The organism is Paenibacillus sp. PAMC21692, from assembly GCF_014303795.1.
GTDB classification, from domain to species: domain Bacteria; phylum Bacillota; class Bacilli; order Paenibacillales; family Paenibacillaceae; genus Pristimantibacillus; species Pristimantibacillus agaridevorans.
In genome coordinates, this window is the sequence record NZ_CP060293.1 from 8,375,662 (window position 1) to 8,433,332 (window position 57,671).

41 protein-coding genes and 1 pseudogene (2 of these 42 only partly in view) are annotated in these 57,671 nt (G+C 52.1%); 8 read left to right on the forward strand and 34 right to left on the reverse strand.

Features of this window, described 5'->3' with window-relative positions; translation table 11 throughout:
- The 19 genes from H7F31_RS33170 to H7F31_RS33260 all read right to left on the reverse strand — a co-directional run.
- On the reverse strand, window positions 1-392 hold the 5' end (the start) of the coding sequence (locus H7F31_RS33170) for a response regulator (RefSeq protein WP_187102340.1). Its footprint begins 1,186 nt before the window's first position; only the first 392 of its 1,578 coding nucleotides appear in the window; its start codon is at window positions 390-392; the stop codon falls past the left edge of the window.
- Window positions 389-2,149, reverse strand: coding sequence for a sensor histidine kinase (locus tag H7F31_RS33175; RefSeq protein ID WP_187102341.1), 1,761 nt, complete (start codon window positions 2,147-2,149; stop codon window positions 389-391). Before H7F31_RS33175 ends, H7F31_RS33170 begins: the two co-directional genes overlap by 4 nt.
- Before the next feature lie 115 nt (window positions 2,150-2,264).
- Window positions 2,265-3,626: an ABC transporter substrate-binding protein gene (locus tag H7F31_RS33180; protein ID WP_187102342.1), complete on the reverse strand. Its 1,362-nt coding sequence runs from the start codon at window positions 3,624-3,626 to the stop codon at window positions 2,265-2,267.
- A 108-nt stretch (window positions 3,627-3,734) separates the two neighbouring features.
- The gene (locus H7F31_RS33185) at window positions 3,735-4,565 is read right to left on the reverse strand and encodes a carbohydrate ABC transporter permease (RefSeq protein ID WP_187102343.1); all 831 of its coding nucleotides are present in this window, start codon (window positions 4,563-4,565) and stop codon (window positions 3,735-3,737) included.
- Window positions 4,566-4,580: 15 nt separating this feature from the next.
- The gene (locus H7F31_RS33190) at window positions 4,581-5,522 is read right to left on the reverse strand and encodes a carbohydrate ABC transporter permease (protein WP_187102344.1); all 942 of its coding nucleotides are present in this window, start codon (window positions 5,520-5,522) and stop codon (window positions 4,581-4,583) included.
- 234 nt (window positions 5,523-5,756) lie between these two features.
- Window positions 5,757-10,235: an S-layer homology domain-containing protein gene (locus tag H7F31_RS33195; RefSeq protein WP_187102345.1), complete on the reverse strand. Its 4,479-nt coding sequence runs from the start codon at window positions 10,233-10,235 to the stop codon at window positions 5,757-5,759.
- A 95-nt stretch (window positions 10,236-10,330) separates the two neighbouring features.
- Window positions 10,331-11,380 (reverse strand): hypothetical protein, encoded by a 1,050-nt coding sequence (locus H7F31_RS33200; protein WP_187102346.1) that lies wholly within the window; start codon window positions 11,378-11,380, stop codon window positions 10,331-10,333.
- 822 nt (window positions 11,381-12,202) lie between these two features.
- Window positions 12,203-13,105 carry a DMT family transporter gene (locus H7F31_RS33205; RefSeq protein WP_187102347.1) on the reverse strand — a complete coding sequence of 301 codons (903 nt, stop codon included), beginning with the start codon at window positions 13,103-13,105 and terminating at the stop codon, window positions 12,203-12,205.
- Window positions 13,106-13,181: 76 nt separating this feature from the next.
- Window positions 13,182-15,074: a cache domain-containing sensor histidine kinase gene (locus tag H7F31_RS33210; RefSeq protein ID WP_261800231.1), complete on the reverse strand. Its 1,893-nt coding sequence runs from the start codon at window positions 15,072-15,074 to the stop codon at window positions 13,182-13,184.
- Complete coding sequence (locus H7F31_RS33215) at window positions 15,061-16,701, reverse strand: response regulator (protein ID WP_187102348.1); 1,641 nt, start codon at window positions 16,699-16,701, stop codon at window positions 15,061-15,063. The genes H7F31_RS33210 and H7F31_RS33215 overlap by 14 nt, the downstream gene beginning before the upstream one ends.
- Before the next feature lie 170 nt (window positions 16,702-16,871).
- The gene (locus H7F31_RS33220; protein ID WP_187102349.1) at window positions 16,872-18,425 is read right to left on the reverse strand and encodes an extracellular solute-binding protein; all 1,554 of its coding nucleotides are present in this window, start codon (window positions 18,423-18,425) and stop codon (window positions 16,872-16,874) included.
- Between the two features lie 147 nt (window positions 18,426-18,572).
- Window positions 18,573-19,448, reverse strand: coding sequence for a carbohydrate ABC transporter permease (locus tag H7F31_RS33225; protein WP_187102350.1), 876 nt, complete (start codon window positions 19,446-19,448; stop codon window positions 18,573-18,575).
- A gap of 12 nt (window positions 19,449-19,460) precedes the next feature.
- Window positions 19,461-20,408, reverse strand: coding sequence for an ABC transporter permease (locus tag H7F31_RS33230; protein ID WP_187102351.1), 948 nt, complete (start codon window positions 20,406-20,408; stop codon window positions 19,461-19,463).
- A gap of 892 nt (window positions 20,409-21,300) precedes the next feature.
- Complete coding sequence (locus tag H7F31_RS33235; RefSeq protein WP_187102352.1) at window positions 21,301-22,587, reverse strand: Gfo/Idh/MocA family protein; 1,287 nt, start codon at window positions 22,585-22,587, stop codon at window positions 21,301-21,303.
- A gap of 98 nt (window positions 22,588-22,685) precedes the next feature.
- A complete protein-coding gene (locus H7F31_RS33240) occupies window positions 22,686-24,386 on the reverse strand; it encodes a response regulator transcription factor (RefSeq protein ID WP_187102353.1) in 1,701 nt (566 codons plus the stop codon).
- A gap of 189 nt (window positions 24,387-24,575) precedes the next feature.
- Entirely contained in the window at window positions 24,576-26,315 is a 1,740-nt protein-coding gene (locus H7F31_RS33245; RefSeq protein WP_187102354.1) for a sensor histidine kinase, read from the reverse strand.
- A gap of 31 nt (window positions 26,316-26,346) precedes the next feature.
- Window positions 26,347-27,231, reverse strand: a complete 885-nt coding sequence (locus H7F31_RS33250; protein WP_187102355.1) for a carbohydrate ABC transporter permease — start codon at window positions 27,229-27,231, stop codon at window positions 26,347-26,349.
- A 33-nt stretch (window positions 27,232-27,264) separates the two neighbouring features.
- A complete protein-coding gene (locus tag H7F31_RS33255) occupies window positions 27,265-28,125 on the reverse strand; it encodes an ABC transporter permease (protein ID WP_187105675.1) in 861 nt (286 codons plus the stop codon).
- A gap of 142 nt (window positions 28,126-28,267) precedes the next feature.
- The gene (locus tag H7F31_RS33260) at window positions 28,268-29,929 is read right to left on the reverse strand and encodes an extracellular solute-binding protein (RefSeq protein WP_187102356.1); all 1,662 of its coding nucleotides are present in this window, start codon (window positions 29,927-29,929) and stop codon (window positions 28,268-28,270) included.
- Window positions 29,930-30,118: 189 nt separating this feature from the next.
- On the opposite strand from H7F31_RS33260, the pseudogene H7F31_RS34655 reads away from it, so the two are divergent.
- A pseudogene (locus H7F31_RS34655) lies at window positions 30,119-30,295 on the forward strand (hypothetical protein); the annotation flags it as partial.
- A 126-nt stretch (window positions 30,296-30,421) separates the two neighbouring features.
- Here the strand turns inward: H7F31_RS34655 and H7F31_RS33270 are convergent.
- The 12 genes from H7F31_RS33270 to H7F31_RS33320 form a co-directional block, all read right to left on the reverse strand.
- The gene (locus tag H7F31_RS33270) at window positions 30,422-31,177 is read right to left on the reverse strand and encodes an arylamine N-acetyltransferase family protein (protein ID WP_187102357.1); all 756 of its coding nucleotides are present in this window, start codon (window positions 31,175-31,177) and stop codon (window positions 30,422-30,424) included.
- Between the two features lie 100 nt (window positions 31,178-31,277).
- The gene (locus tag H7F31_RS33275; RefSeq protein WP_187102358.1) at window positions 31,278-32,510 is read right to left on the reverse strand and encodes an aminopeptidase; all 1,233 of its coding nucleotides are present in this window, start codon (window positions 32,508-32,510) and stop codon (window positions 31,278-31,280) included.
- Between the two features lie 29 nt (window positions 32,511-32,539).
- A complete protein-coding gene (locus H7F31_RS33280) occupies window positions 32,540-33,937 on the reverse strand; it encodes a hypothetical protein (RefSeq protein ID WP_187102359.1) in 1,398 nt (465 codons plus the stop codon).
- A 177-nt stretch (window positions 33,938-34,114) separates the two neighbouring features.
- On the reverse strand, window positions 34,115-34,237 hold the full coding sequence (locus tag H7F31_RS34440) for a hypothetical protein (RefSeq protein WP_261800233.1): 123 nt from the start codon (window positions 34,235-34,237) through the stop codon (window positions 34,115-34,117).
- Window positions 34,238-34,981: 744 nt separating this feature from the next.
- Window positions 34,982-36,208, reverse strand: coding sequence for an RtcB family protein (locus H7F31_RS33285; protein ID WP_187102360.1), 1,227 nt, complete (start codon window positions 36,206-36,208; stop codon window positions 34,982-34,984).
- A 222-nt stretch (window positions 36,209-36,430) separates the two neighbouring features.
- Window positions 36,431-41,914, reverse strand: coding sequence for a DUF4838 domain-containing protein (locus H7F31_RS33290; protein ID WP_187102361.1), 5,484 nt, complete (start codon window positions 41,912-41,914; stop codon window positions 36,431-36,433).
- 39 nt (window positions 41,915-41,953) lie between these two features.
- Complete coding sequence (locus H7F31_RS33295; protein ID WP_258234883.1) at window positions 41,954-42,769, reverse strand: carbohydrate ABC transporter permease; 816 nt, start codon at window positions 42,767-42,769, stop codon at window positions 41,954-41,956.
- Between the two features lie 54 nt (window positions 42,770-42,823).
- Window positions 42,824-43,765, reverse strand: a complete 942-nt coding sequence (locus H7F31_RS33300; RefSeq protein ID WP_108992072.1) for a carbohydrate ABC transporter permease — start codon at window positions 43,763-43,765, stop codon at window positions 42,824-42,826.
- A gap of 20 nt (window positions 43,766-43,785) precedes the next feature.
- On the reverse strand, window positions 43,786-45,261 hold the full coding sequence (locus H7F31_RS33305) for an ABC transporter substrate-binding protein (RefSeq protein ID WP_187102362.1): 1,476 nt from the start codon (window positions 45,259-45,261) through the stop codon (window positions 43,786-43,788).
- 131 nt (window positions 45,262-45,392) lie between these two features.
- Window positions 45,393-46,202 (reverse strand): amidohydrolase family protein, encoded by an 810-nt coding sequence (locus H7F31_RS33310; protein WP_187102363.1) that lies wholly within the window; start codon window positions 46,200-46,202, stop codon window positions 45,393-45,395.
- 1 nt (window position 46,203) lies between these two features.
- The gene (locus H7F31_RS33315) at window positions 46,204-46,950 is read right to left on the reverse strand and encodes an amidohydrolase family protein (protein WP_187102364.1); all 747 of its coding nucleotides are present in this window, start codon (window positions 46,948-46,950) and stop codon (window positions 46,204-46,206) included.
- Window positions 46,951-46,966: 16 nt separating this feature from the next.
- Window positions 46,967-48,718, reverse strand: coding sequence for a glycoside hydrolase family 2 protein (locus H7F31_RS33320; RefSeq protein ID WP_187102365.1), 1,752 nt, complete (start codon window positions 48,716-48,718; stop codon window positions 46,967-46,969).
- 273 nt (window positions 48,719-48,991) lie between these two features.
- On the opposite strand from H7F31_RS33320, the gene H7F31_RS33325 reads away from it, so the two are divergent.
- Window positions 48,992-50,131, forward strand: a complete 1,140-nt coding sequence (locus H7F31_RS33325) for an ROK family transcriptional regulator (protein ID WP_187102366.1) — start codon at window positions 48,992-48,994, stop codon at window positions 50,129-50,131.
- Between the two features lie 80 nt (window positions 50,132-50,211).
- On the opposite strand, the gene H7F31_RS33330 is transcribed toward H7F31_RS33325, so the two are convergent.
- From H7F31_RS33330 to H7F31_RS33340, 3 genes are all read right to left on the reverse strand, one after another.
- Complete coding sequence (locus H7F31_RS33330) at window positions 50,212-50,403, reverse strand: hypothetical protein (protein WP_187102367.1); 192 nt, start codon at window positions 50,401-50,403, stop codon at window positions 50,212-50,214.
- A 120-nt stretch (window positions 50,404-50,523) separates the two neighbouring features.
- On the reverse strand, window positions 50,524-51,150 hold the full coding sequence (locus H7F31_RS33335; RefSeq protein WP_261800234.1) for a ribonuclease H-like YkuK family protein: 627 nt from the start codon (window positions 51,148-51,150) through the stop codon (window positions 50,524-50,526).
- 167 nt (window positions 51,151-51,317) lie between these two features.
- Window positions 51,318-52,064 carry a tryptophan-rich sensory protein gene (locus H7F31_RS33340; protein WP_187102368.1) on the reverse strand — a complete coding sequence of 249 codons (747 nt, stop codon included), beginning with the start codon at window positions 52,062-52,064 and terminating at the stop codon, window positions 51,318-51,320.
- A 273-nt stretch (window positions 52,065-52,337) separates the two neighbouring features.
- Here H7F31_RS33340 and H7F31_RS33345 point away from each other — a divergent pair, with 273 nt between their 5' ends.
- The 6 genes in view from H7F31_RS33345 to H7F31_RS33370 are tightly spaced (at most 51 nt apart) and all read left to right on the forward strand, a layout consistent with a single transcriptional unit that may run on beyond the window.
- Complete coding sequence (locus H7F31_RS33345) at window positions 52,338-53,882, forward strand: spore germination protein (RefSeq protein ID WP_187102369.1); 1,545 nt, start codon at window positions 52,338-52,340, stop codon at window positions 53,880-53,882.
- Window positions 53,883-53,889: 7 nt separating this feature from the next.
- Window positions 53,890-55,101 (forward strand): Ger(x)C family spore germination protein, encoded by a 1,212-nt coding sequence (locus H7F31_RS33350; protein WP_187102370.1) that lies wholly within the window; start codon window positions 53,890-53,892, stop codon window positions 55,099-55,101.
- Window positions 55,102-55,110: 9 nt separating this feature from the next.
- Window positions 55,111-55,344: a hypothetical protein gene (locus H7F31_RS33355; RefSeq protein ID WP_187102371.1), complete on the forward strand. Its 234-nt coding sequence runs from the start codon at window positions 55,111-55,113 to the stop codon at window positions 55,342-55,344.
- Window positions 55,345-55,395: 51 nt separating this feature from the next.
- Window positions 55,396-56,604, forward strand: coding sequence for a GerAB/ArcD/ProY family transporter (locus tag H7F31_RS33360; protein WP_187102372.1), 1,209 nt, complete (start codon window positions 55,396-55,398; stop codon window positions 56,602-56,604).
- 23 nt (window positions 56,605-56,627) lie between these two features.
- Window positions 56,628-56,867 (forward strand): hypothetical protein, encoded by a 240-nt coding sequence (locus tag H7F31_RS33365; protein ID WP_187102373.1) that lies wholly within the window; start codon window positions 56,628-56,630, stop codon window positions 56,865-56,867.
- A 10-nt stretch (window positions 56,868-56,877) separates the two neighbouring features.
- Window positions 56,878-57,671, forward strand: the 5' portion of a protein-coding gene (locus H7F31_RS33370) for a GerAB/ArcD/ProY family transporter (RefSeq protein ID WP_187102374.1). The gene runs 319 nt beyond the window's last position; only the first 794 of its 1,113 coding nucleotides appear in the window; it begins with the start codon at window positions 56,878-56,880; the stop codon falls past the right edge of the window.

Below are 57,671 nucleotides of genomic sequence, written 5' to 3' on the forward strand. Positions count from 1 at the left end.
ATACGCTCCCGCGATTCGTCGGCCGATTTGGACGCTTTCCGCAAGCTGCCCATCAATTTCTCCGTCGTTAATTCATATTTGATCAAATAATCATCCGCTTGCAGGTGCATGGCGCTTCTGGCATAACCAAAATCCTCATGGCAGGTGACAAAGATAAGCCGTACTGCGGGGTTGATCTCCCGGACGCGAGCGGCCAGCTCGATTCCGTCTATTTGCGGCATCCCGATATCCGTAATGACTATATCGGGTTCCTTCTCGCGAAATAGTTCAAGCGCCTTGACGCTGGAGAACGCGGTTGCCACAACCTGCAAATGCAAGGACTCCCATTCGATCATCCGTTCCAAATAACGAAGCATCGGCACATCGTCGTCTATAATCATCACTTTTCTCATTCGAATCCCCCCTCTTTGCCATCTTGCAGCGGAATACGCATGGAAACCGTCAAACCTTTATCCGCATTTTCATAGACCCGAATGGAAGAAGATTCGCCGAATGTCAGTTGCAGCCTGCGCAACACATTAGGCAATCCGATACGTTGGTTGGAGGCGGTCGGCTCCGTGACTTTTTCCAGCATGGATTGCAAGCTTGCCAGCGCGGACGCAGGCATCCCTTTGCCATTATCCGCAACATCGATTACAAGGGCATCTCCCGAAACATGTACCTCCACCCGGATCGTCGGATCGGCCGGGAAATCGGGAAGCTTCGAGAGTCCGTGAATAATAGCGTTTTCCACCATGGGCTGCAGCATCAGCCTTGGCACCATGAACCCTTTCCATTCTTCGGGAATGTTAATGTGAAATTGAAAGTCCATTTCGGTACGCATCTTCATGATCTGGGTGTAATCGGCCAGCAACCTGCATTCGTCTTCCAGCGCGTTCATTTCATTGACTCGCATATAAGCGCCCAGCAAGTTCATTAATGAGCCAATCTGCCCGCTATGAATCCGATCCCCGCCCAACATAAGGTTGCACTTGACCGAATTCAAGGTATTAAGCAGGAAATGCGGATGAATTTGCGCGAACAAGGCTTGCAGTTCGATGACCCTTTTTTCTTCCTGCTCCTGCTCGATGTTCAAGAGCAGGCGATTGATTCTGTCCAGCATATTATTGAAAGCGATCCCGAGAACGGACAGCTCGTCCCTGCCTTTTACCGGGAAACGGACGATGCGATCGCCCTCGCCGAAATTCTCGGCCACCCGGCGAAGCTTGTCCAGCGGGCGATAGAGCTGCCTCCCGATAAAGATGGAGATGAATATAAATAGAATCAAGCAAATGATGATTAATAGAATATGGATACGAAATACGTAAGTCAGTTCCTTGGTAATTTCTTTGAAAGAAAACCGATAAACCAGCTCCCACCCCGTTATAGGCACTGTAGACCGAAGCTCTACCTGATTGTTTTGCGCAATCGCGGCCGTTCCCTCCATAACATGGGAGAAAACCTTTACCCCGTTCTCATTGACCAGTTCGATTTGCCCAAAATTGACGGTCGACATCACTTCTTGGAAATAATGATTCGGAATGCCGATAAACAGGGTTCCCAGCCGCTCGCCCGTATATAAATGATTGACGGGACGCATGGCCATATAAAAGGTATCCGATTTCCGCCAGTTGCTTACCTTAAGATCGTCGGCCATCATCCATTGCAAACGGTTGGGATTCGCGTTGGTAATCCAGTCGGAAACCTCTTTCTCGGCCACCCATGTTTTGAGCGAGCGAAAATCAAGCTCATTATTGTTTCCATAAACAATATAACCCTGCTGATTCAGATAAAAAATAGAGGCGTTCATCCCCGTCGTTTTGGAAAATACCAGATCGATATATTCCGAAATCGCCATCAAACTTTCGTAATCCTTTAAGGATTGCAGAACCGATACATCTTTGAAGTTTTTCAGAGATTCCAGAAAGGCCGAGCTTTTGTTAAAGCTGACCAGATTGTTGGAGTAAATAACATCCTCTACCGATTTGGACAAATCGTGGGCTATCATATTGATCACATTATGCTGGGAGGCCTTTACCTTATCCAACGTAATATCTTTGATAACGATGTAGGCAAGCAAGCTCGCGCTGAAAAGGGGGAGCAGGATGAATAAAACGAAGGATAACTGGATGCGCAAATAAAACGAATATTTATGAAACCACTTCATCATGCCCTGCTCCTCCAAATCACGCTCATTATAATGTGACGACATGATACCCTTAAAATACATAATAAGGCAACCTTCAAAGGTTACCTTATTATACATTTTCTATAAGCACTCTTTATTACTTGGATTGTTTGATAATTTTGTTAGCTTCCTCTACCATCCATGCTTGCGCGTCCGCAGCCGATGTTTTATCTAGCAAGAACATGCTCAGGCCGTCCTCCAGCACTTTCTTTAATTGGCTGGAATACGCCGTGGAGAAAGTCGGATCGTAAGGGATATGGACGCGGCTGTCGTATACCGTATTTTTGAGGGATTCCACATCGATCAGGTCCTCAAAGCCGCCTGCCATGCTGGAGATGACGAGTTCCGCATCTACGCTTTTGGAACCTGGGAAGTCGGTAATAACGTCCGTCTGTTGAGCCAGGAATTTGATGAAGTCATACGATTCCTTCTTGTGCTTGGAGTTGGCTCCGATCGCATTGTAATGGCCGCCTACATAGGAAGAACCGATTTCTACGCTTTCCGAAGAACGCGGCAGCGGCGCAAACACCGTTTGGAAATCATGCGGATATTTTTCCTTGTCCTTGATCATGCCAACCAGGAAGGAGCCCGCCGGAACCATGGCAGCCTCGCCGTTCAGGTACTCGGATGCATAATGCAGCTTGGATGCAACGACATCGGAGAATGGCTTAACCGATTTGCTGTCTTCCAGCGCACGGCGCATATCGAAGAAGTCCGCAAACACTTTTTCGCCAAATACCGGCGTTTCGTCTTCTTTCAGGTAAGGATGCGGCAATTCGTTATAAGCCGGGAAGTTTGCATATTCGCCCCATGTGTGGAAATAGGTGCCGTATTGCGCGTCCTTGGTCATCTTTTGCGCATACTCGCTGAAGTCATCCCATGTCCAGCCCCAAGTCGGAGCTTCGAGCCCGGCCGCATCCAGAGCTTGTTTGTTAATCGCTACAAGCCACGGCTGCGCCAAATCCTGAATGCCGTATACCTTGCCGTCATAGATCGGATTGATAAAGAACTCGTTCTCCGGTTTAATGCCGTCGGCGCCCAAATATTCGTCGATCGGAGCCAATATGCCGCGAGCCGCGCGTTCAATCAAGAAATCGACATGCGAGAAAGCGACAACGTCGATGGCATCTCCCGTACCAGCCATAATGTCAAGCTTTTGGTAAAAATCCGTGCTGCTTGCATTCGTAACCAGCTTTACGTATTCTACTTTGACGTTAGGATTCGCTTTTTCGAAGTTGGCGATTTTTTTCATCGTGTTTTCTTCGGCCGTTCCATCTTCCCAGCTATAATACTTAATCGTAACGTCTTCCTTCTTTTCGGTTTCCTTGCCGCCCTGCTCGTTCGAAGCCGTTTGCTTAGGCGTCTCCGTAGCTGGGTTTCCGTTATTGTTTGGCGAGCTGCATCCTGCTACCAGCGCCAGGCTGAGCATTGCGGTTGCCAACACTTTTACCGTTTTCATTTTTATTTCCTCCCTTTTTGTATACCAGTCATTCTTCATTAGTATCTTACAATGCCGTTTACCCGGACACCGTGTACAATCTTTGCATTTACGTGCACTTATTTGACCTTATCCCTTTACTCCGCCTACCGCAATTCCTTTAATGACTTGTTTCTGCAAAATGATAAAGACCAGCAGCAATGGCAGAATAGCCGAGACGGCGGCCATCATGATCGCCGCGTAGCTGGTGCTGTACATTCCCTGGAACGATTGAATGCCTAACGGGACCGTGTACAGCTTGCTGTCTACCAGGAAGATCAGCGGGTTCTGATAGTCGTTCCAGGACCACATGAACTTCAGAATGCCGGCGGTAGCCAAAATCGGCTTTGCCATAGGCAGGACAATCTGCCAGTAAATCCGGAACAGGCCCGCTCCGTCTATTTTGCCTGCTTCGATAAATTCCTGGTTGATGCCTAACATGAACTGCCTCATCAGGAAGGTCAACGGGATCGAGAATGCGGTCATGACAATAAGAGCCGCATGCGTATTGTATAATCCCAGCCATTTAATCAGCACGTAACGAGGCACCAATGTCGATTCCGCAGGAATCATAAAAAAGGTCAGCAGCATAAAAAACACGACGTTTTTGTAACGGAACTTCATTTTGGCGAACGAGAAACCGGCCATCGACGAGAAGACCAGCGTAAGAGCGGTTGTAATCAAAGCGATCTTAATGGAATTCATGTAATAATGTCCAAACGGAACTTTTCCGAACCATACGGTTTGAAAGTTATTGATCAGGTTCCAGTCGGTAGGTATCCATTGGACGGGAAACTTCATAACATCCTTTTCGATCTTGGAGGCTGCCGACAGCATCCAGAGCAGCGGCGAAAGGAACACCAAGGAGAGGAGCCCCATCAACAATGTAACGACAACTTTTGATATTTTTAACTGTGCCATGGACAACACCTTTCCTTAATATTGATTGCGCTGCATTCTGACGGTCAGCAAGGTTATAATTCCAATCACGATAAACAGCACCCAGGATAACGTAGCCGCGTATCCCATTCGAAACTTCTGAAACCCTTCTTCATAAAGATAATAGACCAATACATTCGTCGCATTGCGCGGTCCGCCGCCAGTCAGGAAGGCAACCAGGTCAAACACTTTAAATGAATTGATGACCGAGGTGATCGTCAAGAAAAACGTTGTCGTTCCCAGCATCGGGACGGTAATGCGAGTAAACTGCTTCCATTTGTTGGCCCCGTCGATTTCCGCAGCCTCGTACAGATCATCCGGAATAGCGGTCAGGCCCGCCAAGTAAATAACGACATTGTAGCCAATGACCTGCCATACCGCAATAATGATAATGCTCCACAACGCAAAATCCGTGCTTCCCAGCCACTTGGGCGGGTCCATAATCCCGAAAGACATCAGCAGGTTGTTGATAACGCCTTGGGACGGGTGGAACAGGACGGAGAATACAGCGGCTACCGCAACCGTCGTCGCGATATAAGGGATAAAAAATACCACTTTAAAGTATCCTTTGAAGTAAAGAACCGAATGAATGACGACCGCAATAACCATGGCGATTATAATACTGAGAGGCACGGTCGCTGCCGTATACAATAAATTGTTTTTCAGCGTGATATAAAATTTCGATTCCTGAAACAATTGAATATAGTTGTCAAAGCCGACATAGGTAATGCCTTTAAGCCCTGAAACCAGATCCCAGTCGGTAAAGCTTAAATAAAGCGAAAAAAGCAAAGGAAAAGCTCCCAGTACAACAATACCGATCGTCTCGGGAGCAATAAATAGCCATCCTAGCAACGTTTCTTTCCGAGAACCTGTCCAATATTTTTTTTTCAATGAATCCGATTTGGGCAGCGAGATTCGGGATTGAGAATTCCCTTGCATATTGTTCTCCCCTCATTCTGTTGTTATATGATTATGACCCCATTATAGTACGCCTACAGCAGCTGAAATGCTGACGATTTATACTACAATGTGTACTTTTTTGACCTTAACGTACCTGCCAAACGTCGCCCCCGTCTTCCAGACTCTCGTGCCGGCGTATCGCCGACAAGCCAAAAACAAAGGCACAATAGGGAGCTGATGCCCTCCTACTGTGCCTTTATACCAAAAACTAAATTATTGTTTTTCCATTATACGCAAGAGCACCACTACCGCTTCCGCCCTTGTTGCTTGGGCGTTGGGAGCAAACGTGTTGTTGCCCCGGCCTGTAAGCAGACCCGATTTGCGCAACTCTTCGATAGCAGACTTAGCCCATTGCGGGATGCTGTCATCGTCTGCAAAGCTGCTGCTATCGACATTTGTCGTATTCAGACCAAGCGCTCTAGCCAGCATGACAGCCATCTCGGCCCGCGTAATTTGCTGATTCGGACGGAAGGTGCCGTCCGTGTACCCTTGGATAATCCCTCTCTCAATGCCTTGCGCAACCGCTCCTGCGGCCCACGAGCCGATCTGGCCGCTGTCCGCGAATGCAGGCGACGAATCCGCAGCCCCCCACTTGAACAGGTTGGCCAACATCGTGATAAATTCCGCACGGGTAGTTGCGGCATCGGGCTTAAATACTTGGTCCGGATGCCCCTTCACAATGGCCAGTTCCGCTGCGCGTTTGATAACAGCTTCCGCCCAGTGGCCCGCCACATCCTTGAATTCTACCTTAGGCGTCTCTTCGCCCGCTTCTTCCTGTTCTTCTTCCTCGACAGGTTGCTCCGGCTCTTCAACAGGTTTCTCCGGTTCTTCGACAGGTGTAGTCGGCTTCTCCGGAATGATGATCGGATCGCTGCCGTTCGTGGTTGCCCTAACGCTCGGGCCATTGGCGCTCCGGTTGCCAGCCTCGTCCACTGCCTCCACCTTAAACGTATAGCTTGTGCCTGCCGACAATCCGGTTACTTGGACGCTTCTGGCATCGCCAGCGGCTTCCTTGCTTCCGCCTGCCCACGATACGACATATTTCGTAACGCCTACGTTGTCTTCTGCCGCTGTCCAGGACACAGTCAGGCTAGTTTGCGTAATACCCGACACGGTTGCCGCGCTGTTGTTTGGCCAAGTTGGAGCCAACTCATCGACTGCAGGTGCAGGAATTTCGGAATCCTCGAATGCTGCAATAGCTGCCGTTAGGTCATCCCATGCTTCATCCACCGCTGTTTGCGTCGCGGATTCATTGCCCGCAGTCTCATTTGCGGCAAGGAGCGCAGCGTCCAATGCTTCAATTGCAGCTTGCAAGTATTTGCCTGGCGTTGCAGCCGCATCGGCAAGCAGTTCTTCAGCCATTTCAATTGCTTGATTCAGATCCGTTTTGTCCACCGGACCGAGTTCATGGGCGCCGATGTCAGGCGCGTCTCCGTAATAAAGCGGCGTACCGTATAGATCATGCTCGCCCGGATTTGCAATAGGCGTTCCTGCATCAATGGCCGGAGAGCCTGGCTGCAGCTTGAATTTGGCAATGTTGCGATCCCAAATTTTCTGATCCCATGTATCCATAACCTCATCCGCCGCCGCTGGGTTCGTCAGCATCGGATTGTCCGTAATGAGGCTTGCGTAGGCTTTCGGACTGCCCGGCAAGCTGGCAATCGAAGCGGGATAGAACAGATTGTGGGACACGTTAGGCGCATCGTACCCCGCAGCGAGCGGCGAATATTTTTCCAGCGTGCCGTCCACCTGCACGATATTATTTTTAAAGATCATGTTGCTGACGCGTCCCTGATTGCCTTCATTAACCAAATATTTGACCGTATATCCTTCGCCAATATAGATCGTATTGTTATAAATGGCGGTATTCGGCTGCATACAGAAAAAGATTTCCGTGCCTTGACCATCATTTTTACTAATATTGTAGCGGAAAATATTGCCTGCTCCCGCGCTTGTCATCGTCAGCAAAAATCCGCCGCGATTGTGATGGCTGTAGTTGTACTGATAAATATTGTTGGTTACGTTAATGTCGAAATCAAATGCTTCGCCGTCATTGTAGCCGTGAACGCCATCATACACTTCGTTGTATTGGATGACAACCGCGTTCGTCTCATACAACCACAGGCCCGCATAGTTGGTCGAAGACGGATTTTTGCTATGTTTTCTGACGATATTTTTTTCGATCAGACCGCCGGACGATACCTCGGCCATCACGATTCCGTCACCGTACACCTCTTCGATCAGGTTGTTTCTAAACACGATGTCCGTACCTTTTATATTTGTGGTATCCTGGCCGTTGCGATGGATTTTGGTCCGCAGACCTTCGATTGCTACGTCCTTTACATGCGAATTTTCTACCAGAATACGATTAAAGCCGGACGGGATATTCGTCACCTTGCCCTTTTCGTCCACCGTGTCGCCCTTAAACAAAATGCCCCCCGAGAACTTCGCTGCGCCTGTGCCGGAATTGACGTCATGGACGTACACATTGCTGATCGTAATATTGTTGACATCGCCCGCTCCGCCTGCGACAACCATAATGCCGGCGCGCAAGGCGTTATTGATTGCTGGCCCCATATTCGTCACTTCCAGATTGCGCAGCTCCCAGCCGGACAGGTTGTACAAATGCACGGCGCCTTCCGCAATCAAGTTGCCGGTATCCAGGTGGGAGATGCCGTTGCCGTTAATGATCGGTTTGCCGGCCGAAGCTTCGCCGTAAGCATCTACTACGATCGGCGCTTCCGCCGTACCCGAGCCATGCGGTCTGAACTGGCCGTTCCAGATCGAGCCGCGTTTGAACAGGATCGTGCTGCCCGCCTTAAATTCAGCCGCGTTTAATTTCTCCAGCGACTTCCACGGCGTGGCTTCGCTTGTGCCGTCGTTATTGTCATTACCGGCTGCGCTGTCTACATAATAAGTGCCGACCGGCGTATCAACAAGCCTCGTGAGCGTATATTCCTCTTTTGTTTCATTTCTTTCGGAATCCGTGGCTACGATCGTAATTTTATTTGTGCCTGTGCGCAGCGGAATGTCGTACAGATCGTTGCCCGTCGAGGTTACGTTCTGACCATTGACCGATACCGCCAACGTTACATCGACGCTTTCGCTCACCGACTCCGCCTTAATTTCTACATTGGACAAAATATCGGTAAAATATATTTTTTGGTTCTCTATTCCGGTTACAGTCAAAACAGGCGCCGGCACGCCCTCGGTAATCAATAGTTTGGCCGCATTTGCAGGGTCATTTTCTTTGCTGGCCATAAAAATGCCCTTTTGGTCATGCCCGTTGTCCATCTGCAATACAAGGTTTAAAGTTCCCAGTTGCTGACCGGGAGCCAGTGCAGCCAGCTTGCGATTGATATATTGCGAAACATCCAAATAGATCGGCTGGTTGTGACCCTTTCTTTCGTACGTCGCATCGGCGGCCTTATCGCCATTTGCCGGAGCGTTGCCGGAAGTCAAGGTCTGTTCGTTAAACGCCGGAACTTCGTAAATGCCAATGACGTCGCTTGTCCGGTCCGTACCCATCAATTCCTTTGCAAAAAGCTGAATGACCGCTTTTTTGGCATAAGGCTTGGTATTGGCGGACAAGTCGAAGGATAGATACACCTTGCGGGTGGTAGGAGTCCCAGATGCCGCCGTTTTTAAGTGCAATCCGCCTTTTTCGGTGGAGCTATTATAGTTCGTATTCTGATACCTCACATCCGTATACACGTCGGCAAAGACCGGATAGGCGGTCACTCTCTCATATTCCACCACAAACACTTGCGAAGCGGATCGATTGCCGGCGGCGTCTACTGCGCTGACCTCGATCACATTGCGTCCTGCAAGCAACGAAACCGTATTGGCGCCCGGAAGAGCAGGAATCGGATCTCCTCCGTTAACGATCAACGAAATTGCCGGACTCGCGTCCACATTGTCTATCGCGTTAACATTAAATGTAAGCTGCTCGCTTGTCACCTGCTGACCGTTCGTTAAGCCGGTCACGGTTACGTTCGGCGGAAGCTTGTCCTCATATTGTTCGTAGATCATAAGATGGGGCGTATATTTTGCATTCTCACGGTACTGAGACGCAAAGACCATCCCGGCCTGATCGTCCACAGCCCCGGAATAAAGAGCAAGAAACAGCTCCGAAGCGGCGTTTCCGTCGATAAACCGATCTTTTACATTCGTAATATCGATTTCAACCCAAGTGCCGTTAAGCGAGCCGCCAAAGCTCTGCCCGCCCAACAAAACCTTGCTGTCGCCCATTAAAGGATCCGTGTTATTCCATGTCCAGTTTTCTTCGCTAATGCCCGGATTATCGGTGCTGAATACGTTAATCGTGTCCTGGTTGCGGGTTCCGAAACGATCCGCCACATACAGAACGAGCATAACCTTCTCCACATCGGCCCAATTTACAGCGTCCGGGCCCGGCATATTAAATTGCAGATGGCTTCTGCGGCTGGCGCTGGCGTTGGCGGACCATTTCACTTCCAGCCTTTCTTTGCTGCTCGCTCCTCCGCTAACCGTTAAGTCTGCATAGTCGCCGCCGCGCACCGCTGCGCCGTACGCGGAATCAACGCGAATTGGCTCGCTCACGGCAGCCTCGCCTTCCGGCAGCTCATCGGCATAAGCCTGCGGAGCTTGCACGGAAGAAAAAATCTGGAGAACGAGCATTGCGATTAACGCAAGGAGTAATGGTTTTCGCATCTTCTTCAACCCTATCATCCCTTCATCATCATTATTTTATCTCTTGCATCCTTGCATCTCTTGCATTCTTGCATCTCTTGCATCTGCGTTTGGACCTACTTCATTTGCAACTCATTCCACATCGCTTCATTTTTGACGATGGCCGCTTGGCTCACCGCCTGGTCGATCTGCTGCTCGAATCGTTCCTCCTTGACCGCATCCTCGATCAACAGTTTGACTTCATCGAGCGTCCCGCCTTCTCCCCGGCTCCTTTCTATACAAAGTACAACAAAGTGCTGGTTGCCGTATGACATCACTTCACTCGTTTGATTGGGGCTTAATTGATACGCTTGCTCCTTCAGCATCATCCCCAAATCCGATGAATTCTCATCTTTCCCTTCCTGTTTGCCATACTGTTTTTCCTGGATTCGCAAGGAATGTAAGCGTTTGTATTTTGGCAAAAGCTGATCGGCCGAAATTCCTTTTTGAATGTCCTCTGCCAGCTCGTAAGCCGCACTCTGTTCCTCTTCCGTATTGTCGCCCGTCCAGCTCACCTGCCATGCCGTTAATTCGTCGGGCGCTTGAAACAGCTGTCTGTTGGCCTCATAGCGCTCCAGCAATACTTCTTCTGGAACCGCCTTCAATTTTGCTTTATATTGATTTTTGGCCTCCAGCACCAGCTTGCTGTGAAATAGCATGTACTCCTGTAGCGGGCTCAGACTCTCCGCTCCGTATATACTCTTTTCCGCTTTGCGCATCGCCTGCTGCACATCCTGGAATTCGGCGCTTTTGATCAGAAGATACCCGGCGGCCAATTGCTGCTCCGCCTTGATCCGGACAAGCTTGTCCAGCGCATTGCTGCGGGCAACTTCAATCGGCACCTCGTCGCCGTAAGCCGTTCCCCAAAAGTCGCCGCCATACTCCGCACCGTGCTGTCTGGCAAAATAGCTCGCCGTCGCCGCCTTTTCATCCTGAAGGAACAGCTCGAACTCCTCTTGATCTACGGGAATGCCATCAACCGACAGCAGTGCCGGTCCAGGAGCTTCGTCCTTTCCGTTTGCCATCTGGGCAATGCCAAAAATCAATAATATCGTTCCGATCATAACAATGGATAGTCCGACTTTCAGATAAGGGTGCCTGTTAAGCTTCACCCTGCGCATCCCCACTTACAATCCCCCTCCCTTGTTGAAAATAACCAAAGTCTCCGGACCGGACACTGCCTGGAGAATCTCTATGATTCCAATCATATCCCTTGCAATCGGGCTTTATTGTGCGTTATTTTGATTTGCTTGTGCAGTTTTTTTACACGTTCTCGAAGTTATGTGCAGAAAACTCGGAACAACGAAGGCGAAACGGCTGCGTTACGACTCAATAGTCTTTTTCTGAGGCCGTCGATTCATTGTGTGTAACTGGAAAAGAAGCTGCAATCAATCATCGGCTACGTGTTAACGGAAGTGAGGGCCCTTATATGGATCGTTTAGCGTGATTTTAAAATCTAACGGAACTCCGCGACGTTATTCGTGAGAAATCCAGGCAAACCGAGGACTTTTGCCCATTATAAGGGCTGTCAGTTCCGTTAGATTTGCGAAATGCTGCTTTTTGCTGAAATAACGCCTTTCATTTCCGTTACAGTTGCTCCCGTTCATTTCTTGCCGGACACTTGCCCACAATTTCACCTTTGCACAATGAATAGACAGCCTCTTTCTGTCTGTTAGATATTGTCTGAGGTTAAATTCGGACAAATAGTGTCGCTGGTGTCTGTTAGATTTTTCAACAACCTTTTGCTCGCAAGTCTTGGAGCCGCATCATTTCCTTTGCAAGAACAAATAGGCCCATGCGCGATTGCATGGGCCTTCTTAATTCCGTTATTCCAGCTGGATCGTCATAGATGACGATGAGCTGCTATTCAAAGCTGGCAGGAGCCTTGAGGCGGCGTAATATCTCGGTGTTTTTGCCTTGGTGTTTTGCCTCGGTGTTATGTTTGGGCGTTATATCCCGGGTTTCTGTTGACGCTCCATGCCGATCCACACCAGGCCGAGCGCGATGCAAATGCCGCCGCCGAGCTGCAGCATCGTCACCTGCTCATTAAACATAATATAGCCGACAACGACGGCGGATGCAGGCACGATATATCGGAAGAAGTTCGCGCGAGCGGCACCGATCTTGAACATGCAGGCGTTCCAGACGACGAAGGCGAACAGCGTGCAGATCAGAATATTATATCCGATCGCCGCGTAATGTCCTGCTCCGAGGCTTGCCCACTCCACCTTGCTCCAGCTCCCAAGCGTCAGCGGGAACATAAACAAAGCTCCGAACAGGATAAACCACGCGCTTACGCGCAACGCGGAATACTGTTTCATCAGCGGCATGCAGGCAAGATTAAACAGCGCGCCGATTATGCTGACTCCCAAGGCGAGCAAATTGCCAATCATATGCTCCGAAGACAGATCGAGGCCGTCTCCTCCGCCCGTAATGATGAGCACGACGCCGACGGCCGCGGCCGCTCCTCCGACCGCCAGCCTGCTCGTAAATTTTTCTTTAACAAACAGAGGCGCGAGCAGCGCCGCAAAAATCGGCCAAGGCGCTACATTGAGCAGCGACGCATTGGCCAACGTCGTGTACTTTATGGAATACATCACCGCAATCTCAAGCACCGTAACTCCGATAAGTCCGATCGCTGCGAGCTTTAGCGCCGCTTTCCACGTAATGCCGACGCTGCCCTCCCTAAGCTTTAGAAGCAAAAAGAAGAAGGGGACCGCGCCTCCAAACCGGATTAACGTAAACAATATCGGATCGAACGTCTCCATCGCCGAGCGCGAAACGCCGAAGTTGGCTCCCCAAATAATCGATACTAAACCAAGACCCACGTAATAAATCCATTTTCTGTCCATCTTGCGTCATCAACCCGCCCCGTTGCCCTCTAAGTTCCACCTTACATATTGAAGGAAAACGCGACAATATTCAATATTAATTTTCACCGCCCGAATCCCGAGAATCCGCAAACTCTGCGCGCAGCCGAACGGAGACGGTCGTTCCCGCTCCAAGACGGGAGGAAATCGCGAGTCCGTACCCCTCGCCCGCGTACAGCTTGATCCGCTCGTTGACGTTGTACAGGCCGTAGGAGCTTCCGTTGCCGGCAGGATCGCCGGCACCCGTCCGTTCTTCCGTCAAAAGACGGCGGGTCAGCTCCTCGTCCATGCCGATGCCGTTGTCCGAAACTTCGAAGACGAGATCCTCCCCCTCCGCCCGTGCCGTAATGATAATGCGCCCCTTGCGATCCTTTGCCTTGCGGATGCCGTGCAGCAGCGCATTTTCAACGATCGGCTGCAGGATGAGCTTGGGCATCCGATACTCTTCCAGCCCCTTGCCCGCGTCCACCTCGAAGTCAAACGAGCCGAGGAAACGGCTTTGCTGAATTTCGAGATACACCTCGGCGAGCCTCAGCTCGTCCGTCGCGCTGACGACGCTCTTGCCCTTGTTTAAGCTGAGTCTGAAATATTTCGCCAGACTGTCGATCATCCCGCTGATATCCGTCGCTCCCTTGCCGATGGCAATCCAGTTGATCGTATCCAGCGTGTTGTACAAGAAATGCGGATTGATCTGCGCCTGCAGTGCCTGTAGTTGAGCTTCGCGCTCGCGCAGCTCGGCGGAATATTTTTCTTCGACAAGCGTGCGCACCCGAAGGATGAGATGATCGACGCTCCTCTCCAGCATATGAAAATCGCCGCTAACCGCCGGCAGCTCATGCAAACCCTCCACGCTCTCCTTGCCTTCCTTCTCTTCCTTCCGAATGACCGTTATCACTTGATTGACCCGCCGATTCATGCCTCGCACGATGATGGCCAGCAACACGAACGGCAGAATAAGGAACAAGGCGACGTATTCGATAAGCGATCGACGTTCGGACTGTCTTGTCAGTTTGACGGTAGCAGGCGACAACTGGGACTCCGAGCCCTGAGCCACCAGCTTCCAGCCCGTCGGCGGCAGAGTCGCGTACAGTACGTCATGCCTCTCGTTGTCCAGCCGGATCGACTCCGTTCCTTCCGAGCCCGCGCCAATAACGTCCTGTACCGCCGGATCTACCTGCGTTCCGATCCGCAACGGATCGGAATGATACACGACGGAGCCGTCAGGCGCGACAAGGTAGACCTCTGTGCCTGGGGAAAATTGCAGCTCGGACAGAATGTTGGACACCAGGCTCTGCTTGACATCGATCATAAGCACGCCGGACACCTTATCGTAATCGCCGGGATCCCGCAGCATGCGCGCTGCCGAAAGTATGGTCTCGTCATCTTCTCCGAGAAAAGCTTCCTGGTAGACGCCCGTCCAGACGATGCCGCCGTTGCCCGCAATGATGGAGCCGAACCAGGGTCTGCCCATCAAGCTGTCCAGCGCAAAGAAGTTGACACGTTCGCCCGCGTACAGCTTGGACTTGTCGACAAACAAGCGAACCCGGAACACGTCGGAGTTGGATTGCACCGTCTCTACCAAATAACGCAAATCCTCGATGACCTTAATCTGCGTGCCGATCGACTCGTCGTCCGAGCTGATGGACAAATAAGAGTGCAAGTTCGCGTTCATGAGCGCGGCGTTGCTGATATCTTCGATGCGTTCCAGCCGATAAGAAAGATTGCTGCCCGCCTGGTTAAGCGCCTGACCCATCGTACGAATGACCTCGTTCTTCAATATGGTGGCGGAACGTTCGTAATAGCCGTACAGGAACACGCCCGCCGGAAGCACGATAAGCAGCAAGTACGCGACTAGCCAAGGGCGCGGGATCGAGAATCGGCGAAAGGAGATTGATCTTTCCAGCGGCACCAGCAGTCGTTTAACGGCGTTAACCGCTTTACGCATGGCCATCCCTGTAGGCGCTCGGCGTGACGCCCGTCACCTTCTTGAACAGCTTCGTGAAGTAGCTGGGATCGGTGTAGCCGATGGCGTGACAAATGTCGTAGAACTTATACTGCGGATCCCGCAGCAGTTCCTTCGCCTTATCCACGCGCACCTGCGTCAAATATTCGCCGATCGTACCGCCGGTCTCTTGTTTGAACAGGAGGCTGACATAGGTCGAGGACAAGTAGACCGCCTTGCCGATGTCCGCTACGGTTAGACCGACTTCCGCATAATGCTGATCGATGTACGCCCGCACGCGCTCCACGACATTTGCCGTCTTGCCCAATCTTTTTTCGCGGATTCGGCCCAGCGCGGCGAACAGATACTCCTCTATTAATTGGTGCATATCCCCGAGCGTCTCCTTCGCGTACAACGCTTCCGTCAGCTCCGCCTCCATCGCCTCCAGCTCGGGATCCGCCGCTCCAAGCTCCATAACGTGCTGCCCGACCGCAAGCACGAGCTGCAGACACAAATTTCGCCCATACTTAAGTCCGTCCGGACGTCCATGGGACATGCTGACAAAAATTCGCTTAACGGCTTCGCTCAGCTTCTCCGCATCATCGGCCTTAAGCGCGGAGATCAGCTTTTCATTTAACTCGTAATCGTATTTGGGCAGGGAGGAGCCGTCCCCCTGCCCTGCACTCTCCAAACTATCCATAGTAATGATTCTATTTTTGCCAAGATACCACTTGTAGTCGGCGGCTTCGCGGGCCTGCTTGTAGGCCAAAGCCAGGCCGCTCAAGCCGGCGGCCATATCTCCGATGCCGATCGTGACGCCGATCTTAAGCCAACGCTCCAGATTGGAGCGAAGATCGCCGGCCAGCGCGAACAACGCCTCCGCGGTGTCCGACATCGAGTTGCCGCCATGCTCGGGCCGCAGCACGCCAATGAACTCGCCTCCCCGGCGTTCGAAGGCGTAGCCCCGCATATACGTCCCCAGCAGCTCCTGATAGATGTTTAGCACAGAATACCACAACAATTGGCGGTCCCTCTCGGATCGGCTGGCCATGACGTCGGCAAGATCGTCGACGGAGACGACCATGATCCAATAGGGAGACTCTACGGGCAGCTCCAGCCCGAGGAAGGAGATTCGCTCCTCCAATTCCGTCTTGGGCGCGCCTTCCTCGATGAGGGAGAGCAGGAACTTCTCGCGAAGGAGCGGCATGCCCTCCTTGAGCTTGACCAGCAGCTCCTCCTTATTGCGACGCTCGGCGCGTTCCGCGTCCAAGTCTGTCACGACGCGCTTGATTACCGCGCTCAGCTCCTGCAGATTAACCGGCTTAAAGATATAGTCGACGGCGCTCACCTTCATCGCCGACTTTAGATAATCGGCGTCGTCATGACCGCTGACGAACACGATTTTGACATCCGGATATGCCGCAGATATGCGCTGAGACATCGTGATCCCGTCTAAATTCGGCATCCGGACATCCGTCAGAATAAGATCGGGAGTCTGGCGGGCGATCATCTCCAGTGCGACGTCGCCGTCATCCGCTTCTCCCACCACTTCTATGCCGTAAGCCGTCCAGTCGAAATACATCCGCAAGCCCGCACTGACCGTCGGCTCGTCGTCTACAATGAGCAAGGAATACATCGCCGCGCCCTCCTTATCTGCATGCTAAATGCCCCTTAATAATAACATCCCCGGGGCCATATCGGCGTAACCGGATATATCGCTGCTTCGCGCCTATAATCTTCCTTAGATAGAAGGAAGCGACTGACGATCTTTTCATGACCGTCGTCGCTTCTTCTTTCATTGCACTACTATTTTGCTAATGTTGCGTACCATTCGTTAACTTCCATAGAGCTGGCTTCTCCGCCTGCCTCCATATATTTTTTCTGGAAATCCTCGAGGCCGTCAATGGATTCCGCGCCTGCGATCAGCTTGACCGTATAGTCGCCGATCATCGTGTTGAGCTGCTGGTTGTTTTTGGCATATTGCTGCATGTATGGCGCCAATCCCAGCAAGTTCGTTACCTTCGCTTCGGCCGGCTGCTGGTTGTTCAGGAAGTCGAACGCCTCGAACATAACAGGGTTTTTGCGAACGCGGGCTTGCCAGTACTGAGGATAATTCGTTTCGTCCGTGCCCGCCATGAAGTTGTTCGCCAGATTGCGCTCGTCCGTAAAGATCGGCTGGATCGGCTCGTAAGCGCCGTCCACAACCTTGTAATGCGTTCCCTCTACGCCGATCGCCATGTTCTTGAACGTTTCCGGCTCCAGGCTGGCATTGATCCACTTAATGGCTTCCTCCGGATGCTTGGAGGACTTCGGAATGTAGGAAAGTCGGTCGAAGCCGGCATTCGCCGCGAATCCGAATTCGCCGTTCGGCCCTTTGAGCGGTGGAACAAAAGCAAATGTCGCTTCAGGCTTCGTCTTCGCCAAGGATTCGGCCAACGCGGGAATATCCGCCCAGTGTACGACGATCGCGCCGGCTACGCCGCTCGCGAATTTCTCCTTGGCCGTGGCATCCTTGTTCGCGACGAATTCGCGGTCGATCAGTCCGTTCTTGTACAAGCTGCCGGTATAGGCTACATAGTCCTTGTACGAAGGGTCAAGCACGCGAGGTACCAGCTGCCCGTCGACATCGTTCCATGCATTCGGCATCCCGAATGCGCCTACGATATTGTCGATGATGGATTGATCGCCTTTGATCGTTAGCGGTACGTTGCGATCGCCGTTGCCGCCGGGATCCTTCTCCTTGAATTGCGTCAGCACGTTCGTCAGCTCATCGGTTGTCGTCGGCATCGACAGGCCCAGCTTTTCGAGCCAGTCCGTCCGGATCAGAATGGAGCTGTTGATTTCGTAAGTGACGGTTGTCGGAATGGCGTACAGCTTGCCATTTACCTTCAACGCCTCGATGGACTCGGGCTTCAGCGCCGCCTTGATATTGGGGCCGAATTCTTCGATGAGCGGACCCAGATCGACAAGCGCGCCTTTCTGGGCATAGTCGGAATACAGCGCCATATCGCTGTAGGACGTTACGATATCGTAAGCCTCTCCCGAAGACATAATAAGGTTAAGCTTCTCCGCCCATTTGTCCTGCGGGAGCATATCTGTTTGCATTTTATAACCCGTGTTCTCCTCCAGCAGCTTCGCTACCGGATAAGCGTTGTAATCCTCGCCCGCCCAGACGTTCAGACGTTTTAGACCCGGCTTCGGTCCCTCCGGCTTGGCTGTCGCTTCGCTGCCGGTTTTTGGGGCATTCGTGGAACCAGACTCGTTGTTGGCGGTGCCGCTATTTCCCGAGCATGCCGCCATTACCGAGACCAACAGCGCAGACATGGCGATTGTCGAAATCAGCTTAAATGGTTTTGTCATAGTGAGACCCTCCTGCTTGTATTGTAATCTATATCATTAATTTTCCACAGAAGCCCGCCCGCCGCCGCATCGCCGCGCTCCGGTACCTGGATTCGCTTGCGTTCGGCGCGAGCCTGCCCGTGAGAAAAGTTAATGCAAGGTTTTCCATCAACCCTTGACGGAGCCGATAAGCACGCCTTTGATAAAATATTTCTGCAAGAAAGGATAGACCAGCAGAATCGGAATGGTGGACGCGATGACGGTAGCCGACCGAACGCCTTCCGCCGGCACGTTCATGAGATCGTCGGCCGTCTTGTCGAGCGCCGAGGAGGTGTCCGCATTCATGACGATGTCTTGCAGGTACAACTGCAGCGGTTTGAGCGACGTGCTGTTGATGTACAACATCGGGTGGAAATAATCGTTCCAGTAATAAACGGCGTAAAAAAGTCCGATTGTCGCGAGCACGGGACCGCTGAGCGGCAATATGATTCGGAATAAGATCGTCAGGTTGCGGGCTCCTTCGAGCTTGGCGGACTCCTCCAGGCTGGTTGGCAAGTTTTCGAAGTAGCTCTTAATCACAAGCATGTTGAATACGCTAATCAGAGCGGGCAAAATCAGCGAGCCCAAATTGTTGATCAGGCCCAGCTCGCGGACGAGCAAGTAGTTCGGAATAATGCCGCCGTTGAACATCATGGTAAAGATGAACAGGACGATGATGAAGCCCATGCCGGGCAGCTCCCGCTTCGACAGCGGGTATGCCGTCAATGCCGTGATAAGCAGCGAGCCTAACGTGCCTGCCACTGTGATGATCACGGAGATCCAGAGCGAATTCAAAAACTGGGAGCTCGTGACGACGAATTTCATCGTGTCGAGCTGGAACCCGACGGGGAAGATCCCCACCTGGCCCGACATAATCGCCCATTCCTCGCTGACCGACTTGGAGAAGACATTAACGAAGGGAAGCAGCGTGATCAATCCCATCGCGATCAGCGCGATGTAGATGGTGCCGTCGAGCATATAGTCTTTTGCTGTTTTTCTGTACATGAACGTCCCTCCTTACCAAATACTGCGACCTATAAATTTGCGGCTGAGCATGTTGCCGATTATGATAAGCAGAAACCCTACCGCGGAGTTGAACAGACCGACCGCCGTGCTGAAGCTGTAGTCCTGCTGGCCGAGACCCATCCGGTACACGAAGGTGCCGATGACGTCCCCCGTCTCGTAGACAAGCGGATTGTACATCGTCAGTATCTGTTCCGTGCCTGCCTCCAGGAGGCTGCCGATTCGCAGGATGAACATCAGGACGATCGTGGGCAGCATGCCCGGCAGCGAGATCGACCACATCTGTCTGATGCGCCCCGCTCCGTCGATGGCCGCGGCTTCGTATTGCTCCTGCTCGATGCCCGCGAGGGCGGCGATAAAGACGATGGCATTCCAGCCCATCTCCTTCCAGCCTGCGGTAAACACGACCAAGCTGCGGAACAAGCTGTTGCTCGTAAAAAACGAGATCGGCTCTCCGCCGAAGGATCGAATGATTTCGTTGACGATGCCGCCCGACGGCGACAGGATGTTGATAAATAACCCCGAGATAATGACCCAGGAGAGGAAATGCGGCAAATAGATGATCGTCTGGATCGTCCGCTTAAAGAACATGCGCCGCACTTCGTTCAGCATAAGCGCGATGACGATCGGGATCGGAAACAAAATGGTAATTTTGTACAAGCTGATAAGCAGCGTGTTGGTCAGTACTTGCAGGAATTCGTCGGACTGCAGCAGCCTCTCGAATTGAGCCAGCCCGACCCATTCGCTGCCTGATATTCCGCCGAAGATGTTGAAGTCCTGGAAGGCAATGATGATGCCGTACATCGGCGCGTATTTGAATAAGAATAAAAAAATCAAACCCGGTATGAGCAGCATATACATATCCAGATTGCCGCGAAACAGCTTCAGGCGCCGTCTCCCGGTCCCCAGCGAAACACCTTCTCCTCCGCGAGGTTTGCTCATGTTCTCCACCTACTTTTCTCTGTCTTGCTACCTATTGTAGAGGCTGCGGACGGGGGCGAGTAGCGGACGATCCTTTTATTTCTGGTCTAATCCGACACAATTTTCGCAATGTACCAGGGAAGAGTTACGGATGGTATTTAAGCGGTCTGACGAGAACAAAATATCACCTGAAGGTGATTCGAATACCCTAAACGTCCAATCATTCACCGCCTATCGGACAAAAAGAGGCCGTCGATTCATTGAGTGCAAAACTGGAAATGAAGCTGCAATCCATCATCGCCAACCTGTTAACGGAAACGAGGGCCCTTATATGGATCTTTTGGCGTGATTTTAAAATCTAATGGAACTCTGAGACGTTATTCGTGTGAAATCTAGGCCAAACGCGGACTTTTGCCCATCATAAGAGCTGTCAGTTCCATTAGATTTGCGAAGTGCGGCTTTTTACTGAAATAACGTCTCTCATTTCCGTTACAGTTGCTCCCGTTCATTTCTTACCGGACATTTGCCCGCAATTTCACCTTTACACCATTTATCGACAGCCTCATACACGACCTTATTGGCATCACCACAACGCAAATTGACGCCATTACGACCCAATAGTTGCTACCCTGTCCGTTAGATTTGTTTGAGGTTAAAAAATCGGACAAATAGCATCGCTGCTGTCTGTTAGACTTTTCAACCTTTTGTTCACAAGTCTGGCAGTTGCATAATTTCCTTAACAACAAAAAAACGCGGAGCCGTCGGCCCTGCGTTTTTTTCTATACTTTACTTTCCCCGCTATTGAGGCGAAGCCAGCCCTCTTGATTGTTGCCAGTCTTGATGACGCCGCACCCCAAGGACGATTGTATGTGCTACTGAATATCCTGCAAGCGAAATATGCAGCCGCAGCCTCTCACTTTTGTGCGCACCCGCTCGCTGCTCCCTGCTCCCGGAACTCGGCAAGGCGGACGGACTCGCCGTCTCGAAGACGGGAGTGTTCCGCCGCAAAGGCGATGAGATGGCTCTGGAGCGACGCGGTTGCAGACGTTAGTCCCTGCGATGGATTGCGGTCGAAGCTCCGCACGTCTCGCAGAAACGCGGCTACCATTCGCTCGTCGCCGCCGCCATGACCGTCACCTTTGACGCTGCAGCGATGTTCGATGCGTTCGTCCGTCGCATAGCGATATAGAGTAAACGAGCCCTTGTCCATGTCGCCGATAATCTCGCCTGCCGTGCCCATGATCTGTACGCGACGAGTTTCGCTCTCGGTAAGCCCGGACATAATAAACGACGCGTTCGCCCCGTTCTCGAAGGCCATGTTGACGACCTGATGGTCCACGACGTTGTTGTCGCAGCGATAAACGCAACGCCCGAACGGACCTTCCTTCAACGCTGTAATGATTCCTTCCTGAGTAGGGTCATCCGTCATATACCGCGCCCATTCGTGCGTCGGCTGCCGCAAGTACAGCTTAACCGCCGAGAACGGGCAATCCCGCTCTACCGCGCAGCCTTCCATGCAACGTTCCGTCGAGCCCGCCGGCGCATTCTCCGACCTGAAGTGCAGCAAGGAGCCGTAGGAGCTGACATTCGTGCATGGCTGTCCCATAATCCACGAGACGAGATCGAGATCATGGCACGACTTCGCCAGAATCATCGGGCTCGTCTCCTCCGCCTTGCGCCAGTTGCCCCGCACGTAGCTGTGCGTCATATGGCGGTAGCCGACATTCTCCGTCAGCTGGATCGTTCCCACCGTGCCGATCTCCCCCTCGTCGATACACCGCTTGATGCCCGACCAGAAAGGCGAATATCTCAGTACATGCGTCACGACGAGCAGCCGCCGCAAGCGAAGCGAGGCCTCCTCCAGCCGAATGCACTCCTCCATGGAGGGCGACATCGGCTTCTCGAGCATGACGTGGTACCCAAGCTCCATTGCTTTTATGGCAGGCTCGTAATGCATGCGGTCCAGCGTGCATATGATGATCACGTCCGCGATTCGCCCCTCGTCGAACGCGCGCTCCCAGCTAGTGTACGTTCGCTCGGGAGCAATACCGTGAAGCGCGGCAAATGAGCTTCTGCGTCCCGCGTCCGGCTCGGCCACGGCAACGATCCGGAGTTCGTTCGGATATTTCTCCGCGTAAGGCCCGTAAATGTATCTTCCTCTGCTGCCCGCGCCGAGCAGGACGGCTGTTAATGGTTCCATCTGTTCTGTTCTCCTCCTCGCAAACCCTCGTCTGTAGTTTCATTGTAGAATTGCCGGGGGACCCGAGAAAGAGATCGTTGATTACTTTCCGTATACAGTTATTGACCATGTCCGGACGGCTGGCTTCGCGACGAACGGAATTCGAGCGGCGTGGCGCCGTTCTGCTTCTTGAAAAACCGAATAAACGCAAGCGCCGAGTTGTAGCCCAGCGCGCCCGCGATTTCGTTCACCTTCATCGACGTGTTAAGCAGCATGTCCCGCGCCGTCATGTTCCGGTAATCGTTGATGTACTTGGACAGGCCGATGCCCGTATTCTGCTTGTACAGCCGGGACAAATACGAAGGATTGAGCCCGACGCAATCCGCCAGCGCGTTCAACGAAATGTCGGTCGCAATATGCTTCTCGATGTATTGATGGACTTTGCTTACCACTTCGGAAGGAATGACCGCGCCGTTAAGCTCGTTCCACTCGAAGCAGCAATCGGCCAATTGCCGGTAATAAAGAATCAGCTCCGGCCACGGCAGCGCGTCTCCACGGCCGAACAGCGGCGCCAGATCGAGCTGCGTATTGGCATAGTCGCATACGTCCCGGTTGCGCTGCAGATGGAACAAGAAGACGGCGGACAAGGAATGGTACAGCTCCGTCTTCCTCTCGTTCGACGCGCCGGACTCGTTCCAGATGGAAGTCAATTCGGCATAAAGCTTATAAAAAGGCTCCCGCTGGCTGTTCTCCAGACAGCCTGCAAGCATCTGCACCCGGGCATGGTAAAATCCGTCGCTGACATCCGCCGTTTTTCCCACGAACCCTTCGGCTGGCACGGAACCCTCCCGCTCGATCAGAATGGCTTCGTGCAGCAAGCCCTGCCCCTGCGCCAGCTCGTATTTCACCGCATAGAACCGCTCCGCGACGCCGTCCCACTCCACAGGCTCGGCGCCAAGCGCGAACGACACCGACATGCCGAGCAGCTCCTTGCAGGTTTGCTGAATGGACTCCAGCACGCCGGCAGCGTGACCGAGACAGCTGATCTTCCCGCCCAAGCCATTAGCGGCTGAGTCGTCCTCGCCACCAGCAGTCTCGATGAGCGGCTGGATCAGCCAGACGATCTTGGCGAACTCGAAGGGCGCGGAGTAATAACGCGCGCCCCTCGCCAAATATTCGTCGCCGATGTTCTGGAAAGCCGACGTCAGGAGCGCCTTGTCGGAGGCGGACATCATCTGCTTCCAGCCGTCGACGCGGCCGATCAACAGATAGACCGGCTCCTCCGGGTCAAGCGGAATGTCCATCTCGCGGAACAGTCGCTCCATCCCGCTTCGCGTTGCCGTCCCCCCTTGCAGAAGCCCCAGCATATATTCCTTCTGCAGCGATGGAAGCGCCCGTCTCATGCTGCTCTGCGCCTTCGTGACGATTCGTTCCCGGTCCAGCTCCTCGTCCAGCTTGACCATGGCCCGCTCCACCGCGTCGATAATCTTGTTGTCGCTCTCCACCTTCAGAATATAATCGAATCCGCCGTAAGTTACCGCATCGCGCGCGTACTGGAAGTCGTTGTACCCCGTCAGGAAGATGACCTTGCAGGACGGCCATCGAGCCCCGATCTCCCTCAGCAGCTGAATGCCTTCGATGCCGGGCATCTTGATGTCGGAGAGCACGATATCGACGCGGTGCCGGTTCAGCAGCTCCAGCGCCTCTTCTCCCGAATAAGCTTTCATGACTTCAAGCTCCAGCCGTTCCTGCCCTTGGAACAATTCCAGCAAGCCGTCCACAATAATCGGCAGATCGTCAACGATAAGCAGTCTGTACATAGGTCTCCCCCCCCGTTCGTTATCCTTTAGGGCGTGTCTGAAAACCCGCTCGGGGGCATCTTTCACCGCCTTTCCGCCCCCTGCTTCGTCACTTTTGCTTGACGTACCCCCGGTACGCCTTCTCAAAAGTTCCTTGCATGGAACGAAAATTCGGCAAAATCTGCTCCCCTCGGAGTATTCAGACACGCCCTAGCCAGCGCTTAACCGGATCCGCACCTGCAGCCCGCCCAGCTCGGAACGCGCGACCGCCAGACCGTACTCCTCGCCATAACGCAGTTGAATTCTGCGATGCACGTTCAGGAGACCCGTCGTCTCCTCGATCCGGTTTGCGGAATAAAGCAGCTTCTTCCTGAGCGCTTCAATCTCCTCGTCCGTGATCCGGTCGCCGTTATCCTCGACATAGAAGACGAACGAACCTTCGTCCGTCTCGCCGCGCAGCCATAATTCCCCGGGGCCTGGCATACGATCGAACGCATGTTTATACGCGTTTTCGATGACGGGTTGGAGAATGAGCCTCGGAACAAGGATGTCCGGCAGCCGATCCTGGCCGTCAAATGCAACCTGTATCCTGTCTCCGTAGCAGATCGACTGCATCTCGACGTACGTGCGGGAATGCTCCGCCTCCAGCTTGAGCGGGATATCGTCTTCGTCGTTGCGCGTGATGAACTGGAAATATTGTCCGATATGCAAGCAGAAGCGATAGGCCTTCTCCTGCTGGTTGCCGGACTTGATCAGCCTGCATAACACGAAGAAACAATTATATAGAAAATGGGGATTGATCTGCGATTGCAGCCGCTTAAGCTCCGAGCGCTGATTGCGGATTTGCCCCTCGTAGTTTTCTTCGATCAACGTTTTCAAATGCAACACCGTGTCGTTAAACGCCTCGTACAAATAACCGAATTCGTCGGCTCCGCGATCGACGGCGATCGTCTCCAGCCGGTTCATCTGCACGCGGCGGAAGGAATGTACCAGCTTCATCAGCGGGCGGTAAATAATCTGAAGCAGGAAATAAGAGAAGAACAACACGATGACGACCGCAAGCCCGCACGCCCACCAAAATAACGTCCGGTACACCTCAAGCGAGCCCAACACTTCGGCTTCGGGCACGTACGTAACGGCATACGCGTTCCAGACGGCGGAATGCGTATAGATCGCCACATATCGCGCTCCGTCATACGCAATCGTCTCGCTGCCCTGACGATCGCCGGCAGCGCTCTTTTGGCGAGCGAACTCCTGCATATGGCTTGCCATGTCGGCATCCGCGCCGCTCTCCACGCTCCATCCCCGATCCAAATTGATCATGGCGCTTCCACCGCCGCGGGAACCGCGGATTTGCGCGAGAGTACCTCTTATTTCCGGTACGGATAACTCCACGGCGACGATATACAACGGCTTCGCGGTCGTGCCGGTCGGATATTGCATGGACATGAACAGCCGGTCGCGCCAGATTATAAACGGCTCTTCGTACAGCTTCTCGCTTTGCCGCATGGCCGCGTATTCCTCCAGGTCGAGGAACGTCTCGAAGCTGTGGGAGAGCACCGTCCGGTCGATGACGGGAATATAGGCTTTGGTCTCCCGGATGAACGGGCTGGAATTGCGCATCAGGTCAAGCCGCTTCTGAATATCCAGAATGCTGCTTGACCTCTCGTAGGAGCTCATATGATCCCCCGTCGCGGCGATCTCCATGAGATCCTGGTCCATGACGTAGTTGGGCAAATATCGTTCGATTCGATCCGCTTCCTTATCAAGCGAATCCATATAGTACCGCGCCGTATTCAGCACGGATTCGGATATTTCTCCGCGAATACGGTTCGAGCCCTGCTCGACGATCATCCACGTGATCGCCAGCAGCGGCAGCAGGGCGGCCAGAAAGGCAGCCAGCATTTTCTTGAAAATGGAGGAGTCACGCAGGAACAATAAGCTCTTCATCTCTCGTCCCCCCGATTGATTGAGTCAACTCCTATTCCTTCACGCTGCCCATGACGATGCCCTTGATGAAAAACCGTTGAAGAAACGGATATACGATCAATATCGGAAACGCCGCCACAAATATTTGGGCCGCGCGGCTCGTCCGGTCGGACAGCTTCAGCAGCAGCTCGGCATTCTCCGCCTTGATGAAGCGGAAGTCAAGCTTGATAATGACCGTCTGCAGGAACGTCTGGAGCGGATAATTCTCAGTATGATTCATGTACAGCATGCCGTCAAACCAACTGTTCCAGTGCCCCACCATCGTGAACAGCCCCGTCGTCGCGAGCGCGGGCAGCGACAGCGGCACGTAAATCTGCCACAGCGTGCGGAAGTGGCCTGCTCCGTCGATACGCGCCGATTCCTCCAGCTCCTTTGGCAAGTTGCGGTAAAAGTTCAGCAGAAGAATAATATTGAACACCGGAATCGCGGTCGGCAGTACAAGCGCCCACATCGTATCGATCATGCCAAGAGACTTGACGGTCAGATAGGACGGAATCAGCCCCCCGCTAAACAGAATCGTGAAGACGAACAGCCAGGCATAGAAGGTGCGCAGTCTAAGCTGGCGGTGATCCTTGGAGAGCGGGTACGCCGTGATGATCATAAGCAGCATGCTGAGCGACGTGCCGAGCGCGACGCGCTGGACGGATACCCAGAACGCGCGCAGGTACTCCGGCTTGCCGAAGACGTTATCGTAAGCGGCCGTCGTAAAATCGACCGGCCACAGCGCCACTTGTCCCGCGGCCGCCGCAGCCCCGGAGCTGAAAGACATCGCCAGAATGTGCACGATGGGCATGAGACAGAGCAAGGAGATCAGCAGCAGGAATGCGTAATTGCACCCCGCGAAAACCGTTCTGCCCCAAGTGCGGTAGTTCGTCATGATGATGCTCCCTTCCGTAGAATTGGCGACGGGTCAGAAGATCCGGTAGTTCGCCAATCGGTAAGCCAAGAAATAAGAAAACGAAATAAACAGGAACGATACGATCGACTTGAGCAGTCCCACCGCCGTTGCGAAGCCGAATTGCGCTTGCTGTACACCCATCCGGTAGACGAACGTATCGATAATGTCCGCGCTTTCGTATACGGGCGGACTGTACAGGTTGAAGATTTGCTCGAAGCCCGCGTTCAGCACGTTTCCGATATTGAGCGTCAGCATCAGCACGATAATCGGCATCATGCCCGGCAGCGTTACGTGAAACGTTTGCTTGAGGCGTCCCGCCCCGTCGATCTCGGCCGCTTCGTACAGCGACGGATTAATGCCCGTAAGCGCGGCCAAATACACGATGGTGCCGAAGCCGAATTCCTTCCATACGTCGGAGATGACCATCGCGTAAGGGAACCAGTCATTGCTGCCGAGGAAGAAGATCGGCTTCGCGCCGAAAAATCCAAGCAGCTGGTTCACCACGCCCGACGTGGGCGACAGAACGTCGACCAAAATGCCGCTGAGCAACACCCAAGACATGAAGTGCGGCAAATACACAAGCGTCTGGAACGTGCGCTTTACCCATTCGCGGCGCAGCTCGTTCAGCAGGATCGCGATGGTAATCGGGACAAAAAGTCCCGCAACGATTTTCATGACCGCAATGTAGATCGTGTTAAAAAAAATGCGCCCGATATCGGGATAATCCATCAGCAGCCGGAAATTCCGCCAACCGATAAAGGGAGAGCCGAACAACCCTTTGTTCGGCACGTATTTCTGGAACGCCATGACGATGCCGGCCATCGGCACGTAGCTGAATATGACGACCAATACGATGGCGGGCAGCAGCATCATGTGCAGGGGCCATTCCCTCTTCCACAGCCTTGTTATTACGTTCAAGCCGTTCACCTCGCTGTTTCGCTAAATCGACAGTCCTGCGCAAGCAGTTCGGGGGTGAGAGCAATGCCCCCATCCCCCGACTCCTTGGTGTTATCGATTATTGATGGGTGGCGTACCACTCGTTTACTTCTTTCGTAATTTCGTCGCCGCCAAGCTTCTTCCACTCCTGCACGAAATCATCGAACGCGTCAACCGGCACTTGATTCATGATGATTTTGAAATAAACCTCGTCCCGCTTCTTGAGCAAAATTTCCTGGCGCTCCGCCATCGCCGGCGTCGGCGCTCCGTAAAACTTGTTCTGCAAATATTGTTTGTTCTCTTGAATCGCGGGAACCAGCGAGAAGGCGCCCTTCGGACCGGATATCAAATATTCCCACCACATGCTCGTATCGCCGTCGACGTATTTCATCGCGCGTTCGTACCGCGTCCGGTGATCCTTCGTCTCCAGGATGCTCGGATCTTTGTTCTCGATGGCTTTCGGCAGAATTTCGCCGTTGTTGTCCTTCTGCTTGCCGACTCTGAGCGGGCTAAGCAGCCAATAGTTGTTGCCTTTCTCCTTGAGATCCTTGCCGAACTCGTATACCTTCTGTTCGTCCGTCGGATGGTTGTCGACCGCGATCCAATGGTTCAGCAGCTTGATAACGCCTTCCGGATGTTTCGCTTTCTTGGAGATGACGTAATATTCGTCTACGCCAAGCCCGATCTGCGACAGCGCCGGCTTGTCGTCCGCCGTCGGGATCGGGAACGCGCCCCACTCCTGGACCACCTTGCCGTCCTTCACCGCGCCCTTCGCGAGCTGGGCAGGCGTCCACGATGCGCCGTATACGATGCCGACGCTGTTATCGTAGAGGAGCTCGGCCGCTTTCTCCGTATCTTTGACCGCGAACTCCGGATCGATCAGCCCTTTCTTGAACATATCCTGCAGCGCGGCGAGCGCCTGCTTCACTTCCGGCTGGATGTCGCTGTTTACGAGACCCCCATTGCCGTCCTCGATCCAGAGATTCTCGTAAGCGTGGTAGCCGTTCAAGAAAGCGCGAAGACCGGTCACGCCCGTATCCATGCTGAACGGGTTTTTGCTGACCGAAAGACCGTACGGCGTTTTGGCGCCGCCCGGATTTTTGGTTTTGAAAGCTTCCGCGATCGCCATGATGTCGTCCATCGTCTTAGGCTCCGGCAGGTTCAGCTCCTTCAGCCAATCCGTGCGCACGTATAAATATTGATACTGGTATGGATTGTACGAACTCGGAATGCCCATCAGCTTGCCGTCGAACGTCGCCGTCTTGAGCTGCATGCCGCCATCCATCGTCAGGAACTTTTTCGTTTCTTCCGTGGCGTGCTTGTCGTACACTTCCGTAATATCCAAAATCATGTCGGCTTCCGTCAGCTCCTTGAGCTGCGTTGCGTTTACCAGCACGAAGTCGGGCAGATCGTCGGAAGCGATTGTAATTTTCACCTTTTCCTTGAACTGGCTGACGTCTGCGACCCAATTGTTTTTGATTCGGACGCCGATGTCTTTCTCGTAAGCGTCGTACACGGCGTTTTTATCGAAGCTTTCGCCTTCGTCGAACTTCAGGTACGGATCGCTTGGCGATACCGTCGTCACCTCGATCACTTCATTCGTCTCGGGCGTCTGTCCTTGCCCCGCTTCCGCGCTTGGACTAGGCGACGCGGCCGGCTCGTTCGCTCCGTTGCTGCAAGCGGACACTGTCAGGCACGCTAGCGTTGCGGCAATCGTCAACATTTTGTATCTCTTCTTCATGCTACTACCCCTCCGTCTGGTCTCGATATGGATCCATCCGCCGCCCTGCAGCGCGGCTTTTCGTCCTTGTTTTTAGTATAGAAAGGAGCGAGCGGGTCAGCCATATACTACTGTTTACTTTCGTATACACCTTTTGAGAAACGGCCGTGACTGGAGCAATATGCCTCCGGCACGAGCATCGCGCGGCGGATGAACGAGCGGCTTGCTGCGGCAGACCGGATCGGCGTCAAGCAGCCGCTGGACACGCGGGACGTCATCGCCTTGTGGCAAGCCGGAGACCCGCTCGCGGCGGACATCATGCAAGAAGCGATTGCCGCGCTGGGGGCGGCAATCGCTTCGATCGTCCATCTGCTCAATCCTGAGCTGATTATTATCGGAGGAGGCGTTGCGGATTCGGACACCCCGCTGCTGGAGCTGCTTCGCGAGGACGCACATACCGGATACTTGTGGCCCATCGTCGTTCTCGACGACTATGGACACCCATTTTCGCTCCTACACCACAATGCCGAAATACTTCTTGAGCGCCTCGGCATCCTCCGCCTCGGAGGCAGGTGTAAAGGCATGGACGCCGTCCGGGCGGAACAGGCGGAACTCCTCGTTCCACACCGTGTTTCGCCCGTCTTTCGTGTGCATCGCTACGATCCGGTTGTTTTTGAACACGGAATCCGGCGCGTGCTCGCACCAGAAGGACGCCATCAGATAATCCTTCGGCAGTTGAGGCTCCTCCGTGAACGAGAAGAGGCGGGCCCAGCCGTCCTTCTTCTTCTCCATCAACATCCAGCCAAATTCCGCATCCCGGTCGAATCGATAGCTTTCGCCGCCCTGCCGCTGCTCCAAGCCTTCCTGAAGCAGCAGCGGCCTGCGGGGCACGATACCGCCTACCCCTACATCGCACAGGAAGACGCGCCCCTCGGCCTCTACGCGAAGCACCTGATGCCTGCGCTTAGGCGGCGTATTTGCCTCGTCGCGCCAGAACCGGGCGAAGTAATCCGTCACTCCGTAGCCGAGCTCCCTCAGCAGCCAGCCGAACAGCGCGTTCAGTTCGAAGCAATAGCCGCCGCGTCCTTGGCCTACGATCTTGTCATAGACGGATTCCAACTGCAACGACAGCGGTACGCCGTTAATAATATCCAGGTTCTCGTACGGCACGGCCTGCAGATGCAGCTCCTGCAGCTTGCCCAACGTCTCCGTACCGCCATCCGGCTCCCCTGTAAACCCGATTCTTGCCAAATACGCCTCCACGTTCATTCCCCTGTTCCCCCTCCAGTGAAATTAAGCTGCGTCAATCATTCATAACGTTAACATCGTACGACACGAACCTTCGAATTCTCCAGCCTGAGGCGCCAGGCTATTGCGCCCAATTCCCCTTGCGGAATACCGGCTCGATCGTGCCGTCCGGCAGCTCCCCGTCGATGTCGAGCTCCGCGCAGCCGATCATGAAGTCCACATGCGTCAGGCTGACGTTCGCCCCGCGGGCGACCAGCTCTTCGCCCGACAGCTTCGTGCCGCCTTCGAGATTGACGGGATAGGCGCTGCCAAGCGCGAAGTGGCAGGAGGCGTTCTCGTCGATGCCGGTATTGTAGAATACGCGGTTCAGGTTCGAAATCGGCGAGTCATGCGGCACCAGAGCCAGCTCTCCCAGATAGGACGCTCCCTCGTCCGTCTCCAGCAGCGTCGTCAGATGCTCTCGGCCCGACTTGGCGTCATATTCCACGACTCTGCCTTCCTTGAACGTCAACGCGATGCCCTCGACCAGTCTGCCGTTCAAATTCAGCGGCAGCGTGCTGCGAATCGTTCCGTTGACGCCTAGCCGATGGGGCATCGTATACACTTCCTCCGTCGGCATGTTCGCGACGAAATAAACGCCCTTCTCGTTTTCTCCTCCGCCGCCGCGCCATATATGGCCTTCCGGCAGCGCCACCTGCAGATCGGTGCCTGGAGCGCGGTAATGGAGAGCTATGTATTTTTTCCCGTTCAGCAGATTCTGACGCTTCTTCAACTCCCCGATATGCTCACGCCAAGCTGCTACCGGGTCGGCGGCGTTGACGCGGACCATGTGGAAGATCGCCTCCCACATCGCCCCTATGCGCTCCTCCCCGGGCAAGTCCGCGTACACTTTGTCCGCCCATGCGCGGGTAGGCGCCTTGATCAGCGACCAACTGATCCGGCTGTTGCGCGTATAGGCCGAATACGCCTTGCGCGCGACTGCCGCGGCCTTGGTCGCCGCTGCCACCTTGGCGGAATCGATGCCGCGGAGCAGCTCCGGATCGGGCACCTTGATATGCAGGATGGCGCCGCCTTCCTCCGCGAACCGCTCCATACGGTCAGCCTCCCACCCCGGATAATAGTCAAACGAATCCTGCGGCGCCTTCTCGTACCGGATGCGAGTAATGTCCTCGTCGTCCCATTCCACGATGACGTATTTGGCTCCGGCCTCATACGCCTTCGCCACGATTAGCCTTGTCAGCTCCGCCGTCTCGATAGGCGCATGGACAATCAGCACCTGTCCAGGTTGTATGTTGACGCCGACCTTGACGACAAGCTCCGCGTATTTGTTCAGCTTGATTTCAAAATCATTCATTCCTTGTTCTCCTTCCATTCTCGCAAAGCCTAATTCAGTTTTATTTTGTTCAATTCATCGAGGAACGCAGCCCTCTTCTTGTAAGCCTCGCGAAGCGATTGGATCAGTCCTTCCGCATGCTCGCGTCCTCCCGCCTTAATCAGATGCCGAATGATATCGCACACCTTGCGGTACTCCTTACGGTTCGCGCTAACTTTGGCTTCGTGCGTGATCTGTTTTACAAAGAGCATGTGCAGCTCCTCCGGGTGGCTGTCCACCAAATGCACATAATAGTGCGTCAATAAATGGGGGTTCTTTTCTACATATCGCAGCAGCCTGTCGTTGCGCTTCTCCTCTATAATCAACTTTTTGTACAACGAGCCTGCTTCCCAATCGCTTCGGGCAGCCTCTTCGATTTCGTCCAGCAGCGCCTCGTAGTTCGCTTCCCACTCCAAAACGTCCGTCGCTTCCTTGAGCTTGAGGAAAAATTCATATTCGCCTTCGAGCGTATATTTTTTGGCCAAAGCCTTCAGCGCTTCCCGATCGCCGGTCGCTTCGTAGATGATGGCCCGTTTCTTTTCCCAGTGGCTGACCAGGCCCCAGTGCCTTCGCTCCCTGTCCCCAAGCTCTCCCTGTGCGATTAAGGATAATGCATCGCCGTACCGTTCCTCGAGAATGGCCTTCTCGATCGCGATGTCCCGGAACGCTTGGATTTCCAGACGTTCTTCCATGTATCGGTTGGCCTGCTCTGGCCCGTCGAATCTTGCGAGAACCTCGTAACGAAGCTGCGACGCCTCCTCCTTGAAGAAGCTGCTTCGATATTCCTTCGTTTGCTCCTCGGCCTCGAACGCGTCCAGCTGGCTCCACCATTGATCCTTCTCCTTCGGACTGTCCATCCACAAGGAAGCGGTGCGCATGAGGGACAACCGCCATTCGTTCCAGCCATCCCAATTCGAATGTTTCGCTTCTTTTAATGTCATCGCAAACAGGGAGGATCGTATCTTCGTATCGACGCCTCCCCCTTGCTCCGCGGAGGTCAGCAAGTGCCTTAACCCCTCCTTGATCATTTCTCCCACATCGCCGCCGGAGTCGTCGCTTTTTTGCAGCAGATCGCACATTTCATGCAGCACGCACAGAACGATCTCCGCCGCGGCAAGATGCTGCTCTTTTGCCGTCCCCGCATCGGCAGCTTCCATGACTTTCCGCGCACCAGTTAACGCCCTGTACACATTGCGATAGAATACGAAACCCCGATCCGAAAACTGCTTGATTGAAGCCTTGATAATCGCTTTGTATTGCTTCAACGACTCTTTGCTGCCCGTCTCGATGAAGCGAAGCGACAAATCCTTGTTCACCTCATCGTATTGCTCCGCCAGCCCTGCCAGCAGCTGAACAAGCTCTTCCTTCGCAAGCGAAGCGAGCTGCTCTTCCAACCCTTTTTTTGTCATACGAATGCACCCTCTCTCGCACCTCAAGCTCTTGTTACTATCTTATCCATTCATCGGGCGGTAGAGCAACCCGTTCCCTCGCCAACTGAGAAAACCTTTGTCGAGGCCTTTCAGATTTGAGCGACCTCCAGCTTTGCAAAGCAAAGCTGCTTCGAAGCATGAGGTAGGTAGGCAGCGTCATGAATGTTTATCGCCAAATAGATTTTCGGTTTTCGAATGCTTTAGATCGATGAAGCCGACTTTAATCTTGAAAAACAGCCAGTCGGCGAGCTTTAGATGGATGCCATCAGTATCTTCCATACTTTTACCATGCCTCCTGACGGTCTTTTTTGTGCTAGAGCCAGAAAGAAGCAACGGCGTACCCTCCTGTCTGTTCGTTCTCTCGAATAAAAGGAAAAACTCCCTCAAATACCCTCGTCTCCGCCCTTGCCTTGCTCTTTAGAGGGAAATCTGGACTCTAATTCTGGCCGAATCACTGTTTTCTGGTCGAACCGCCCCGATTAAAGGGAGGTTTTCCCTCTATTTTCCGATGCGATATACGGTGGGCCTTTGGGGAGATGAGCGGCCTTCAGATTTGCAATGCAAAGCCCTATGGCGGAAAAACGTGAACAAAATGAGCTTGTTTACCAAACTAATCAGGTGTGCGGAACTGAGCGACGTTATTTTCGCCAAATCAACGGTTTCGAGTACCCTTACGGAACTGAGCGTCTTATTCCAACCCAATCGCGCTCCATCCCCCTTATTATCAACCAATAAAGTCTCTGAGTTCCGCTAGCCCTGGCTTTACCCCGCCATTCGCCGAAATAAGGGCTCTGTGTTCCGTTGTCGCTATCGCGCACGTACGGCACGCCGTAGCGACAGCGACTGAACTCGCGCCCCGCTTCGAAAATTTTAAATTCTATAATTACAAGGTGAAACGGCTGTCTCCGTCCTTTGGCGGCGCAGCGCGTTTCATTCCGAGAATTATAGGTCAAGTTTGGAGAAAACTTACACATTCCTATAATTAGAAAAACACCTGCGCCCGGCCAGCGCAAGTGTCTTCTACTAATCCTTATACGGGTCAAATTCGTCCGCTCCCGCCATGCACACGCCAATGGGCTTCAATACATGCAGAACCTCGATGGTCTCCGCGTGCGCGTCAAGAACATCCTGAAGCTTGCGGTACACAAAAGGACTTTCGTCCGTACCGGCTCCCCGAAGCTCGACGTCATATGCGTCGACTGCTTCCTTCATCGCTTCGGCAGAGATTTGTCCGCCTGCGCGCGTCCTCGTCTTCCAATTCATTTTGCCCGCGGCCTGCGTCCGACTCATGATTCGCCCCGCTCCATGTACGGTGCTATAGAAGGAATCCCGATTCTCGTCCGTTGCCTTGCCCCTCACGATGACCGAGATGTCCCCCATGCTGCCCCCGATAAAACCAAGCTGTCCCGGCGCCGACGGCGTCGCGCCTTTGCGGACGACGACGGCTTCCTTGCCGTCATGCCGCTCCCGCCATGCGAAGTTATGATGGTTATGCACCTCGAAGTCGGCCTGCGCACTCAAAATGGAAAGCACCTGCCCGATCACGTAATCCCGACCGGCATACGCGTATCTTCCCGCCAGCTTCATCGCGCGCTCGTACATATCGCCAAGCTCGCTGTCCAGATCCAGCAGAACGGGAGGCTGATCCATGCTCTCTCCGGGCGCTTTCCCCAGAAATTCGCGTCCGGCCGCCAGATTCAGGAACCCGCTGGCCGTCTTGTGGCCAAATCCCCTGCTTCCAAAATGGTTCGCGATCCACAGCCGTCCCGTCGCCTTCTCCTCGAATAAATCGACGTAATGATTGCCGCTGCCTACCGTGCCGAGCTGACTGTGGGCGAGCGCCTTCAATTTGTCATGCTCCTGCTTCCCGATTGCGTTATACACGTTCCAGTCCGGATCGTCGAACAGCGGATGGTCCACCTTCTCGTTGTTCACGCGCCCTACGCCGAAGGACACCTTGCAGGCGATGGCGTCCATGATGGCGGGCAAGGACGACTTGACGTCCGCTGCCATCAGGTTCGTGCGCACCGCCTTGTTGCCGCAGGCAATGTCGTAACCTACGCCGGACGGAGAGATCTGCCCGTCGTACGCGACCACGCCTCCGATCGGCTGGCTGTACCCTTTATGATGATCGGCCATCAGCAACGCCTGTACGACGTTGCCGTGTTCGGCACATGTTTTTGCCTGCGACATCGCGCCCGGATCCGGCGTTCCCCATACACGGACGCCGTCTATAATTTGATAAGCCATATAAATGATTCGCTCCTTTAACCTTTCATGTTCGCCGCACCTTATGTATGCCGCACTCGTTCCATTGTCGCTGATTTCGCCGCCTTCGAACAGGGTGAAAGTATGGCTAGTGAAAGTTTTAGCCGGCTATGGGGATGCCTACGCTTCGGGCGGATCGGTTGCTGAAGCTATACGGCAAATAGCAAAGCTCTTACCCCGGCAAGCCAAGGCAAGAGCTCTGATCTACGATTCGTTTACCTTAATCAATTGCACATCGTCCATATAGACGACCTCTTCACTAGCAAATCCAAGTAACTCTAGACCGATTTCCAAGTTTTTAACCGGTGTGCCAGCAAATGATGGTGGGATATCCCCTTCCCACTTGAGCTGCACCCATGTCCCCGCACTTGAAGACGCCTGAACAACTTCACTGGCAAAAATGCCGTAGTAATACCCGTTTCCGTCAGGAATGAGCTCTTTATTGGCATCTTTGCTGTACAAGTAGAGCTTAACCGTTCCATTCGTCTGTATCTGCTGCGGAACTAGAATATAGGCTGTAAGCTGATAACGCCCGGTCTCTGGCAAGGCGACGGTCATATTCGGCCAGGCCAGATGCATGCCTGATGCCTTTAAGCTATAGCTCCCCGTGTGGGCCTGTTCACTACTGCGCTGCATGACTGCACCAGGCGCTTGAGGCTCTGCCGTATAAACCCAAGGTAAGGCAAGCTCGCCTATATTGTACCCCTGTTCAAATGAACCATTTTTGTTAAGGGGAGCTCCTGGAGCACCAGTGACAGTAACAGCCTGACTGTCGACAGGAGCTTGATTTTTGTAATCGATCCGATACGCGAAGCTTTGCGCACTTTGAGTTGCAGCGATTTGCGGTACAGTTAAAACCGCGGTACGGGTTGCAGCATTCCATGCTACTTGTGCTGGGTGGGCATCCACGGTTGCCACTCCATCCACAAGCAAGCGGACCGTAAAATCAGCTGCAGTCGGCGTTACCGCAGGCGCATGATTGAATGTCGCATGCACACTCCCATTCGTAGCGCTCAGACTTGAGATGGTGCTCTCTCCTTCGGGAATGCTAAGCTCATGCAGCTCAAAATTGTCCACATAAACCCAACCCGCTCCCAAATCGTTGTAAACGACAATCGTTGCATGTGTATATTCGTTGGGCACACTGGTCGGAAGGACATACTGCTCATATTCGGTCGATGTTACCGTCACAAGATCACTGACCGTGCCAACGCCCGGAACTCCCCCATAATTGATGCCAATCAAGTTTTTCTTCCCGGACGAACCGGCAATTTTTCCGTAAAATTTCAGGACATACGTTTTTCCAGCTGGCAAAATAATCCCCTGCTCCCGGCTGCTTACGTTTACGCGAAGCGCCTTGTCACCGGAGTGTGCATCATCGGTTATTTCATCAATTGTGCTGTAGGTGATATCCCAATCCTTGAACCCCTCTTCAAACCCTGGATTTCGGATGAGATTAGGACCTGTCAGATTGCCTTTGGCAAGGATCAGCATGAGCCTTGCTTTATCCCGAATATCTGCAAGATCGGCATGCGCTGCAAGATCCTCAAGCAGCAATTGTGCTGAGCCGTCTCCATCACCACCCTTTATCCAAGCGACAATGGCATCCTGTTCCTTACTCGTAATACCCGACCATAAGCGTCCAAACCCGCCAAAGGTGCTGCCATGAGCTATCGGTCCCCAGGAATGCTGTTTTACTGGATCGTTGGAAAATTGCTTGATCAATTCCACCCGTTTATTGGCGAGCATCATTTTCTGTACAACGGAATGGATGAGTGCCAGCGCTTCCGTCTCATTGGATGGCACCTCTACATCCTCGTTGCGCGGATAGCTTATTGCGGCTGCTTCATTGTATTCGAACATATGCAGGATGTCATTCGCCCGCTTCTTTTGCGCCGGGGTCTGCGCTTTATCGACTACAGCTTCAAGTAACCGCCTGCTTTCGGCTATATCATCCAGGTCCACAGCCATCATATACGTATCATCAAATAGCGGCAGGTAATTCGTTCTTGGCTGTGCATGTTTCCATTTGCTGTACCAGGCGCTCTGGAATATATCCTGTTCCCAGAATCTCTCCCAGATTTCGTAATAACTTGCTAACTCCGGCGCAGCTGCGGCACCAACCGCTCGTTCATACCATTCTTCGAGCAGATCGTCCACATCCTGATAAGGATCCCACTGCAGCTTGCCTGCAAGCCATGCCTTCGGTCCTTCTGCAAAGTTAACGACAGCCTCGCTATAAAATGCTTTCACTTCGCTTTCCGCTGCGAACTGGTAGACATCAGACATGTTATGGAAAAATGTACGCGGAACCATATACATACCGCCGTACAGGTATTCATAGAAAGCGATTGTCGCTCCGGTAGCTGCCCAATCCTCTGTTAACTGCTGGCCCTTGCTGCGCATATCCGGGTCATTCCAAGAGGAACGTTCATCCGTGATATAAACAATTATGCGCGGGTCGAGCTGCAAGTTCGTTGGCGGATCATACACATTAAAGTAAGCAAGCAACCCGATTTGTTTATCTGGATAATCAGTAAATACGCCAGCCGCAACTTGATTCACCCAATTGAAATAAATATTCGACATATCAACTTCACCGAGCGAGTTCAGTTTATTCGGATAAGCGGGATGAGAAGGATTAGCCTCACAAAAATTAGCCGTATCGTTAATACTCAACCCATAGGAAGCGGATTCCGGATGTGCAGCGAAATATGCCTTAATATTTTTAATTGCCTCGTCTACGATTCCCGGCGCCGTGAAGCATGGCTGCCATCCGAAGGTAGGATTATGAGGGTCATCCAGATGTGCGCCGGCAGGATAAAACTCCGGATGTGTGTCCTTGTATTTGGATGGCGGGAATAGCTTAGTCATATCGTGACCGATTTCCGGCCTTCCTCCTAACCGAATATTTCGCGTCCACGCTTCTCTAACTGGAGTATTGGTAAGGTACCCGTCAAAGGTACGGGAAGGAAATACCGGCTCCTCTATCACCTGATCACCATGCTTCACGAACAAATTCGTAAGCTGTGGAACATCCTCCCAATCATCACCGGGCATGAGCCAGCGAACGCCTACATAACGCTCCAAAAATTCGTTGACGCCAAATTCGGTGCCGAGTGCTGTTGGTCCGGCTATTGCAATGCGATTGTTGTCCTGATGGATAACAAACCCTTCTTGCTCCAGCCCGCCCAGCAGCTCAGTCCGTTTCTGCTCCGACATCCCTTCGTAGCCAATGTAAATATCCGTTTGTTTATTGACTGTTACCGTGCTCGCATCCATAGTATTAGTAGCTACAGTGTTAGCAGCAGCAGCAGGCACAGGTGAGCTGTCCTGGGCAGAGTTCTCTACTGTCTCCAGATCTTTAAGTACAAATTGGATGTCATCCAAATAGGCAGCTTCTCCAGCTGTAAAGCCTTTGATTTCCACGCCAATTTGTAGAGCTTTAACTGGCTTCCCATCATATTGCTGTGCTATGCTTCCTTCCGCCTGAAGCTTCATCCACTGACCATCACTTTCAACAACAGGGGTAGACAGACCTTTAATAATCCCATAATAATAGCCATTCCCATCAGGAATTAACTGTCCCTGCGCATCAAGTGCATACACATATAGCTGGACCTCTCCTGCGGTCTGTGACCCTTGCGGTGCAAGCATATACGCCGAATATTCGAATTCACCTTGCCGTGGCAATGCAATTTCCTGATTCAGCCATGCCAAATCGACGCCGCTAGTCTTCAGACTATGGCTTCCGCTTTTCGCTTGCTCGTCACTACGCTCCATGGACATCGCTGAAGTACGATTGTTGTACCAATATCTCCAAGGTTTCGCATCCTGTTCTCCGGCATAACCGATATCAAAGGATGGATTCAAATTGATTGGTTGGTGAGCATCTGCCTCCACAACGACCACACCGCTTTCCAAAACGGCATGATCCTGGTAGGCAACCCGGTAGGAAATATGCTGCTGAACGCTCGCCGCAGCTATTGCTGGTACGGTTAAGATTGCTGATTTCGTCATTGCATCCCATAGCAGGGCGGCAGGAGCTGCAGAAGCCGCTGGCTCGTCGTTCACCACCGGCGTAACCACGAAATCTGTTACTTGCGGTATTGACGCAGGCTCCACAAAAAACGTCATGCGAACAAGGCCATTCTCTGCCGTAACTCTATCTGTTGTTGAATCATCTACCAAAAGAGGTAGCTCCGCACCTGTCGATTTCTTTACGTAATCGACCAGCTTGTGGGCGGCTGCCTTAGTCTGTGCATCTGCACCTGCAGCGACAATGATTCGTGCAGCCGGATTACCATTCTCTACGATTGGGAGATCATCCGGCTCCGGATCTTGCGGCTGTGGCGTACTCGGGGTCCCCGTTCCACCAGAGATTAGACCTGAAGCCGTATGCTCGTAAGACTCCGTCACCAGCTTGGAGGCGATTGTTGCAGATATACCTTTGGCAAAGCGCGCACTTTGAGGTCTCATACTTACAACTACATCGTTAGCATTAAATTGCGCCTGCTCGATCTTCCCTTCTCCAACGACGTTTGCACTTGCATCAAATAGCATCGTCTGAATAACAGTGCCAACCCCCAACTCAATACTTGCACCTGCTGACAAATTTCTTACTTGCTTAAATACGCCGTTCAAACGAATTGGATGCGCTTTCACTTTATCCAGTATGCTAATATCCACATTCTCAAAACCGCCGGCTGCTTCGGAAAGAGCTGCTTCTTCCAAAATTGCTCCCGATTGCACAATGGTTTGCACAACTTTCGTCGTTCCGGATACAAGAATACGAACTTTAGAATTCCATTTATTAACATACAGGCTTCCTACCAATAACGAATCCTTGATGCGAATGCTATTGTCGCCGTCTCCACCGCCCCATACGTACGTGTTCCCCTTAACCGTTACATTATCGAGATCAAGCCCTCCTTCTTTGGCGCCTTGCGTAATAAACAAATCCCCCTCTATAATAAGATCATGCAATTGAACATTTGCCGCAGTTACAAGCAGATTTCCTGAAACGCTCCCGGTCAAGGTCCTACTCTCCCGAACCATATCACCAGAAACATTATTAAGCAGCTGAACAACCTCAGCACGTGTAATATTGCCTTTCGGCACGAATTTCAGATCGTTTCTTCCTTTAATAAAGCCCCCGGCATGCAGAGACGATATGGCATCAACAGCGTAGGACGCAATTTGGCTGTCATCCTTGAAGCCGCCCCCTCCTGTTCCCGTTCTATCAACCTGGAACGCTCTGGCCACCATGACAGCTGCGTCTTCACGCGTAATATTGCGGTCAGGCTCGAATCTGCCATCTCCTATTCCCTGGATAATCCCCGCGGTATACGCCTTCCCTACAGAATTGGCAAACCATGCATCTGAAGGAACATCCCGGAATGGATGCGCTTCCTTCTCCTGAAATACAAACAACCGATCCAGCAAGGCAACAAATTCAGCTCTCGTTGTCGGCCTATCGCGCCTAAATGTTCCATCAGCGTACCCGCTCAACAGTTTTAAATCGATCCACTTGTTCATTGCAGGCGCTGACCAATGTCCTGAAAGATCAGAGCCCCGGCTTTCGCCGGAGGCTCCCGCATAAGCAACCGATCCAAACGGAACGGCTGCCGCCACGATCATGCAAATGGATAATGCCAATGACACTAGACTTTTTAATCCCTTACTCATTCAACTATCATTCCCTTCATTGAACTCAGTATGGTTTCTTTATCCTTTCATTGCCCCCATCGTTGCGCCAGCCATAATTCTTTTCTGAAATAAAATATAAAAAATGATAGATGGAATCATGACGATGATAATGCCGGCAAACATCGTTACCCAATCCGAGGTAAATTGCATTTTCATATTCGCGTGGTACATATTAACCCCAATTGTATGCTTGGCCGGATCACTCAAATAGATCAGCGGCCCCAGGAAGTTGTTGTACAACCCAAGAAACTTAAAGATGGCCACCGTTACGATGCCCGGTGTAGACAAGGGAACGATTATTTTCCAGAAAATCTGAAATAATGACGCCCCATCAATCGCACCGCTTTCCTCCAAATCCTTGGGGAAGGAGGCCATAAAACCGCCCAGCAGCATGAGGAAAAACACATTTTCACCAAAGCTGTCGAGTATGATCAGACCTGTAAGGCTATTCGTCAAATGCAGTGTTTTCATCAGGATATATTGCGGAATGAGTGCATTTATACCCGGCAAAAACAAGGACAGCATAATTAACGACCAGATGAAGGCTCTGCCCCGAAATTGCATTCTCGTAAGTGCATAAGCATTGAGCGCTGTCAAGAAGGTGCCCAGCACCAGGCTGACGCCAACATAATACAACGTATTTAACAACGATTTACCTACGTTGTAGCTCGTCCAGGCCTTCGTATAATTCCCCCATTGCAATTGACTGGGGAGCTCCCAAATATTCTGAAAAAATTCCGCATTCGTACGCAGCGACTGCAGTACAATCCACACGATCGGAAAAACAATCGAAGCTGCCCACAAAAAAAGCAATAGTCTCCAAACCCAATCCATAAACTTCCGCCGCTCTTTTATGGCCGATCCCTCCCTAATCCAGAGAATGGCGAGTTAAAACTCAACCTTCTCCTCTGGATAATATTTGTCGATGATGTACTTGGCGGCGACAAGAATGACAAACAAGAGCATGCCGATGGCAGATGCATAGCCATAATTGTGGTAGTCCTTACCAAAGGCCAGATTATACATGTACAAACCAATCACATCTGTCGAGCCCTCGGGTCCCCCATTTGTCATAACAAGCATGAGTTCAAATCCTTTGATCGTACCAAGCACGATAAATACGACACATACACGAATGACACTTCTTAGAAGCGGAATCGTAATTCGAAACAGCATGGTCATAGGACGGGCGCCTTCCAATTCGGCAGCTTCATACAACGACTTCGGAATCGCGCTAATCGCATTGATAAAAATGACGACATATAATCCGACCCCGCCCCATACCATAGGGACGACCAGTGCCCACAAAGCGGTACTCGAGCTGCCCAGCCAATAAAAACTGTTCATATCCAGACCGAATATGCCCAAAATGCCGTTCAACAGCCCAAAGCTTCCATCGTAAATAAACGCCCACAATAGCGCAATAACGACGGTAGACAACACATTTGTAAAAAAATACACGACCTTATATAACGAATTTTCCCGATACGTTTTGTTGTTGAGCAAATAAGCAAGCACCAGCGAAATTAACACGATTAATACTGGCACAACAACGATTAGCAGCAAATTATGATATAACGCGCGCCAAACGAATTTGTCTTGAAACATGTGGACAAAGTTATCAATGCCTACGAATTTAGCATCGGTCAACCCATCCCAATCAAGCAGCGAGTAATAGATGGACAACACATTCGGATATAACGTGAACAGCAAGTAGCCGAGAAGAGAAGGAGCAAGGGCAACGAACAGAAAAATGTATCGCTGCCTGCTTACCTTTTGTAATCCCCGATACCTTGCTTTCGTTCCCTGCCCATTCAAGCCCGCATTCAAACGATCTCCCCCTTAGACGTTTATTGCTGCTTGTCTTCTTTCTCAAGCGCTTTTTGAAGCAGCGCCTCCGCTTCCTCCAACACAGGAAGAGGATCTTTCTTGCCGGTCGCAACCGCCGTAATCATCTCGCTTACCAATTTCCCCGCTTGGCCGGCCTCAGGGCTGGTCGGATAGAAGTTGCGGCGCGTAGAGATATACTGTACATTGTGCCGTTCCGCATACTCCATGACTGCCGTCTGCACAGGCTGAAGCTTCGCAATGCGCGCGGCATCCTGGCCGAAGTCCAGGCGAATCGGATAGGTGCCTGACTCCGAAGCCAGCTTTTCCTGAATATCAAACGCATACAAGCTTACAAGAAATTCCTTCGCCCATTTCTTCGTCAGCTCAGGCTTCTCTTTCCAAATGGAAAATCCAACATCAGCAACACCGGAATTAACAAAGATCGTCTGCTGTGCATCATTCATTGCCGGGATTGCCATAAAGCCCCATTTAAAATCAGCTGGTGTATGCTCCTTCATCTCGTTGCCTACCCAGTCTCCCGTAGAAACAAGCGCGGCTTTTCCTTGCAATACTTGCATTTGCGACTGTGTATGATTCAGCGCGGCTACGCCTTCCGGGAAATAGCCCTTTTTGCCAAGTTCATAGATACGATTCCAAGCTTCTTTCATTTCTGCTGTAGTATATTGAGCACCATTGAAATTACGGAAATTATCAATATATTGATCGTAATTGCCATTCGCCTTGGCCAGATCGAATTGAACCATATTAAATGTATAATCGGTCAAATACCCTGCATAAACGCCTGGGAACGTAATTGGAATGATGCCGTCACCCTTGATCTGTTCCAGTAATTGTACGAATTCATCCCATGTGCCTGGGCTCTTGTTCCAGCCATATTTATCAAACAGGTTTTGATTAAAGAAGAAGCCGGCCGTATACATGCCCAGTGGCATTTTAGTTGTATAGCCGAAAGCTAGTGTAGCATCGTATGCATCATCGGAAATGACAGAGCGCAGCTTTTTACCGGCTTCTTCCGGCACATCACGATCCCACAAATCATCCTGAGGCTCGAATTTCCCTGCATTAGCCAAGCGGACATACTGGTCGCCAGACGAAAAGCTTGGGGTAAACAGGTCGAACATGTCTTTATCATCACCCGCGGAAATTTTAGTTTCCAAAATGGTTGATAACGTTGGAGACGCGGTAATGTCAAACGTTACATTGGGATATTTTTCTGAAAACGCTTTAACAGCAGTATCTACCCATTCACGTCCCGAACCGCTTTCCCACAAGCCCATCTTGAGGACGACCTTCTCATCCTGAGGCAGCCCATTCTCATACAGTTTAACTTCTTCTTTTTGCCCTTCCCCTTGTGATGGCGATGGCGGAGACGTGTTTTGCGGTTTATTCGTGGAATTCCCTACACAACCAGCCAGTAGCACTGCAGTAGCAATACACGACATCAGAACGAGATTGATCTTCTTCTTTACCCTCATCTTCTTTACCCCCAAATGATAGATTATAAAGCTGTATACTGAATCCATATCACAACGGGATGGTTATGAAAGGGATTCAGTTGTAACAGCAAGTTGCATCATTGCTTTAAGCTTGATGCATCTTGCTAGTGCTACACAATTCCAGCTAGCAATCGTTTGGCATTTAGCCCCAAAATATCAAGCTTCACCGCATCAGGGATATCTGCAAATGCAACATGGCCAATCTCCCAAAAAACATTGTTGAACATCGTGTCACTGGAAAAGAGCAGCTTACTTGTATCCGCTCGTTGTACGAAATGCTCAAGCCATAATCTGGAGTAAATAAAGGCGCCGTTTAAATCTAGATAAACCTGTTCATATTGGTTGGCCAGTTGAATGGCAGCCGAAATTTCGGGCTCCCTGCCTCCGCAATGGCCGAGTAAAATTTTGGCGTTGCTGTACTTTGCCGCAATCTCCCGAAACATCGAGGGCTCCGAATTCGCCCCCCAGGCATGCGCAAGTACAATTAGCCCTCGCTCATGGGCATATTCCCACATCGGGATATAATCCGGACCAAAAATCGGATAGCGATTGATTTCCGGATGGACCTTAAAGCCGATAAAACGGTTGGTCAACGTAAAGCAGCGCTCTGCTATATCAAGACTTTCAGTAATTAATGAAGGGATGTACGTTACCCAGCCGAGCAGCTTTTCATCCTGCTGCATAAAGCCGTATAGATCAAGATTTGCGCTTAATTCTCCACTTGCCAGCCCCCTGAGCATGGAGACGACTGAATAATTGACGCCCATTCTTCCCATGGTCCGGCTATATTGAAGCGCTTGCTCACTTTCCTCTATATAAGGGATATAGAGGCTGTTATATGCGCCAAGGTGGCAATGCATATCTACCAGAAAAATATCCTCAAATGGGAGGCCCCCCCGCGCTAGCTCCATAATATCCATCTCAGTTCCTCCCTATAAGACGCTGCAAGTTTCGATGTGAAATGTTCGCTTTAGCCTCATTCGAAAGCTCAGCATAAGCAAGCATGGTGATGGAAGGGCCCGGGTGGTTAAATGGCATATTGCTGCCCCACAACAACCGCTCGGAACCGAATAATCGGACCGTCTCCTCATACGTCAACCAATTATTATTGACTGACATCTCGACATAGACATTGGAATGCATCTCCAGATATTCATACCACATCATATTTCGAAGATGTTGAACATCCGTCAGAATGATTGGAACACGGCTGAACCTGCGGCAAAGTGTATCAAAGTAAGGGTCCTCTCCATTGTCTGAGTAAATGGATGTATAATTTAGCATGACATTAAGATTCAGCCTTTCGGCCATCTCCAGCATTTCCCGCGTATGATTGGAAGCAAGTGTGTAACCGTTTTCTTTAGGGAATAGCCTTATGAAACGCACATTGTTTTCGAGCAGCTGCTGCTCCGTTTTTTCCCAGCCGATTGCGTATTTATAATGTGGCGAGAGTACAAAACAAGGTTCAATCGACTGATTGCGCTTGCAAACCTCAATGAGCTTTTTGTTCCCCACCATTGGATTAAGTGAACGGGCATCCACATGGTACAAAACCGATTTTTCAATACCCACACGATTGGCAAGCTGAAAAAATTGCTCTTCTCCAGCAATAGGCACGCGCTCCCTGGTATAAGTACCAATCATTCCATTAGCATCATACAGCTTCATTCATGCATCTCCTTCGTTAGCAACCCTCTGTGAAAAGCTTTGTTATCGCTTGCAAGGATTTCTTTTCTTTGCGATCGATCGTTACGACGCCATAATGACCAAACGGTATTTTCCACCAGGCTCCTATAAACTCCCCACGATGCCTGTAGTCTGCCCAACTCCACACAACGGCTCCCTGTATCCCTGACTGGATGACGGCTTGCCAAACATGCTCCAGGTAAGCAATTTGAAACGTTTCCGTGAAGCGATGGCTACCCTCCTGCCCGGCAATGCTAGGCGCCCCGAACTCGGTCAGAATAATAGGTTTATCTGCATATTCATTGGCAGTAGCGATTAAATGCCGTTCGGTTTTTAGTCGCACCAGTTCATCCATATCCGAAATATCGATTACCTGTTGCTCATGGAAAAGGCCATAGTAAAGATTAACACAGACGAGATCAGCTTCCTCAAATGCCAAATGGCCGGGCGAACCAATCGTTACAAAGGTTAGTAAGCGTGTCGGATCAAGCTCCCTTGCCCTTCTGAGCAGCCTGCGAACAGAAACGATTCCATCCTCCGAGTTTGTCCCGGACTCATTGGACATGCTCCAGCAAATAATGCACGGATGATTCCAGTCCCGATCAATCATGCCTTCTAGCACTTTTTCCGCCTTATCCACAACTTCAGGTATAAATGTTCTACCAGCTCCCTCCGCTAACCACCAGTTTAGCGGTACCTCGCTCATATATAATAGGCCAATTTCATCCATGAGATCTAGATGGACCGTAGACTGCGGGTAATGAACCCGAATCAGGTTCGCTCCCGTTTTTTTGATGTTTAACAGGTCTTCGCGAATGATGCTGGCCGGCACAGTCGGACCGTAATCTCCATACTCGTCATAGCGATTAAAGCCTTTGAGCATAATTGGCTTGCCGTTTAATAGAACTTGGTTCCCTGAGGTTTGAATCATCCGAATACCAAATCTTTGGCAGCGTTCATCGATGACTGACTCGTGCATATCCTTGAGGATGGCATTTAACGTATATAAGGCAGGATTCTCCAGGCTCCATTGCTCGGCCCCCTGGACTTCAAGCTCAAAACGTATACGAATACTGTCATTAGGCTTGCATGAAACAGCATGCTCGGATGAAAGGCTCCGATCCTCTATAGGGAGATCTATCTGCAGCTTACCTTCCAAATGAAGGCCGCTTTGATTCCTGATTTCGGTCTCGCACAGAAGAATTGCTTTTTCATCCGTCAACTGCTCCGTATGTACACGGATCGATGAGAGATACTGCTTGCTGCTGGATTGAAGGGTTACTTTCTGCAAGATACCGCCGTATTGCACCCATTCCACGATAGGTCCGCCTGGAAGCCATTCCTCTTTGTGGCGGTTATCGGTACGTAATACAATGACATTCGAGCCGTCCTTTTGCATGAATGGAGAAAGATCGAATTCAAACGGTAGATAGGAGCCTAAATTGTCCCCCAGATAAGATCCATTGATCCAAACCTTCGAATAACCGCTTACACTGTCAAACACAATTTTCTGTAAAAGCTCGGGGTGTATGTATTCCGACTTGATCTCTGCTGCAAACCAGCCAACCCCTTCGTATCCCCGAAAGTGTTCTCCGTAGAAATCCCAAGCCCGCGGAACCTCTGCCACTGTCCACCCTGACCGATCATAATCGGAATTAAACCAGCCTTTCGATTCCCCTATCTCATCATGATCAATCTGGAATCGCCAATCTTTTAATTCTATGGTATGCCTTTGCATGTTGCTCCTCACTTTCTTGAATCGAATTGAATGCAATTTATTATTTTAATTGATTAATTGAATAATTTTAATAATCCCCTTAAAACAACCCCCTAATAAAGAATATTGGTTTCACATCCCATAAAGGTACGTTAATTGATTCACTTAATAATTCAATTATACAAACCTTCTTATTTGATGTAAACCCTTTCTTTCAAAAAAAATTTAATGCCATTCATGTTGGAATTACAAAGCATAACATGTATACTTAATTTAATTAATCAATTCATTTAAGGAGTACGCGTTATGAATCTTTCCGAAACTCAGCTGTCGATCTTGAAATTAATTGATCTGTACGGCGAAATATCTCGTAAACAGCTTGCCTTACACTCCGGGCTTTCACAGCCAGCAGTTACCAATATTACAAGGGAATTAATTGATCAGAAATATATTCTCAAGGGCAAAGAAACCGATAGCGCGGGGCGCGCTGGCCGCAAGGAAGTACTGCTCTATGCCAATGCCGACCGCTTTCGTTTCCTTGGTATTGACATCGGCGGCTACTGGATTCGTTTTGCCATATCCGATAATAAGCTGAATATTTTCCATCAATCGATTACCCCGATGCATGAATTCATCAATGTGCCTGACAAGCTGGCTGCATTGACCGACCACATCAACGTTTTTTTGCAGGAGCATGGCATCGCAGCCCATACTATTGATGCAATCGGCGTAGGCGTTACTGGCATCATTAACATGGAGGAAACTCATATTTTGAATATCCCCAATCTCGCCGATTGGGATGATCTCCCTGTTGTTTCCGTGCTGCAAAACGCTTTTCATTGCCCCGTCTTTCTCGAAGAGGGCGGACGGACCATGGCACTGGCAGAAAGGCTCGTCGGAAAAGGAAAACACGTAGATAACTTCATTGTCGTAAATATCGGAAAAGGAATTGTCGCGGGGCTGATGTTAAGTAAGCAGCTCGTTTACGGAGCCAGTAATGTGGGAGGGCTGCTAGGGCATGTGACGGTAGATGAGACTGGCAGACAATGCCTGTGCGGCAACTATGGTTGCCTGGAAATGTTCGGGACGTATCAGATGATTGAAGAAAAATTCGCAGCACTGGACAATTCCGGCATTTCGCTTGAGGACGCTTATCAACAGAACAACAAAGCGGCCATGACCGCTTGCATCGAGGCTGGCAACGCAATTGGCATTGCACTGAGTAATGTCGTGAATCTGATTAATCCACAACACATTTATTTGGGCGGCAGGCTTTTCGAAACACTGCCCCTTGTGTTTGAAGAGCTAAAACGAACGATTCAATTACGCGCTAACCGGTTTGCCAATGTTGTACTGAGCATTGAAAAAAATAGCTTTGGCGATATGGAGGGCTTGTACGGGGCACTTACACTGGCCAAGTCAAAGCTCATCCACCTCTACCCATAGCTTCACCCTCCCCTGGGGAGAACAGTTATAGAGCAAAAGGAGGCGGACAAAAGCCGCCTCCTTTTGCTAGATATGGGTAATTAAGCATTTCTCTTCATTTCCCGCTTTTCCCCACCAACTAGATTAACAGCTCCAGCAAGCAAAACGGGAACAACTAAACAAGCAAGGATGACATACAAGGCCTTAAGCAATCCGAAGTGCTCACCCAGCACACCGATGAACGGAGGGCCCCACACAAGGCGCATTGTATTCGGTTTTTCAGCTACATTCACTCGCATCGGTCCCCATGCTACTCAGCTCCCACATCGCCAGCTACTCCAGGTAACAGGCTTGTCCAGCTCCACCCGGCGGGCGATCTCATCCGCAGGGCACCCGGCCATTCACCATCGGGCTTAACTCGATTGGTTGACGCAAGTGCCGCGATGTGGCGTCTTCGTGAAGCGGTTGGAGACAGACGACGCGACGATGGCCTCCGGCTTTACGCGGGCCGACACGCCCATTGCTTCGACCCTGCCCACCATCTCGGACACGAAAGCGGCAGTCTGGTTGCGCCTCTCGTCCGTGCCCGCGTCGATGTCGATGTACATGCTGAGCTCTGCGCCTTGATAAACATGCGGCAGCAGAATATCCTCGAGCTCCGAGAGTTTGGCCGCGTCGAAGAACGCCGCGATCTCCTGGCTAAACGTCGTCTCCAGCGTCAACTTTTCTTGAATGGAATAGATCTCGCGAGGCAAAATGACCTGCCGATAACAGAACCACGCCCCCCGACCCGGCCGAAAAATAACGATCGACGTTATAAACTTGGTATGGCCGGCATGCACCTGCGCGTCCGTGCCGATCACCAGCTGGTACGAAGAACGCGCATCGCTTTTCATAAAGCCCACAATCCGCAAAAATACCTCGTCCAGCGTCATATCCCTGTCGGTACTATTACGAAACACGGTCTCGTGAAGCAACGCGTAATGTTTTTTCTTCATAAGGATCACCCGTGGAAGCAAATTCGGCTTCTTCCTTTCCATGGCTATGGCCTCTGCTTCTGTATCATACGCTCGCCCCCAGCCTCTGCGGTTGTACGAACGCCCTTATAACCCCACTTAGATGTGTACTTCCGCTCAACGAAAAAAAGACCCCGAACATCAGGGCTCTCTGAGACGGGAATCATCGGAGAACGTTCGGGGATACACCATTAGCTCGCCGTTCGCATACTGCGAAGGAAAGCGAGAATCGCTGCTGCCGCGAGGACTACAGCCAGGACAGCAGCCGTGTAGACGACAGCCGGATGATCCTGTTGCTTCATACAGATGGCAACGTAAGCCCAGACGAAGACAAGCGGCACGACCGCGTCCCTCCTAGTAAAAGCGATAGCGAGCGCAATCACGGCGCCGACTGCAAGCACGATTGGCGCCCACAAAGCCTCCGACAGTCCGAATCCGTCCCATTTGCTTGCATGGAGCGCCGAGGAGATGTTGACGATGGTTGCGACGCAGATCCACCCCAGATACAGGCTAAACGGCACGCGGACGAACCATCGCTCCCCCATCGACACGTACGTTTCGCCTGCCGCCCGGACGCGGGTATAGATCGCGATTATCGTAAGAAGCAGCGCAAGCATGACGAATACGCTTGCGTTCACATATTCATAATGCCAAGCAAGAAGCCAGCCTGCATTAAACACGCAGCTGAGAGGGAAATAAAAACCGACCGCTTGCACGGCTTTACTGTTCCTGCCGGCATGCGTGAAGGAATAAATAACGAATCCGATCAGAAACGCGTAGATGAGCAGCCAGATGGAGAAGGCGTAACCGGCCGGCGTAACGAGCGAGGGGTACTTCGCCGACAGCTCCCCCGTCGTTCGGCCTCCTAGCGGCAGCCTTTGGGCCAAGACATTCATCACAAGCACGAGTACCAGACCAATAGCATGAACATATCTCATAGCTAGCACCTCCGAATAGACGAGCTTAATTCTTATCTATTCACCTTATCGCAAAATTATTAAACAAGGACGGAGCCAATCTCGCTGCATTTGGGGCAAAACAATACAGCTCCGGTCATAGTATCCCTGGCTTGCAGGAATCTTATTCCTTTTGCCTCGGCCTCGCCTGGCGGCCCGGTCCGCGCGTTCCGAAAGAGTATATTCCCTCTCCATTTGGTGAAGAAAGAGTAAGGAAACAGCCAATACAACACCGAAAGGAATGCACCCGCTATTATGGTTGTTTGCGAGCCTCTATCGAAGGACCTGGAACAGAATATCAGCCACATCCGCTCGAAGCTCGGGAATAGCAGCGATCTTGTCGTCCGGAAAATCCGTATTGGCAAGGAGCATCCCATCCATGCGGCTGTGTTTTATACGGACGGGCTTACGGATACCAAAGCTGTGCAAAATTTTATTTTGGAGTCGCTGATGCTCGACATCAGAGGCGCCGATATTGACGAGACGTTGCGCTCCGGCGGCAATCTGTTTCAAACGCTGCAAGATCGTTTTCTCACCGCCGGAGAAGTAAATGAAACAGGCGACTATGCCAACTTGCTCCAATGTCTGGTGTCCGGGAGCGTCATTCTGCTCCTCGACCAATACGCGACAGGCATCTCCATCGGCAGTATGCGGGAATGGAAGGAACGCGGCGTAACGGAATCCTCGACGGAGACGGTCATCCGCGGACCCAAGGAAAGCTTTACTGAGAGCCTCCGCATCAACACCTCCCTAATGCGCCGCAAAATCAAGGATCCGGGCCTTTGGCTGGAGACAAGGTCGATCGGAGCTGTTACGCATACGGACGTGGCCCTTATGTTCGTAAAGGGAATCGTCAATGAGGACATCCTTCGCGAGGTACGCGACCGGCTCGACCGAATCGAGATCGACGGCATTCTGGAGAGCGGATACATCGAAGAACTCATCGAGGACGAAACGTTTACGCCATTTCCGACGATCTATCATTCCGAGCGCCCCGACGTTATCGCCGCCGAACTGCTGGAGGGCAAGATTGCCATCATGATCGACGGAACGCCGATGGTCATGGTCGCGCCTTCCCTGTTTGTATCCTTTATGCATTCTGCCGAGGATTATTACCAAAGGGCAATGATTGCCTCGCTGATCCGCATGCTTCGCTATATCTGTATCTGCATCGCGCTGCTCGCTCCCTCTCTCTATATAGCCATCACAACGTTCCATCAGGAGATGCTGCCTACTCAATTGCTGATCGGCCTCGCCGCGCAGCGGGAAGGTGTGCCGTTTCCTGCGTTCATCGAGGCGTTTTTTATGGAGGTCACTTTCGAAATTTTGCGGGAAGCCGGTCTCCGCATGCCCAAGGCCATCGCTCAGACTGTATCTATCGTCGGCACGCTTGTCATCGGTACGGCCGCCGTCGAAGCCGGCATTATCTCCGCCGCAATGGTCATCGTCGTTTCTATTACGGCTATCTCGAGCTTTGTCCTTCCCGCCTTTGACTTGTCACTGTCTTTCAGAATGCTGCGATTCCCGCTTATGATACTCGCCGCCACCTTCGGATTGTTCGGCATTATCGTCGGCATTATCGCGATTGTTCTTCATATGTGCAGCCTTCGCTCCTTTGGTGTGCCCTACATGAGCCCGTTCGCGCCCTTTAATCTCGAAGGAAACCGGGATACGGTCGTCCGCATGCCCTTGTGGAGCATGGTGACCCGCCCGAGACTGATCGCGAAGGCTAACCGGGTGCGCGGACGCAACCGCGCTCCCCAGCCCCCGAAGCCGCCTCAGAACGAATCGAAAGGTTGAATTGCGCATGAAGAGCAAAAGCATACTCGTCCTGGTAATCCTTTCGATGCTGCTGCTCTCCGGCTGCTGGAATCGCCGGGAGTTGAACGAGCTCGCCGTTGCGGTCGGCATTGCCATTGATAAAGCCGATGACAACCAGTACAAGGTGTCCGTTCAGGTCGTGGAGCCGAATGAGATCGCGGGACGTAAAGGCGGGGACGTTACGCCTGTCACGATGTACCAGAGCATAGGCAGAAGCATCTTCGAGGCAGCCCGGCGCATGACAACGGTGAGTCCGCGCAAAATTTATTTCGCGCACTTGCGTATGCTCGTTATCAGCGAAGATGTCGCGCGGGACGGCCTAAGCAACGTGCTGGACTTTCTGTCCAGAGACCACGAGCTCCGAACGGATTATTTCATTGTCGTCGCCAGACATACGTCCGCGGAGAACACGCTCAAAATTTTAACGCCCATTGAGCGGATACCGGCCGTCAAGCTGTATTCCACGCTGGAATCGTCCGAGAAGACCTGGGCTCCGACGACTACCGTCACCATGGACGAACTGTTGAACACCCTGGTCAGCGCAGGCAGGCAAGCCGTGCTTACCGGCTTGCAGGTGAAAGGCAACCAGAGCATCGGCGAGAAGCGAGAAAATGTTCAAATGGTCAAAAACGGCGCTCAATTGCAATACTCCGGCATCGCCGTCTTTAAGGAGGATAAGCTGATCGGCTGGCTAAACGAGGAACAAAGCAAGGCTTACACCTATATCAATAACACGCTCGACAGCACATCGGACATCGTCCGGTGCCCGGACGGCGGCATCGCGACGGGAGAAATTATTCGTTCCGCCACCAAAGTAAAAGGCAAGATGATTGAAGGCGTCCCGCATATCTACATAGACGTCCGTTCGGAGCTTAATGTCGCGGAGGTCCAATGCTCTCTCGATCTGACGAGGACGCAAACAATCAGCGAACTCGAGCAGCTCGCCAACGCTAATGTAAAAGGTTTTATCGACCGCACGATCAAGACGATGCAGACCAAATACAAGGTCGACATCTTCGGCTTCGGGGAAACGATACGCCGCGCGGATCCCAAGACATGGCGTACGCTCAAGCACAATTGGGATGAGATGTTCCCGAAGGTGCAGACCCATGTGAGCGTGGAGGTTAAAATTCGCAGGCTCGGCACAGTCAACAATTCCTTTATCGAGGAAATGAAAAAAGCGAAAGAAACGGAATGAAACAACGCCATGTTATCCATTGCGGCCATCGTCGCCATATCCGCCATGCTGTTCCTGTTTGACTTCCCAAGGCTCCGAAGGGACGGTCAGAAGCGAGAGCTGTGGACTTTTTCGTTATTGCTGTTGTTCGGAACCGCGCTCGGCATCGTCCAATCGCTTAACCTGCCGCTCCCCAATCCCATGGAATGGATCGTCGCCGTTTTTAAACCCGTTTCGGCTTGGCTATATGCCGAGCAACCATGAACGCTCCTCGCTCCGAACAACCAATAGCTATCTCGAACCGGGGGAAAAAGTATGACAAACACCATTGCTATAAGCGAGCGTCAATTTACTTGGTTAGTCGCTTTGTTTACGGTAGGCAATGCCATCCTGGTCATGCCTTCCACTCTAGCCTCTATTGTCAGGCAGGACGCATGGATTTCCTGCTTGCTCGGGATTGCGATTGCCATACTGATCCTGCCGCTCTATCGCCATCTGGGCCGGCGTATTGCCGGTTCCGGCATGGCATCGTTCGCGGAGGCAGCTCTAGGCCGCTGGTCGGGCAAAGCCGCGATGGTTCTATTTATTTTGGCCGCCCCGTTCCAGATTGCCGCTTTGACCTTGCGCGACATCGGCGATTTCATGACAACGCAAATTATGCCGGAGACCCCGATCGGGGCCGTGCACATCTTGTTCCTGTGCATCGTCGTGATGGGCGTCCGTCTGGGACTTGAGACCATTGCGCGCGCGGTCGAAATTTTCGTGCCGTTTGTCTTCATTCTCTTCGTGCTCCTCGTCAGCATGATCTCCCCCCAGATCGAGCTCACGAACGTCCAGCCGGTATTGGAGAACGGTTTTGGACCCGTTCTTAAGGGTAGCATCCTTGTTGCCTCATTCCCGCTCCTGGACTGCGGTTATCTGATTATGCTTCTGCCATCTGTTCGGCCCTCGAAGCACGGAGGACGTTTCATGCTGAAGGGGCTTCTGTTCGGCAGCTTCGCTATCTTCGTCGTGACGTCGCTTTCCATTTTGGTCACTGGCACGTCGAATACGGCGAGACAAACGTTCTCGGGCTATGCTCTCGCAAGAAAGATCTTTATCGGCGGCATAATCGATCGCATCGAGATCATCGTTGCCGTTATCTGGTTCATTACCGTCTTCGTCAAGCTGACCCTGCTGCTCTATGTCGCCGCTTCCGGTCTGGCCGCGACATTCCGATTCCGCGACCACCGCAGCCTGACCTTGCCGCTTGCGCTCATCCTGTCGATACTTGCCGTCCTGTTGCTGCCAAACTCTTCTTTTAGAACTACCCTGTTGTCGGGCATGGCCCTCTACTCGCTGATCTGGACGGTCGGCTTTCCCCTTTTGCTTCTCGCCGTCGCGATCATGCGGGGGATCGGGCGCGAGCAGTTGCCGGGAACGGCCGGAAGCGGCTTGCCGCCTGATCAAGCCGGCGCCCCCGCTTCAGGCAAGACTGCAACGAACAACGAGCAAGACTCCGGCACGAGTTCGGATACACCATAGCTTTGAAAGGAGCCTGGGCTCTTATGTTGTCAATCATCGTCCTCCTATGCGCGGCAGCCGTCCTTGCGTTGATCGAGGTTCCGCGGCTGCTAAAGCGCAAGTGGGTAAAGGAAGCCTGGGCGTTCGGAGTCTTTCTTCTTGCGGGGCTCGTTCTGGGCGTGCTTGTCATTTTGCACGTGCCCCTGCCCAACCCGATCGTCTTGCAGCGGGAGCTCTACTCCCCTGTCAGTCAGGCCATTGATAATCTACTCGGATTGAAATGAGGGATGCGGATTGTCCAAGGTACGCATATCGCCGCTGCAATTCGGCGCGTTAATTATTATGTTCGTTATCAGCAGCTCTACGCTGCTCTTGCCTACGATTTTGGCAGCTCAGGCCAGGCAGGACGCCTGGATTTCCGCTGTAGCAGGCGTCTCCATATCCATGCTGCTGGTAATGATCTACGGCAAGCTTGGTCTCCATTGTCCCGACCAGACATTGGCCGAGATGTGCGAGAGCCTCCTGGGCAAAATCGCAGGCAAGGCCGCCATGCTGCTGTTCCTGATCTATTTATTCATCATAACTGCCGGGCTTCTGAGCCAGGTTGGCATGCTGGCCTCATCCCCGTTTCTTACGTTAACTCCTGCTCCGGTCGTGAACATCTTTTTTCTCGCCATCATTGTATTTGCCGTGTTGCTCGGGCTTGAGACGTTCGCCAGGGCCGCTCAGCTGTTCCTCCCTTTCATCCTGCTGCTCATCTTGCTGCTTATCGGCAGCCTTATGCCGCTCGTTCAAGGCCACTATCTGCTGCCGATGCTGGAATACGGACCAGGCCCCGTCATCAAAGGCGCCATTACCGTAGTGGGCGTCCCGTTTCTGGACCTGGCCATTCTGCTCATGGTCTTCCCCTCGGTGGATGACAACCGATCCGCGTATAAAATGTTTTTTGGCGCGACGGCTATCGGCGGTCTCCTTCTGATTCTCGTTATTTTGTTTTCGACCCTCGTGTTGGGGCCTTACTTGACTTCCATCGCGGAATATCCTTTTTTTACGCTTGCCCAAAAGGTTAACATCGGCAACTTCGTGCA

Coding starts and splice junctions, on each gene's coding strand:
- H7F31_RS33215 (WP_187102348.1), bottom strand. CDS start 16,701: ATGTATTCCTTGCTCATTGTAGACGACGAGCCGACGGTCAGTGCGGGC.
- H7F31_RS33280 (WP_187102359.1), bottom strand. CDS start 33,937: ATGACAAAAAAAGGGTTGGAAGAGCAGCTCGCTTCGCTTGCGAAGGAA.
- H7F31_RS33195 (WP_187102345.1), bottom strand. CDS start 10,235: ATGCGAAAACCATTACTCCTTGCGTTAATCGCAATGCTCGTTCTCCAG.
- H7F31_RS33285 (WP_187102360.1), bottom strand. CDS start 36,208: ATGGCTTATCAAATTATAGACGGCGTCCGTGTATGGGGAACGCCGGAT.
- H7F31_RS33180 (WP_187102342.1), bottom strand. CDS start 3,626: ATGAAAACGGTAAAAGTGTTGGCAACCGCAATGCTCAGCCTGGCGCTG.
- H7F31_RS33275 (WP_187102358.1), bottom strand. CDS start 32,510: ATGAATGATTTTGAAATCAAGCTGAACAAATACGCGGAGCTTGTCGTC.
- H7F31_RS33220 (WP_187102349.1), bottom strand. CDS start 18,425: ATGACAAAACCATTTAAGCTGATTTCGACAATCGCCATGTCTGCGCTG.
- H7F31_RS33260 (WP_187102356.1), bottom strand. CDS start 29,929: ATGAAGAAGAGATACAAAATGTTGACGATTGCCGCAACGCTAGCGTGC.
- H7F31_RS33245 (WP_187102354.1), bottom strand. CDS start 26,315: ATGAAGAGCTTATTGTTCCTGCGTGACTCCTCCATTTTCAAGAAAATG.
- H7F31_RS33190 (WP_187102344.1), bottom strand. CDS start 5,522: ATGCAAGGGAATTCTCAATCCCGAATCTCGCTGCCCAAATCGGATTCA.
- H7F31_RS33340 (WP_187102368.1), bottom strand. CDS start 52,064: ATGAGATATGTTCATGCTATTGGTCTGGTACTCGTGCTTGTGATGAAT.
- H7F31_RS33230 (WP_187102351.1), bottom strand. CDS start 20,408: ATGAGCAAACCTCGCGGAGGAGAAGGTGTTTCGCTGGGGACCGGGAGA.
- H7F31_RS33210 (WP_261800231.1), bottom strand. CDS start 15,074: ATGGCCATGCGTAAAGCGGTTAACGCCGTTAAACGACTGCTGGTGCCG.
- H7F31_RS33355 (WP_187102371.1), top strand. CDS start 55,111: ATGTTATCCATTGCGGCCATCGTCGCCATATCCGCCATGCTGTTCCTG.
- H7F31_RS34440 (WP_261800233.1), bottom strand. CDS start 34,237: ATGGAAGATACTGATGGCATCCATCTAAAGCTCGCCGACTGGCTGTTT.
- H7F31_RS33235 (WP_187102352.1), bottom strand. CDS start 22,587: ATGGAACCATTAACAGCCGTCCTGCTCGGCGCGGGCAGCAGAGGAAGA.
- H7F31_RS33350 (WP_187102370.1), top strand. CDS start 53,890: ATGAAGAGCAAAAGCATACTCGTCCTGGTAATCCTTTCGATGCTGCTG.
- H7F31_RS33360 (WP_187102372.1), top strand. CDS start 55,396: ATGACAAACACCATTGCTATAAGCGAGCGTCAATTTACTTGGTTAGTC.
- H7F31_RS33225 (WP_187102350.1), bottom strand. CDS start 19,448: ATGTACAGAAAAACAGCAAAAGACTATATGCTCGACGGCACCATCTAC.
- H7F31_RS33175 (WP_187102341.1), bottom strand. CDS start 2,149: ATGATGAAGTGGTTTCATAAATATTCGTTTTATTTGCGCATCCAGTTA.
- H7F31_RS33185 (WP_187102343.1), bottom strand. CDS start 4,565: ATGGCACAGTTAAAAATATCAAAAGTTGTCGTTACATTGTTGATGGGG.
- H7F31_RS33365 (WP_187102373.1), top strand. CDS start 56,628: ATGTTGTCAATCATCGTCCTCCTATGCGCGGCAGCCGTCCTTGCGTTG.
- H7F31_RS33290 (WP_187102361.1), bottom strand. CDS start 41,914: ATGAGTAAGGGATTAAAAAGTCTAGTGTCATTGGCATTATCCATTTGC.
- H7F31_RS33240 (WP_187102353.1), bottom strand. CDS start 24,386: ATGTACAGACTGCTTATCGTTGACGATCTGCCGATTATTGTGGACGGC.
- H7F31_RS33310 (WP_187102363.1), bottom strand. CDS start 46,202: ATGGATATTATGGAGCTAGCGCGGGGGGGCCTCCCATTTGAGGATATT.
- H7F31_RS33270 (WP_187102357.1), bottom strand. CDS start 31,177: ATGAACGTGGAGGCGTATTTGGCAAGAATCGGGTTTACAGGGGAGCCG.
- H7F31_RS33305 (WP_187102362.1), bottom strand. CDS start 45,261: ATGAGGGTAAAGAAGAAGATCAATCTCGTTCTGATGTCGTGTATTGCT.
- H7F31_RS33345 (WP_187102369.1), top strand. CDS start 52,338: ATGGTTGTTTGCGAGCCTCTATCGAAGGACCTGGAACAGAATATCAGC.
- H7F31_RS33335 (WP_261800234.1), bottom strand. CDS start 51,150: ATGGAAAGGAAGAAGCCGAATTTGCTTCCACGGGTGATCCTTATGAAG.
- H7F31_RS33295 (WP_258234883.1), bottom strand. CDS start 42,769: ATGGATTGGGTTTGGAGACTATTGCTTTTTTTGTGGGCAGCTTCGATT.
- H7F31_RS33250 (WP_187102355.1), bottom strand. CDS start 27,231: ATGACGAACTACCGCACTTGGGGCAGAACGGTTTTCGCGGGGTGCAAT.
- H7F31_RS33325 (WP_187102366.1), top strand. CDS start 48,992: ATGAATCTTTCCGAAACTCAGCTGTCGATCTTGAAATTAATTGATCTG.
- H7F31_RS33205 (WP_187102347.1), bottom strand. CDS start 13,105: ATGGACAGAAAATGGATTTATTACGTGGGTCTTGGTTTAGTATCGATT.
- H7F31_RS33315 (WP_187102364.1), bottom strand. CDS start 46,950: ATGAAGCTGTATGATGCTAATGGAATGATTGGTACTTATACCAGGGAG.
- H7F31_RS33255 (WP_187105675.1), bottom strand. CDS start 28,125: ATGATGCTGCTGCCCGCCATCGTATTGGTCGTCATATTCAGCTACGTG.